Origin of the sequence: Winkia sp. UMB3158, assembly GCF_030217145.1 — a bacterium.
Taxonomy (GTDB): Bacteria; Actinomycetota; Actinomycetes; order Actinomycetales; family Actinomycetaceae; genus Winkia; species Winkia anitrata.
On the sequence record NZ_JASONH010000005.1, the window covers coordinates 1 to 54715 of the forward strand.

A 54715-nucleotide genomic window follows, 5' to 3' on the forward strand; every position below is an offset into this window, starting at 1 on the left:
GCGGAGGATGGGGGAGACTAAAGGGGAGTAGTCGCTGCAAGGGTTTGGCACGCCCGTGCCACTAATATGCCATCAAAAAAATGTCGGATCTGGTCTAATCCTGGCGCACTATTACGCGAAAACCAAAAATGTTACCAAAGTAACATTATAATTCACTTTGCGGCGTAACCAGACCTGCGCCGGCTCGAAAAGGCGACCACATTATCCGCAGCGCCATCATGCCTACCCTCCTCGTGTAACCAACCGCGTATTAACGGCGACGGAACGCCTGTGGCTCTGCTAGCAGCATCGACGCTGCCCCCCCAAGCGCGCGAGAAAGCTTGCCCTAACAGGCCCGGCTTTTCTGCACGAACAAGTACAGGCTCGTTTTGTCGCCACCCTCTCGAATTAAGCTGAATATGCAGAGACCGGCTGCGCATACTGGAAATTAAGCCTAGCCGTTCGGCGCGAACCACAATAGCCCCAACCGAAACACCATACCGAGCCTTGATCCGCAGGAACTGGTTAAGCGTTGTCCCTTCATCTACTTCGCGAATCATCATCTCTTCTGGCAACAGTAAAGCACCAGCAAATGCAAAAGCCCTCCGTTCTTCCACGCTTCTTACCTTAGGGTGGGTGAGTAAATCGTGGTCGAATATTAGATGCCCAAGCTCATGCGCTAACGTCATTCTTTGCACTGCCCCAGGACGCGAGTTGACGCAGGCAATTAACGGCCGATGCTCGTGCGTTGACGGACGAGAAATGCCTGAGTATTCATCCTCTCCCACGCTTTGGGAGAGCAAGACATCGATTACGCCTACGCCGCAATGCTCCGCTAGCCGCGTTACGCTTCGTATAGGAGAGTCGCCACTAATGCCCATCGCTTCACGCAATGATAGTGCTGCCTCCTCAGCAGTCTGGCTGCCAGCAGTCTTCTCGGTCAGGTCGCATGTCTTGTACCCGGATTTTTCGGAGGTCTCACGCCATAGCCGGGAGCCCTCAGAAAAAACTCTACTTACCTTCCTGTCCGTGAGAATCCTTGTAGTGGACTTCTTTCGAAAGGTAGTAGCAGCTTTATCTTGCGGTAGTTCGGGTGCTTCAAAAAAAGACAAAGGCAGACAGAAGGTTAGGGCTAGGGACTCAGCTACCCTCGTAGGGAAGTCAAGGTCCCCGTTAATGATCCTCGATAAGTGCGGCTGAGAGGTCCTAATCTTCTTAGCTATTGCTGTTATAGAGCACCCCTCCAACTCGGCTAGTGCTGATATTCGCTCACCCCTAAGATGCCGTGTCGTTATTTGGGAGTTGTTCGTCAGCATAGAAGAAATACCTCTCGTCCATCTCTTCTTGGGGGAATTGTAGGTTTGTTTCAATCCCAGCGTCCATAGGTAGGGTTAGGCTAAGGTCGATTGGGGGTTTTCTGCCGGTACCTGCCTGTCCCTGTTGTGTGAACCAGACGTAGGGTGATCCCCTCATTGTGGTTATCCGGGTTGCGGTAATCCCACAATAGCAGCAAGTTTATTTGGGTGCCTACGCCTGGTGTTGCTCCGGGGGTAGGTATGTCTAGAGGTGGCTGCCAGTAGAGCTTTCGCTTGTGGTTTCGACCGGCTGCGGGTACGCCCCCAGGGAATGTCGGGTCGCATTCCTTTAAAAAGAGGATCTTAATGTTGTCCTTAGTAAGAAAGGTTTGCCCCATGAGCCTTGTGTTGCCCCCGAGTGCCCATCCGGCGGGTAAGCCTTGTTTTAGCAGAGACGAGCGGACGAATGGGCGGATAAAGAGGGGGCGCAAAAATGGGTAGTCGCGCTCTGGCACTCCCTGGAGCCGACTATCGACTTCTAATGAGGCCATTGGGAAGGCCTCCCACAGGATGTTATTGAGCTCATTCGACGCAATGGTCGCAGCCTGCGGCAGTGTTAAATTTTCACTCATATTATTACTCCTTAGGCGTATTGGTAATAATATTACTGTTAAATTAACACGCTAGGGACACGCCCGCACTCCTTAGCTAGGCTCTCCTGGTAGTCGCGTACTAGCCAGGCGGGTTGGTCGAGTTCTTCGGCAATTCCGAACAAGTCGCCCTCTGCTAGTTTTTCTGCTCTCGCATACGCGGCGCGGGTGGGGCCGGTTCCGACGGGATACAGATAAACCCCGCTGGTAATTACACAGAACCAGCAGGGATATCAGAGCTTTGTAGGAGTATGCAGATTAAACGCTCTCAGGAGCAACACCGCCAAGGCCGTCAGTGTCTTTCCCTCCCGCTCTACGCATAGCCAGCGTCTGCCTGAATTGAGTCGCCTCTGGTTCTTCTGTGAACTCAACTAGATTGCCTGCAATATCCTTTAGCGCGTCCCGCACTTCCGCCGGTGTTACTGCGAAGAACTCGCGCCGCTTGTTCACAAGGTTTACACGCCGATCAGCAAACTTATGATGCAGTTCGGTTTCCACCCCAACTGCATCTTCAGAGAAGAAGAGGGCATGAATGTCGAAATTGTATGGCACCGACGCGTCTGATAGCTCCTGCACCCTCTCAATGGGGCGCAGCCTGCGAGTCATGCCTATCTTTACCATCCGCTCCCCAAAAGAGCCGATATTAGAAATAACGTACACGTACCCGGCGCGAATATTAGCCTTGCGGAAGTCAATATCATTCAGGCTCTTCTCGACCTCGACAATCTTTTCGTGCAGTTCCGCAGCTTCATCTTCCTTGCCAGCGCGTTCCACGACTGCGATCACATTCAAATAATGCTGCTTTTCTTTTTCAAGGCGTTTTTGCTCCTGCTCAAGCTCACGCTCGATGCGGGCAGCCTCTTTAAGCTCGGCACGTTTTTCGCGCTCGATTTCTTTGGCTATATCTTTCGCCTGAAGGTGCTTATAGGCGATGGAGAATGCTTTGGCCCAGAGCTCCTGGTATTCGTTAGATAGCTTTACTTCTGCGTTTCTGCCTATACGTTCTATCGCCTCTCCATTTCGCAAAAGCCTAGAAACAGACGAGCCGTAGTTAGCCAGTGTGAGCTTAGTGAGCATGGCTTTAGCTTCTACATCGTACGAACGCAGAGCCAGGCGTTTAGCGATTCTAGTAAGGCTTGCGAATGTGGTAGCTGATATTGCCGCTGCGGTAGGTAGTGCTGCTGATACTGCTTTCCCTTTAGTGGCGGTCGCTTTGATCTTCTCTTCTGTTTCTTTGAGTTCAAGTTGTAAGCTAATGGCCTCAGCCGCCGGATTCTGAATATCATCCAAACCGTAATCGATGGTGGCCACCTCTTGGCGTATGGGGCGGAGGACTGCTGCGAGCTCCTTTTGCTCTAATTTCAACGTTTCTATTTTAGCTGTTGCGCGCTCGGTATCGCGTGCTAAGCCTTCTAATTCAGCGCGAGAGTTGGACTCTTGATGTATTCTCCACTGTTCGGTTTGAGCTTTGACAGTATCGCAGTGTTTAGCTGTTTCATCCTGCTTGGCTTGGCAGTCCCGCTCGGCCTCTTCTCGCATCTCTTTGCACTGTTCTTCGGTTTCGTTGCGAAGTGTTGCGCAGTATTGCTCAGTTTCAACTTTAGTTCGTTCCAGCTCAGTGATGCGGGCATCCTGAGTTGAAACGGTTTCTATGAGCGGCAAGAGCTGCTTGCGCGTAGCGTAAGCCCCCGAAATTAAAAGCAATGGGCCGATAAACAGGAAAACAAGCCCTATATGCGGGGGAATGAACCCGAGAACAATTCCCAGTATGAAAAGGGTGGTGCCGATGTTAACGCGTTTTTGCCCCCTATGTTTTTTCTTCTCAGCTTTATGGCTGGCGGGGACACTTTGGAATGGCATTGGCTGTGGGGCGGGGAGTTCTGACATGACTACTCTCAAACAGTGGGGTTATTTCGGGCAGATTAAAAATACCTTAATCTAGACCTACCGGGGCTCGGATTTATGGCCCGAAGGCTCAAATGTTTGCGTAGGTGGCGTTGGTAGGCTTCGACAACGTATCTGGGCGTGCCCAGCTCTGCTGCGAGTGCGCCGGGATTGGAAGTATCCAACGCTAGTTCTGCTTCCCGGTACGCGGACTCACTTATCAGTAGGGTTGCTGCTTCCTCGTTTACACGGTCTTCTACTGTTTGACATTGGTGGCCTTCGTGCCCGTGATAGGCGTGAATTAGTTCGTGGGCGAGCGTGGCGGCGCGTTGGTGTTCATATAACCCTTTCCTTATGTAGATAGTTTTTGTGGCTGGGTCGTATAGCCCCCAGTACGGTCCCGAGAGTGGGTATGTGGTGACTGTGAGGCCAAGCTGTTCGGCTTGTTTTTCTAATACCTCAAAAGTGCTACCCATGAGGGTAAGAATAGAGCCGCCCTCTGACATTTGAGAGCGGCTCAAAGTGGTGGGGTTCGTTTTTATTGCTCGCTTTCAAGGTCAGGGTCATAGCCGGGGGTTGACGCGGCGCTACGGCCATAGTTCGGTTCAGGGATTTCACGACCGCCCGGGAACAAGTCAGCCACATTACTTCGCTGCGCTGTTTCGCCTAATTCGCGTTGCAGGCGTTCGTACGCGTTTTGCACGACGCGGTCCGGATCTTCGCCAACGTACTCGCAGATTTCGTACAATACGCGCAAAGGCAGCTGATTACGCCCGTTCAGCCAGTTGGTTACAGCTGTACGGGAATGTTTAGTCGCTTTCGCCGCTTCGGCCATCGACGCGTCATACCTGACTAATGTCGCCTTAAGCTCCTTGCTCACGTACGTGGCAAAAAGTAGCGATTGTTTATGTAGCTCCATGAGACCATTGTAGCATCCATTTAGCACTTGTAGTACTCAAATTGATACAGAAATAGCTTGCTAAGTACTCGTCCGCCTGCATATAGTACTCATATGAGCACTTCAGAGATTCTTGTAGAAATATCCTTCCGTGTGCAGAAAGCCATCACGGAGGCGGGCAGGTCCAAAAAATCTGTATCCGACGAAACGGGCATCCCTTACCCAACACTAAACCGCAAAGTTGCGGGCAAGGGGGAATTTAGCTTCTTAGAGCTATTCAAAATCGCTAAGGCTTTAGGTGTTTCGCCCGCCGCTTTCACCCCCGCCCCCTTCAGAATCCAGCGGAAGGAATCAGCGTGAACAGCGTCGAGCAAGAAATAAACAGCTCCCCAACCGCTGGAACCGGTCAGGGAGCAAAGAAAGAAGGAATCAGCATGAACAACCTAATCCCATTCACTTTTGAGAATACCAGCGTCCGTATGTTTGAGGAAGGCGGTAAGGTCTTTTTCTGCGGCAAGGATGTCGCAACCGCCCTCGGATACAAACGCACAACCGACGCTCTAAAGCAGCATTGCAAGGGGGCGGCGTTTCACCGCCCCCTTGAGACAGCCGGCGGTATACAGCAAGTCCGGTTCATCACCGAGGGTGACTTGTACCGGCTAATCGCGTCATCGAAGCTACCAAGCGCGCAAGCCTTCGAAGCAAAAGTATTTGATGAAGTACTACCCACGATCCGGCGGACCGGGGCGTACGGGGCTCCCAAGCGGTTGACCGGGCGGGAGCTGATGGCCGCGGCGTCAGATAGGATTGAGAGCAATGGACGAAAAGGCAAAGAGAGAACTGCTAGCGGAGGTTCGCAAGACTGCGAAGGGCCTTTCGCTGGCGAAGTCTGCGCGCAAAGAAGCGGTAATGGCTGCCTTGGAGGCAGAAGTGCCTCGTCAAGAAATAGCGGACGCATTGCAGATGCATCGCAATTCAATCTACCGGATCATTTCCGAAGACTAGTAGTTTGCACACCGTTGTGTGCGTATGTTAAATTAGCCCATGCACACAAAAGTGTGCATCAATCATCAAATAAAAACCGTGCGACCATCTCGCCAAAGTTGCATCGCACGGTTGCCCAATACAAGGCAGCCCGATTTTACCAGGCTGCCCGTGCTCAAAGGAAGGCAGCCTAATGACTACTGAACTACAAAATTTCAAATTCGGCCAACAACGAGTCCGTACTTTCCATGACAAAGCGGGAGAAATTTGGTTCGTTGCTGCTGATGTCGCAAAAATACTTGAATACCAAAGCGCCAAGGATTTCACTCGCGGCCTTGACGAAGATGAAAAGGGTAGGCAGTTTGTGCCTACCCCTGGAGGAAGGCAAGAACTCCTTACTATTTCAGAAGCGGGCCTTTACGCGGCACTGGTGCGCTCCAAGGCTGAGCGAGTTGCGCCATTCCGCCGTTGGGTGACGCACGAGGTACTGCCAACCATCCGCAAGACCGGGGCATACCGGGTCCCGCAGGTAGCAACCTCAAACCCGGCAACGCTCCGGGCCCTCGACGAGTTAGCGCTCTGTCAGGCCGCGCGGGGGCTGATCCAAGCGGATCATCTCGAGGCTAAAGCGCGTGTGATCCTAGCGCGCGGACTCGGCGAACGCCCACAGCTTGAACCCGCAACCCGGCCCTTGTACGCGCAGGACTTCCTGCAAGAAAAGGGCGTAAACAAAGACCAGCTAAAGCATATCGCCCCGACCTTTGGTAAGCGCATCAAAGCCAAATACACGCTAGAACACGGCACCGAGCCCGAAAAATACCCCCTAAACCTAAGTAACGGCCAGGTGCGCCAGGTCAATGCTTACACAGAAAAAGATCGGCCCCTCTTCGAAGACGTTTGGGCCAAGTACTACACCGAGGAGAGCCTAACCAAATGAGCCAGACTGTTGATCTTAGTGCAGGCATGCCTATTTTCGGCAACCCCGCCTATGTGGTGTTTAAGGATGGGCGCGTCTACTCGCTAAAGAAGGGGAAAGGGGCGTTCCTGAGTGAGATACGCAGGCCTTCTTCCGTGTGGTGGCGGGTCCGCATCGGCGGCGTTGAAGTACAAATACGCGGCCTAGTGCTTGGCCTGTTCGGTGACGTCACCGCGTTCGAGAAGCGGGCGCGTCAGTGGGCAGAAGAAAACCTCCCCAACCAAGAAGAAAACTGGGACGAAGACTGGCTGGAGGACCTGCAATGAGCGCGTACAACCCAGCCTTCATAACAGTAAAAGCCGCAGCCGATCGCCTAGGCGTGTCCACCTGGGCAGTCTACGAGTGGGTTGCTAATGGGACTCTACCCGCCCAAAGGATAGGCAACCCACGCACGGGCAGGATCCGCCTCCGCCCTAAAGACGTGGACGCACTGATTTTTGACTACCAGACAGGAGAACCCGCATGAGCCAGCTGATTCTAATGGTCGCGTGTTTGATTTTCGCGATTGTCAGCATGCACTTCGCATTCAAGGACGACCAGTGAAAGGAATAGTAATGAGCTCCCCATTGGCCACGACTACTAGCCGTGACGGGTCGGGACTAGATAACGCTACTAATAGGTCCCCGTCTACTGCTGCCCCTGGTTCTAACACTATGGGCGCGGTGAATGGCAGTTTGAAGAACTCTTCTGGGTTGGCGATTTCTTCAATTCTCACAGGCGAGTCCCCATTGTTACGCAGGCGAAAGTGGTCTGAGGACACCCACTCGATAGTTAGCGGGGGTATTTCTCCCCATTTACGGATTGCTTCTAGTGAGGCTGCCAGGGATTTTACGGCTGCTAGGGTCTCGGCTGCTTCTCGGCGTGCGAGTTCAGCGTCGGCTTTAGCCCGCCGTGAGAGGTTCGACCGCCACCAGGAGATGAGCGCACCAAGGCCAGCTAAGGCCGCGCAAACAGCCGAAACAATATCGGGGATAGTACCAAAGCCCATGCCTACAGCATACCGGGCTGAGAGGTGGGCGCGGCGCGCCTTGCAGGCGCTGATCCTGCTAATCGCTCTCGCCTGCTGGTGGGTTGGCCAGTGCTTCTGGTACGCGTGCCCGCCCCTATCCGCAGCGCTTCTTCTGTTCGCGTATTGCAGCCCCGTGTTAGTCCTGATCATCCCTAAAGACTTGAAGGAAAACAGTAAATGAACGCCCCCCGGTCAATGACAATCCGCCTTGGTGAAGCAGTGCTCGAAATGGTCAGAGCGGGGCACCCCGACCTGACTATCCCACGACAAGAACACGTCACAGCTGATCTGAGCGACCCCGAAAATGCCGCCACCAAGTGCGGTGTCCTTGCTAGCCAGGCGGTCGCGCACATCATCCACGAGCAGGCTAGTGCCGAGGCCTACCTTTCCGAAGGGTCCGATAGCCCCGGCCCCACCCTGGTAAATCGTGTCTTTTTCATGCCTGATAGTGATGGAAATATTCGTTGCGCTAAATGGGCTCTCATTGGTAAGGACGAGAAGACCGGCGTCATGGTCAATCTGAATTGCCCAGGAGTAGTGACTGACATCTTGCGTGGTAGCAAGTGCTCTGGTCGCAATCTTGTTCGCCTTGCTACTTATCTGGTTTGCCTCACCTGCCAGGCGGTTCGCGCGGGTAGCAGCAATGTTGGCGTCCTTAGCGAGGCGGTTGGCCTCCTTAGCCGCGCGTTGGCTGATTTTCGTGTCACGGCGTGCCAGGACAGCAACAATCAGGCCCCCAGTAGCGATGAGGAGCGAGAGCCCGTTGATGGCTAGTTCCGTAATGTGCACACCCAAACTTTACTCACCCCACCCTTTTTTGGAAGGACCCAAGATTTTAAATGAACACCCCAGTTTTTAAAGAGGGCGAGGCCCTCTTCGGCAAGGTTGACGTGGCAGAACTGCCTGTCGGCGCACAGATCCGCCTCGAGTATGAGATCCCGGAACTGTACTTGTACTATCGTGCTGCCCTTAGGGTAAGTGAAACCGAGTGGGCCGTAAGTGGGCGGGGTACTGACACCCTGCGCACGGCTCCCACTAGCGAAGTGCTCGAAATGGTAGAGGACCCTGAGGTTACCCGCATCATCCTTGATTGCCTGCCAGAACAGGCTAAGAAGCCTACCGAGTCGCCCCTTAGCAGCGGTGCGCAGCGGCGTGCAGTGGAAGCAGCCCTGCAAGGCCTGTATTTGAGGCTGCGGGAGGTCCAGTCGTTTGAGGGCACGGTCGCAAACATGGCCGAACTCTACTCCGGGAGCCGTGAGATCGAAGCCCACGCCCGCGCAGTACAGGATTGGGCGCGCGAGCAGTACATTTCCGAATCCTGGAACGCAATCTACGACACCCTGGCTGAGCTTTCACAGCTGGGCGAGGACGGCGACCTGGCATGAGCGAAAACAAGAAAAGCAAGCCCACTCTGCCTAGGGAGCCGGGCATATACCCGGGCATCCCTAACTCGGATTACCACGCCGACCAGGACAGCCTGTCGTCATCGGGAGCGAAAACCCTGGCTAAACCCGGTGGGGCGGCCCGCTTCCACTACGAACAAACCCACCCGAAAGCAGACTCGGAGGCCCTCCTTTTTGGTACTGCCGCCCATGCTTTCATCCTCGAGGGCGTAAAACCGGCCGTGTTCAAGGGCGGGAAAACCCTCACCTCCAAGAAAGCCCTGGACTTCATCACCAAGGAGCGGGACGAGCGCGAAGACCCGGACCTGCCAGTAGTCACTGAGGAAGGGTGGGAAACCCTACAAGCAATGGGCGAGGCAGTGTACGCGAACCCGCTAGCACGCCGGCTCCTTACCGCCCCCGGTAAGGCGGAACAGTCCGTGTACTGGCAGCACCCGTCCGGGGCGACCCTACGCTGCCGCCCTGACTGGCTCCCAGAGGAGGAAGACGAGACCCTCGGGTTTTTGCCAATAGTGGACCTGAAAACCACTAGGGATGCCACCCCCGCCGGGTTCCGCCACTCCTGCTTCCAACTCGGATACCACCAGTCCGCCGCATGGTACGCGGCAGGCCTGGCCGCCATAAACGTTTCAGCCAACGCGCGGATGGTGTTTATCGCAGTAGAGAAAACACCCCCCTACCTGGTCGGCGTGTACACGCCCTCTAATGAGGCCCTCGAGGTCGGCCACGCGCTCAACGAGATCGGCATCGATAAATGGGTGCGCGCCCGCATCTTCAACGACTGGGAGGCCCTAGACGGAGGCCTACAAACCCTAGCCATAAAACCCTACGAAATACCCGAAAACGTTTTAGAGGAAATATAAAAATGGGAACCACACTAACCCCAATGGCTAAAGCCCTAAAGGCCATTAACGTAATCAAAAAAGACGGCGTAAACCGGCACTCCCAATACAAGTTTAGGGGTATTGATGGAGTACTGGACACGGTCGGCCCAGCATTCCGTGAGAATGGGATCCTCATAACCTCAAAGATTGACCAGATAGATTACGAGGATAGGCCCACCAATAATGGAAAAGCCTCCACGCTTATTCGTGGGATTGTTACTTTCAGATTCCATTTTGGTGACGGCCAAACCTTGGAAACCTCGGTGGCTGCCGAGGCCCAGGACTGGGGGGACAAGGGCACCTCCAAGTTCATGTCAGTGGCCCTGCGTACGGCCCTTCTGCAGACTTTCACGGTGCCCACTGACGAGAAGGAATCGGAGGCCACCCCAGCCGCGCCTGGCTGTCACCAGCAGGCCCAGCCCGCCCAAAACGCTGGCGGGGCGGGGATGATGACCGGGACCCAACACCAACAACTCACCCGCCTGCTGAAACAGATCGGCGCGGACGCAGAAAAAGGCAAAGAAATCGCCCGCTACGTAACCGGAGGACAAGTAGGGGCCCTCGCCAAACTAAACGCGAACCAGGCCGCAGCAGCTATCCGCCTCTGCGAACAGCAAGCCCGCAGGCTCGCAGCCGCCAAACAACAGCAGCAGCCCCAGGCGCAGCCGACCCTACAAGAGGCCGCCACAGGCGGGACAGCCCAATGACAACCACCCCAAAAATAAGCGAGCTCACGACCCAAAAGGAGAACGAGAAAGGAGGGGAAAACGGTATGAACAGCTACGACATTCCCGGAGAAGGTTCAACCGGTTATGCGGCAATCCCACGTTGGGTGGAACGCGACATAAAGCTCTCTGCTAAAGCTCGCTCGGTGCTTCTAGCGCTAGCCTCGCGAGCTAACGCCCAAGGCTACTCCTACCCTTCAGTGGCCGTGCTGGCTTCTAATGCAGGATGTAGTAAGAACGGCGTACGCAGAGCGCTCGAAGAGCTCCGCGAGCGCGGTTTGGTCTCGTGGCAGACGCGCCCGGTTGAGGGGGATCGGAATGCCCCGAATTTGTATTCTGTGCATTTTGATTACCGGCGGGGTGGTGTAGCACCTGCAGGGGGTGGGTCCCAAAATCAGGGGGGTGGGTCCCATATTGGGACCCAGTGGGTGCCAGGGTGGGACCCAGTGGGTGCCATATTGGGACAGGAAGTAACACCAATAGAAGTAACACCAGTTAAGGAGTTAATCCCCAAACCCCCTAAAGGGGGCTCGGGGCGGGCACCCAAAAACGCTTACACCGAAGACTTCGCAAACTTCTGGCAGGCATACCCACGCAAAACCGGGAAGAAAGCCGCCGCCAAAGCCTACGCAAAAGCAATCAAAGAAGGCGCAACCCCAGAAGAACTCCTCCAAGGTGCGGCCCGTCTCGCGGCGGATCCTAACCGCGTCGACCAGTACACGCCCCATCCGGCAACCTGGCTCAACCAAGGCCGCTGGGAAGACGAAACCCCGCTTCCGGCTCGTGCCCCGGCTTCTGCCGCGGAACGGCGCACCCAGGCCCAGCAGCAGATCTGGGATTGGGCAACCAGCCCTGAGCCTCTCCCGCAAACCTGCCAGGCCGGCAAGCTCACCTACGAGCAGGCAATGGCCCAGGTGGAAGCGGCGGAGCGGAAGCAGGTGACCGGTGGCTAGCAAGCAAATGATCGGGATCTGCGTGAACCGGCTGATTTCGGCGGGTGCTGCCTGGGATATGTCGCAGGCCCCGCAGATCGCTGGTGAGCTAAATCGGGCCTACCCGAACCTTGCTGACGAGGTGCTCGAAGAAGCCACAACCCGGCTGATCAACTCGGGGCCGGATTTCATTACTTCGGCGAAATTGTTGGAGTTTGTGCGCCTGGTGCAGAAAGAAGCTTGGGCCCCGCGTGGCCGGGAGGTCCCGAATCTTGGTCCGGCGATGCGGCTTACGCACGAGCAGTATGTGCGCTGGTGGGCAGCCTATCGAGCCGAGTGCCTGGCTGGTGTGCAGCCGCAGGTGGCGAAGGCGAACGCGGATTACATTTTCACCCCGCCACGGGCGGATCGGCGGATCACAAAGGCGGAGTGGGAGCAGCTATTCAAGAAAACCAAAAACTTCGGGCGGCGCGTGTGAGCTACTACCGCCTATTCCTAAACCCCGCCGAATAAGCCCGGCTAGCCGGGCTAGGGCGGCCTAACAGGGTGCCCCGTGTAGGGTTACCTGCCCGGCCCAAAAAAAGTCTCTCAAAAACGCTTACAGAACATCGAAAGGAAACAGTAATGCAAACCGAAAACACTTTCACAATCAGTGGGAACCTCACCCGCGACCCAGAAACCCGCTACACACAAACGGGCGCAGCAGTCACCACCATCACCATCGCAGCCACGCCCCGCCAATACAACAAACAAACTGGCCAATTCGAAAACGGCCCCGCCCTATTCATCCGGTGCACCGCCTGGCGACAACTCGCAGAAAACATCACCGACCAACTAACAAAAGGCCAGCGCGTAATCGCCACCGGACACCTCAAACAAGACACTTACACCGATAAAACCGGGGCCCAACGCACCAGCATTGAAATGCAACTAGAAGACATCGGCCCGTCCCTGAAATTCGCTACCAGAGGCGCACAAACACCCCCGCAAGCCCAGGGCACGTATCAGGCCCCCGCAGGCGGCCAACAAGGCGACCCATGGGCACAACCCAACCAGCCCGCCCAAGGCTTCGACCAAAACCCACCATTCTAAAGGCGGCAGCATGGTTGAAAGACACCGCGATTGGCCCTCTCGCGATTGTTGGACATACGCACCCGACAAAGCCGAGCTAACCCACCCGCCCGGCCACCAGCGCCCCTGGCCCGGCGAGTGCGAATGGCCCGAAGAATTCCCAGTCACCACCCGGTACTGCAAAAAATGCTTAAACCCAAAAACCAGAAAGAAACCACACAAACATGAATAACGAAGAAAAAGCTCCTATGAGCGAATTAGAGCTAGCTAAAGCCTGGGGCGCGGTCCACGAAAACCTACAAGCGGCTGTCAAAGCTCTCGACCACTACCTCGCAGAGGAGGAAGCCACTCCCTCAACTAGGGAACCGCGCCGCAGGCTCGCCTATGCCAACGTAGACGCGCTAACCGCCATAAACTTTCTCGCCCAGCTCGTCCCTACCATCTGCGAGCACCTTCGCAGAGCAGCCGCAATAAAACACCAAAACCACTAATACGGAAGGAACCCCACAATGAAACCCGTAGATGTCGGAATCATGCTCGTCGAATGGGAAACAGCAGTAAGCAACCTGCACCTATGCCGCGACAGGCTCGACAAATACATGGGCGGCCTAACCCACGCCCAACGCAAACAACTAGAAGACCTCGCCCTGGACGCAGAGATCAGCGCCCACCACATCGAAAAAGTAAAAGATCGAATCCAGGAAACCATCAAAAAACAGCAGCAAGCTAATGTCGGCTGATCGTACGGTCACCCGCACCTGCGCCGGGTGCGGGCAGCCCATCCAACTAACAGAAACCAGCAGCCTCTACCAGACGGACGGCACCCCCTGGCCCGTCTACCACGCAGACTGCTACCAAAACAAAAACAACCAGGAAAACCACAAATGAACCCACGAAAACGCAACCGAACCTCCGCAAAAGCCGCAGGCAGAAACTTCGAAAAACAAGTATCCCAATACCTCAACGCCCACGTAGACGACCGCATAGAAAGACGCCGCCAAACCGGCCCAAAAGACCAAGGCGACATCGCCGCCCTAAGAACCCAAAACGGACACCGCGTTGTCGTCGAATGCAAAAACACCACCCGCCCACACCTCGGCCCCTGGACCACCCAAGCAGAAACCGAACGCCAAAACGACGGCGCGCTCGCGGCCGTCATAGCACACAAACGCCACGGCAACGCTAACCCGGCAGACCAATACGTAACCATGACCCTAAAAGACTTCGCCGCCCTCCTAACCGAGAAAAGACCAAAATGAGCACAAAACACCTGCAAGCCGCCCGCGCCACCCTCTTTATTGCCCACTTCGCCGGGTTCGGCCTAACCGCCTGGATCACAGCCACAACCGGCCCCCACCCAGCCCTAGCAGGCCTCGCCCTCGCCTGGGCATTCCTCTCCTGGTGGGCATGGACCCTAGCCGGCACACTCCTCATCGAAATAAACAACCAAGACCACCAAATCCAAGACTACGAAACCCGCGAGCGCGCCGCCTACCACACTCAGACGCTCCTTCTGGACAGTCTCATGGACCTTATTGAAAAGACCGAGAAAGAAAACCCCGAAAAATGAAGATCGACATCACCCGAGATGAGCTGGCAAACCTACTTGCCCCCACACCCACCCCTGCGCCTACTATCCGCCAGCGGGCTGCCCTGGCCTGCCTAATCCACAACGCCGCCCGGTTCATGCAAGGCGCAAAACTCCTGCAAGGCGGCGAACGTGAAGCCCACCAGGTGGCAACCCAAGAAATCATCGCCTCTTTCGGGCCCTTACCCGCCTACAAGGAAGCCTGCCAAGAGCTAACCAACAAGGAGAAGATGTGAGGATACGGCTATCACTCACCCTAAAAATAACCCGCACCCCGCGCCCCAAGCCCGAAGGCCCCCACCCAGCTGGCGACTGTTACACCACCACAGAAAACGCCGCCGAAAAAATCCCCTTCGGGTTCCAACCCCAAGACATCCGTCCCCGAAACTGAAAGACAGCTCCCCGCATGGGAAAAAACAATATTTGCCCGCTAACCGGCCAACCACTCAAAGACGGGCGACAAATCAGCCCTGAGGCAGAACGACAAGTCCTCGAAGCTCTCCGCCAGTTGCCCGGTCTACACGAAAACGCCCTACAATCCGCATACCGGATGACATCCCACCCCCAAACAGGAGGTGGCGTGCGCACCGGCCCGGCAGAAAGGATCCCCTACAACCCGGCCCTAATGCGAAGAATCGAAGCAGCTGCCCGCCCGCTGCACGTGATCGCTAAAGCCTGGGGCAAACCAGTAGATGGGCACTTTCACACCTACTGCCAGCAGATAGCCGCCGCGCTACCAGGCAAGGTGAAAAACCCAAACGCTGCTACGGTCGCCCTGCAAGTGAGGGATTCCTACAACAGCCTAGAAAGAGTGGCCGACCTGCCCCCGGAAAAATGGTTCTACGGCACCTGCGACGCGCCAGTCGGGCCACATGAAACCATCTGCGGTAGGGCAATCTACGCGCCAAAAGGCCGCGCCATAGTCACCTGCAGCAGATGCAGGACCAGGCACGACGCTAAAAGGCTAATCGACGCGTCCAAACAGCGTCTTAGTGAATACGCTGTGACAATCCCGCACATGGTTCGCCTGCTTAACCAAAGCGCGGCGGGCATACACCTAAAACCCAAAACCGTGTACAAGTGGGCAGAACGCGGCAAGTTAAGCCCAGTGCGTGAAACCTCCCAAGGCAAGCTCTACAGGGTAGGTGACGTGTTAGCCCTGGCAGAAGAATCACCTGCAAAACAATGACCACTCAGGCGAGTGGGCCGCGTCGTCTCCTGCCCTCGCGACAGGGGCGGCGCACCCACACGCACCCTGCTACGACTTGACAAAACAGCAAAACTGTCGAACCCTAGGTTTATAGGGTGCCACCAGACCGTACAGAGGTCAGGCACCTTCAAGTTTTTAAAAGACACGCGCAACCACCCGACAAAAAGGCAAAGTACTACCTACTCGGTTACGCAACAAAGCTCCCTCACCCCCTGATGCTAAATCCTCCATCGTGGCATACGGGCGACCCCGATCACCACTGTTGTTACGCGGGCAGACAGCACCGCCGCCACACGAGGACACTGGGGAAGAGGGAAGAGGGGTGCGCCCCGTATTTTTGGGGAGTTCACGGGCGCACCCCACACACGCACCCCCCCACGGGCCGCAACAAACGCGGCCCAAAAACATTTAAACCACCAACCCTAAGGAGACCCACCTGGGCACAACACACCTAACCCGAGCACAAAAAACCAAAAACGACGAGTTCTACACCCACCCCCAAGACGTAGAAACCTTCATGACAGGCGTGCTCACCAAAACCCCAAACCTACTGAACGGCGCAAATGTCCTCCTACCCTGCGACACCCCCGCCAGCGCCTTCACTAAATACTTCACCACCCACTTCCACCAACTCGGCCTAAACACCCTCACAGCAGTCGGAATGGACGGCAAAGACGGAACCTACTACCACCAAACCAAAGAAAGGAAGATACACCGCCCCGCCCAGGGGTGCGGCAGATTCCAATCCCAAGAAACCACCAACGCACTCGCAACAGCCAACTTCGTCTTCACCAACCCGCCCTTCTCCATCCTGCGCGAATTCCACCACTGGCTAACCAAACAGCCCCGCCTCCGATACGGCATCATGGCACCAACAACAGCCATCGCATACGCCAACATAAAACCCCAAATAATAGCCGGCACCATCCAAGCCTGGGGATCAAAATCCAGAACCTTCACCACCCCCACCGGCCAAGCAAACGCCCTCACCTGCTGGCTCACCAACATCCCCAACCAGCTCCCCCGCAAACCCATCGGCGAGCACACCCGCGAAGAAAACACCCACACCCTCAAAGGCAAAAGATACAAAGACCTGTACAAGCCATACGACAACCACCCCGGTATCGAATGCCCCACCTACCAGGCAATCCCAACCCCCAACGGGCAAACAATAGGAGCCCCCATAACCACCCTCGCCCAATGCGACCTAACCGACTGGCGCATCCTCGACATCATCAAACCCACCATAGGCGGGCGCGCCAAATTCCAACGCGTCCTACTCTCCCCACGCTAAACCCGCCCAGCCCGGGCAGACGCAACCACTACCTGCCCGGGCAAGCACACTCACAGCCCAACCAAACCCGAACAAGCAACCCCAACCAAGAACAGTAGAAAAGACTCCCCGATGAAACGCTGCCCAGCAAGACGCTGCCCCAACCTAATCCCCAACACCGCCCGCTACTGCACCACCCACGCCCACCAGTACGAGGCCCGCCGGGGCACCACCACAGACAGAGGCTATGGCAGTAAACACCAAAGACTACGCAACAAACTCAAAGCCCAAGTCGAACAAGGCAAAGCAATCTGTCCAAGATGCAACAAACCAATCAAAGCAAGCGAAGCTTTCGATCTTGGACACAAAGACGATCGCCGCTTTTACAACGGACTTGAACATGCTCATTGCAATCGTTCCGCAGGCGGAACAAACGGAGCAAGACAAGCCAACGAACGACAACGAACATGACAAAGAAACAAAAGTGTTTCATTTTGTTTATTCATTCGTTGTTAGAACACGAAAACAATTTTTACAGTCTCGCATTTTTTACTCCAGACTCCGACCACCACCCCCCCCAGGGGGGAGGCCCCAAAAATAGGTAAGGATGGACCGCCGGTGAGGTGAAAAACCAGTCTGGAGCTTTCAAAACTACATCAGACAGAGGTGAACGCTATGGGTAGAGGAGGAGCGAGGGTCCGCTCTGGGCCACCAGCAAATGAGAACTCGGGCCGGTCCGCCCGACGCGGTTTTTCTCTGAAAGCCCTGCCCCCAACAGGCAGGCGCGGCAGGCCACCAAAGTTCCCGCTGCCAGAAATGAGTGAGCGGGAAGAAGAAGTTTGGAAGAGCCTTTGGAAAAGCCCCCAGGCGGTGGCCTGGTCGATGCCCGAAAACAAGTGGATGCACCATCTGGTCGGCTTATACACGCGGGTTCTCGTAAAGTGCGAGAGCCCCTCTACGCCGCCTTCCTTACTGGCGCAGCTGCACCGGATAGGAGACCAGATTGGGATGACCCCGGCGGGTCTTTCTTTCCTCGGATGGAAAATCGCCGAGGAAAGCGAGTCTAAGAGCGCCCCTAAGCCTAAAAGAAATGCTTCAGCGGGGGCGCGCACACGGCTGAAAGTGGTTGTAAATGAGTGAGCGTGTTGTTGATTTCCCAACTCTTGGGTTTTTAGCGGCTGACTGGATTGAAGCTCACTGTACGGTCCCATCTGGATTTGATTTGGGCGCGCCGCTGGTTCACGTTGGCTGGCAGCTATGGTGCGATGTTAATCATTATCGGGTTCGTGAGGGCGCAAAGCTGGGCGAGCGCGGCCAGTCTGGTGCTTCCCAGTTCTTCTACAGACGCTCCTTGGTGGTGGGCCCGCAAAAGTCGGGCAAATCTCCTTGGGGAGCATCCATTACTGCCTTTGAGGCTGTTGGCCCGTGCCTGTTCGCCGGGTGGGCCAAGGAAGGAGACTATTACTCGTGCGCGGATAACGGGTGCCCTTGCGGTTTTGAGTACGCGTATGTGCCTGGCGAGCCTATGGGGATGGTGCGTAACCGCTCCTTGATTCAGCTTTTAGCTACCGCTGAAGAGCAGGTTGCCAATATGTATGACCCTTTGAACTTTATGGTACGTAACGGGCCGTTAGCAGAGTTTGTCAAACCTGCTGAGGGCTTCTTGAGGCTGCCTCATAGGGGAAAAGTTGAAGTGGTAACCCAATCAGCGCGGGCACGCTTGGGCGCGCCAATCAATTTCGCTATAGCTGATGAGTCTGGCTTGTACACGGGCAAGATGAAGCAAACCTGGGCGACGATGCGGCGCGGCCTGGCAGGTATGGGCGGGCGCGGGATCGAAATTACTAACCCTTGGGACCCAATGGAGGCCTCCGCAGCCCAAGAAACCTACGAAGCTCACACTAAAGACGTCTTCGTTTTCTACCAGAAACCAGATGGCAAACTCGACTACACGGTCAAGCATGATAGGCGAAAGATCCACGAGTACGTTTACGCAGATTCCCCTTGGGTTGACCTCAATGCGATCGAAGCTGAAGCTGCCGAATTAGTGCGCACTGACCCAACTCAGGCAATGCGCTTCTTCGGGAACAAGCTTGTGCAAGGTCTCGGCTCGTTCATGCCGGAAACTCTCTGGGATGAACGCACTCGCCCCGGCCAGGAGCCCCCAACGGGCGGGCCAGTTTGTGTCGGTTTTGACGGCTCCCGCAGCGGGGACTGGACCGCGCTGCGAGTAGAAACCTTAGACGGGCTGCGATTCACCCCCACATACGGGCCAGACTCGCGCCCTACATGGTGGAACCCGCAAATATGGGACGGGCGAATCCCACGAGGGGAAGTAGACGCAGCAGTACGCGAAATCTTCGCCACCTACGAAGTCGCCCGCATGTACGTTGACCCCAGATTTTGGGAAACACAAGCAGACGCCTGGGCCCGCGACTTCGGCGAAGACAAGGTCATCCAATGGCCAACCAACAAAATCAACCGCATGTTCGAAGCGCTCACACGCTACATGGAAGATCTCAGCGAGGGTCTGACCTTCCACCTGGAAGATTCCATGATGAAAACCCACGTGCTAAACGCCCGCAAAATCGCCAAACCCGGAGACAAATACATCCTCGGTAAACCAAAAGAGCACATGAAAATCGACCTCGTAATGGCCGACGTGCTCGCCCACGAAGCCGCAGCCGACGCCCGCGCCACCGGGTGGGAAGAAGACCAGGGCGCAGGCATGATTCATTTCGCCTAACCCGCCCTCAGGAAGGAGCAAATCTTGAGGCTCACAACCACCGAAGAAGCCTACCTGCAAAAAGGCATCGAGCAACTAGCCCTACAGTGGGCAAAAGATGAAGAACTCCTCGCCTACTACGACGGCCTGCAACGCATCGAGTTCCTCGGCCTGGCCGTAGCCCCCCAAATGCGCAAATTCGAACTATGCGTAAACTGGCCGCGCGTAGTAGTAGACACCATCGAACACCGCCAAGACGTGCGCTCCTTGTTCATGCCAGGAGAAGAAACCGCCTCAAAAAACCTGCAAGAAGGCTGGGACGCCAACAACATGGACTCCGACCTATGCCTATCCAACCGAGATCGACTAATCCTAGGGCGCTCTTTCATATCTGTCGGAGCCAACGAAGAAGCAGGCGCACTGCCCATAATCCAGGTGGAATCACCGCGCGAAATGTGCGTAATCATGGACCGCCGCCGCCGCGCAGTAGCCGCAGCAGTACGCGTATACGACTACACAGACGGCACCCCCAGGGCAGCAACCATCTACCTACCAGACAAAACCCTCTGGTGCGCACGCCAAAAAGGAATATGGCACGTACAAGACGCAGACGAACACAACCTCGGCCGCGTCCCCGTAGTACCAATAATCAACCGGCGACGCACCACCACCCAATACGGGCGCTCCGAAATGAGCGACGTAATCCCCCTAGCAGACGCAGCCGCACGCACCCTAACCAACCTACAAGTCGCAGCCGAAGCACTAGCGGTGCCTAAGCGTTGGGCTACAGGGGTTAAACCTGCTGATTTTATGGATAAGGGCGGGAAGATTCTGCCGAAGTGGGAGGCATATTTCAATGCGGTGTGGGCGACCTCGAATAAGGACGCGAAATTAGGCCAGTTGGATGCGGCGGATCTGAAGAATTTCACTGAGACGGTCCAATTCTACGGCAAGCTCGCAGCATCGGTTACTGGTTTCCCGGCTAAATATTTTGGTCTAACTACTACTAACCCTCCTGCTGAGGGGGCTATCCGTGCTGAGGAATCCCAGTTAGTGAAAATGGTCGAACGCCATAACCGGGAAGTCGGTAATGCCCTGGGCCAGGTTATGGGCCTGTACGAGCAGATCCGCACCGGAGAAAAAGTTGATGGGTCGCGTATTGCTGTCGAGTGGTATGACCCAGCTACCCCAACCTTCTCCCAGCGTGCAGACGCACTACAAAAGCTTGCCGGGGGTAAACCCCTAATTAGCCGTGAGGGGGCGTGGGATGAGCTCGGTTTCTCCGAGGCCCGCAAGGAGCGCGAGCGCGAATATTTAGAACAGGAAGCAGCCGACGACCTCGTGGGAGAACTTGTAAGTAAGAGCGGTGAGAATGGCGGTGCCTAATCGTGAATGCTACCGAAGACCATTACCGCAAAGTCGCAAACTTGCAGGTAAAAGCTGCGGCTATAGGACGCCACCAGTGGGGCAAAACCAACCCCGACTACATTAGCCAGTCCTGGGGCCTAAACCTGCCCACTTTGGTAAATGCCATATCGGTTTTGCAATATGACGCCGCCGCAGAAGGCGCATCCTATGGGGCGGCAGCGCTGGCAGGCCAAGGAGACTACGAAGCGCCAACAGGGTTCGTAAACCCCTACGGGTTTGTTGGTATTGCATCTGACGGGCGCTCCCTAGAAGGCCTACTACAGTCCCCGGTTATCACGGCTAAAACTGCGATAGGGAATGGGGCAAGCGCAGGGCAGGCCCTCCAAATGGGCAGACGCCAGCTAGACATGCTTCTACTCACTTTGATTGCGGATGTGGCGCGCTCTGCCGCCTCGGTAGATATTACTGCCCGCCCCGGGGTCGGGTATGTGCGCATGGTAAGCCCTGGGGCTTGCGCGCGTTGCGCTATCCTCGCGGGCCGCTTCTACAGGTGGAACACCGGGTTTCTCAGACACCCTAATTGCGGGTGCGTACACATCCCAGCGAGGCAGTCGCGTAAAGCTGCGGCTATTAAAGAAGGCTACATCGCTGACCCGTACGCATATTTTCGTTCCCTGCCTCTTGTCGAGCAGAACCGTCTCTTGTCTAAAGCGGGCGCGCAGGCAGTAAGAGATGGCGCGGATATATTCCAGGTAGTGAATTCCCGGCGCGGTAGGACCAAAACCGGGATGTTCACCACCGAAGGTATGAGCACACGCGGGCACGCAGCAGGAATACTAAAACGTGGCCAGCGTAGGGCAACCCCCGAGCTCATCTACAAATGGGCGAAAGGAGATAGGGGGCAAGCTCAAAGGCTGCTTCGCGAGCACGGGTATATTCTCCCGGGTGGGCAAAACCCCGTTGGGGTGCTCCGTGGGGCACGTGAGGGGTTTGGCCAATACGGTAAAGGTGGGCGTGCAAAAGCCTCCACGCAGGCCGTATTAGAAGCTCGCCAACGCGGCTGGCGCGACCCGAATAACGTTTATACGATGACTGCGGCAGAACGCCGCCTCTACGTTGCAGAACGCGATTATAAGGAAGTACTGGTCGGGCGTAACCCGTGGACTACTGCGGCGGTAGAGCGCAGGGGTGGGGCCAAAATTGGTGGCACAGATGAGCCCCTAACCGCGCAGATTGCTGCCTCAGTCGAATCAACGTATAGGGCTGAGCTTATGGCCGCGATGCGCCCAGGCGGAATCCTTTCCAAAGAGGTAGCGCGCAGGCCCGACCAGTATCTACCTACCACCCGATTAGGCAGAAAAACAGTAGGGAAGAAATCCCCGACTCCTGCTGCTAGCGGGAGGGGAGGAGCTAAGCCGCCTAGTGGCCCAAAACGGGTGTCGAGTAGTGCTGATATGCCACGGTGGCGGCGCGAAGCCGAAATCCACACGTCTGACGTAGAGCCTATGCCACGGTCAGAATACGAGGAGATAGCGCGACGGCTTAACCCGGCGACAGAAGAAAACATGAAAGTCAGCCTCTACGGGAGTTCGCGGGGGAAAGGGGGTCATCTAGACGAGGATGCGGGAGTAGGCAAAACTCATTACCCGTCCGAGTGGACAGTCGAGGACGCTTTAGACGCGATTAATTACACCCAAAACTATCCCGAGTGGATCACGGAAAACTCGTCTGGAGAAGGTATGTATGATCTTCGGGCCGAATACAAAGGCGTTTTGATGGAAGTAACAATCAACATCAAACGCAAAGGCAGACGCCAACGACCACATGCTTTCCCCGTAACGGGTGATGGGGTATACATGGTTACGACAAAGAAAAGTATAATTAAACCGTGGAACGGGCCAGTGGACTGGGAAGGTTTCAGGAGGGTGGAATGAGTGAGTATGAAGATGCTTTCTGGGAAGCCTGCGATGAAGTTCGCACCCAGTTTACTGACGAGGAATGGGAAAGCAGGTACGGCTATGTGATAATGGCCGACGGCCCATTCAAACCAGCCTGGGATGCGGGAATGTGGAAGGCTAAAGAGGTCGGTTTTACCTACAGTGACGCTCTATTAGCGAAACTCGATAAGCTTATTCCCCCTTTGGATGACCCAGACGCTGACGGAATCGACGACATAATGCGGCAGACAATTGATCTGATGAAAGAAATCAAGAAAAAGGCCTAAGCCCACACCACATAATTCTAGTTTTACCCACTAGACCACACCGGTCTGGTGGGTTCTTTTATACCCGCACCCGCGACGGGTGGCGGGTTTCTTTCCGAGCGATTTGGAGAAAAACAAAATGGCAGAAACAAACACCACCAAAACCGAGCCCGAAAAAACCGAGGAACCCCTCGGAGAAGGCGGCGTGAAAGCCCTCAAAGCGGAGCGCGATGCCCGCAAACAGGCAGAACGCCAGGTACAAGAACTGACCGAAAAACTAGACGCCACCACCAATGATCTAGAAGACAAACTCGCAGAAGCAACCAAGCAGGGCAAAACCACCTCCGCCCAGCTCGCCCGCATGAACGTCGCGTACGAGCAAGGAGTGCCCGCCGATCTAATCGGCTACCTGCAAGGAGAAACTGCCGAAGAACTCGCCGAGTCAGCCAAGACCCTCATGGGTCACCTGTCTGCCAACAAAGCCGAGCCTGAACCCAAAACCCCAGGCCCACGCCCTGACCTAACCCAAGGCAAAGCCCCCGGAGCATCCGGCCCGGCACTCAACTCGCCACAGCTAACCGCCGCGCTGGCAAAAGCCGTTGGCGTAACACTATCCGAATAAAAACCGAACCTACCCTCCAAATCATTTGGGGAAAGGACAAAAATGGCTATCACAGCAGCAACCAAAACCACCGATTTTTCCGGCTTCATCAAACCCGAAGAATCCGCACCAATATTCGACGAGGCCGCCCGCGTATCAGCGGTACAGTCCCTAGCAAGGCAGATCCCGCTGGGCATTTCCGGGCAGGAAATCCCCGTAGTCACCTCAAAACCGGTAGCAAACTGGACCAGTGAAGGCGGGCAGAAACAAACCACTAACATGGGGCTCGCACTGCGCACCATGACCCCAAAGAAACTAACCGCTATCGCAGTAGTTTCCGCAGAAGTCGTACGCGCCAACCCCGGCAACTACGTCACCCAGCTACGGCCCGCACTCGCGGAAGCATTCGGGCGGGCATTCGACAACGCCGCACTGTATAACACCGGTGGCGATGGTACAGGTACTGGGCCCTTTGACGATTACGTTGCTAAAACAACCAAGGCAGTCACCCTAGGGACGTCAAAGAAAGGCGTTTATGGGGATCTTGTTACCGGCCTTGACCTGCTCCTAAAGGACAAGAAGAGGGCAACCGGGTTCGCTTTTGATACCGGTATGGAAACCACTTTCCTGGGGCAGCTAGATCAGACCGGGAGACCGCTGTTCGTGCCTGGGGAGGCAACCGAGACCGCGTCTGCGGTAGCCCACGGCTCCCTGCTTGGGCGCACGACTGTTCTCGCTGAGGGCATTGGAAACGGACCGGTCGAAGGGTTCCTGGGGAACTGGTCTAAGGCCGCCTGGGGCGTAGTTGGCGGCATCAACTACAGGATTTCTACCGAGGCCGCAGTCACAATAGGGGACAAGCTCGTCTCCCTATTCGAGCACAACCTCGTAGCGATTCTGGCTGAAGCCGAGTACGGATTCGTCCTCGAATCCGCCGATCATTTCGTCAAATTCAATGCTGCAACCGGCGAGGCAGCATAGTGGCCGCGCGTAAAAGCACTGCGGCTAAACCGGCACGGGGACGCGAGGACGGCCTAGTTGACCTCGCGTCCCCCTCCGGGGCGAAAGTGACCGTGGCAGAAGCATTAGCAGACCGACTACTAGCAGGCGGATACAAACCAGCCTGACGGCAAGGAGGTAGGCGTGGGCGCAACCATAACCAGCGTGGGAGAAGCATTAGGCCGAAAAATCGCCGACCCAGACGAAATCGCCCAGGTGAACTTTTGGATTAAAGGCGCAGAGCTCCTAATCAAAAGACGCCTCGGCCCCTTAGAAGGACTGGACGCGGAAGCCGTCGAATACGTTATCTCTCAGGCAGTAGCAAGACGGGCCCTAAACCCTGAGGGCAAACGCACCGAACGCATAGACGACTACTCCTACACGCTTAGCGCAGACTCAGCGGCAGCAGAAATAACTATCACAGACCTGGAATGGGCAATGCTAACCCCTGACGACAACACGATCGGCGGCGCATTCTCCATAACCCCAACAAGCCCCACATATGTGAGGCGAGCCGGGCGAGGAACAGGAAGAGAGGTAAACCATGACAGTTTCAATGGCAGTGCGTTCTGGTAGGCGCGCCGCAGAAAAACTCATGGTCGACAACTGCCGCATAACCAGGACGGGGGAACCTACCATCGGCCCAGACGGGCGCGAGCATATTAGTGAAACCACCGTTTACGAGGGCAAGTGCAAGGTGCAAACCTACGAGCCTTATGAGCAAACCCCAAACACCGCCGGGCACACAGCAGTAGTACAACGCTACTCAGTGCACGTCCCCTACGGGGCGGGACCATTTGAAGTAGGGGACAAGGTAACTGTAACTGGTAGAGAATTTCGCGTAGCTGGCCTACACGAAAAAACCTACCAGACCGCAATCAGGCTACTAGTGGATGAGGTCGTAATCTGATGGGCATTATCAGCATTGACACGTCCGAGGTGCGCGCGCTCGCGGCGGATTTACGGCAAGTGGATTCGCGCCTGGCCCGCCATGTGGTCCCGGTGCTGCGCAAGGGTGCGGTGAATGTCAAGAATCAGCTTGTGAAAGAAGCTGAGGAGTCAACGCACTTTCGCGGTTTTGCACCTGCGATTAGCTTTGATGAGGGCTCCTTCGCGGGGTTTGGTGGAGGCGAGTTCAAGGTAGATATTGGGCCTACTAAAGGCGCGCCAGGTTCCCTAGCTAATATTGCCTACTTCGGTACTAGCAGGGGCGGGGGGACAGTTCCGGACCCGATGGGCGCGTTAGAGGCGGAGGCCCCAGGGTTTGCTGACGCGCTTGGGGAGTTCGCCGAAAGGATGCTCACATGAAACAGGCAATACTTGAGCTGCGCAAACTCTTAACCGGGGAGGGGCTGCCCTGTTATGTGGCAGATATGAGAAAACCTGTCCTGACCTCTGCGGACTACCCGTACATAGTAATCACTGCTGGGGTAGGGGAGAAGCCCTCGGAGGATCTAGCCGGCAAGATGCGCGATCTAGACGAGTGGGTGCGCATAACTATTGCCGATGCCACGCCAATAAATGCTTTGGATTCGGCAGAAAAATGCGAAGCACTCCTACAAGGGCACGTCCTCCCCCTGGCCGGGTGGCGCACTTTCCCGATAGATGTTCGCCCAGTGTTAGGCGTAACCGTGGACCGCACCGTGACTATTAGCGACACGAACACGCACCCCGCCTACCTGGTAATAGAAGCCCACATAATGGCCACACCAATAAGGAGGTGCTAATGGACAAATTAGTAACCGTATACGACAAGAACACAGGCGAGCGGGTTCCCTATAAGGTTCCCGCTCATTTTGTTGGGCACCCACTTTTAGGCCCTGATTGGGTCCGAAACAAACCCAACACAAGATCTATTCCCCCAGCAGATATGAACCCTGTTGAAAGCCAGCCAGAAATACTTCCAACCGAAAATACTGAAGGAGAATACAATGCCTAAAACCCTAGCTGATGGGCGCATTAAACTGACTGTTCTAACCCAGAAGCCAAAAGACCTGCGTGCTCCCACCGTAGACGAGCTAAAGAAGGGCCTGGAAGGGTCCTGCCAGGTACTCAAATCTGATTACAAGCTCGGCGCGACCGCTTCCGAAACGATCAACGAGCCTGCCCTATGCACGGCCTCGAACGCAACAGTGTTCGGCGCTTCAAACTATGAAGGGTCTGTCTCACCATTCATCCTCAAAGATGAACACGGGAAAACCCTAGCTGATGAAGCCACCGTTTGGGAGGCCCTCCGCACTAAAGGCACCACGCTTTGGCTGGTAGAACGCGAAGGCCCCGAATACGACAAGGACTACGAGGTAGGCGACGAGATAGACATTTATGAGGTCGTAACCGACACCCCGCAGAAGCCCTCTGACCGGACCGGCTACATCAAGAGAACTATCCCGCTGGGCGTACAAAATGCCTACGAGAATGTGAAGGTTGTAGCCGCCGCAGGGTAATCCCCCTCGGCGGTTTACTTTTGCCGCCCCCAAACACTGCTTTCAGCCGGTAGTGGGGCGGGTAGGAGCATCTGGTGGCCAGGCCCTACCCGCCCCAGGGGGCGGCCCCAAAATAATTAGGCCACCATCCAAAACCGCTCTTACATAAACTTTGGAGGCCACCATGACAACACTGCCCGAAGGCGTACGCACCTACGAAACCGCCCAGCCCACCCCGGAAACCTTTGACCTTACCGCCTGGATGGAAGGCCTCGCCCCCACAAAGCGAGCCTGCACAATCTATGCCCGCGCCGACCTACTATCCCAGCTGGACCTACTAGCAGAAAAAATCAGGATAGCCGAACGAGCCGGACAGGAGGCAACCCCCCTGCGCGAACAGTTCCTAAAGCTCAAAAGCGAGGTCGAAGCCTCCGCCCTCGACATCGTGGTGCGAGCATGGTCCCAAACTCGCATAAAACGCAACGCTCAAGCATTAAAAGAAGAAGGCATCACCGACCCAGACGAAGTGGGTTTACACCAGATCGCCCAGCAGATCGAATCCCCCACCGGGTTTGGAGTTGACCAGCTGCGCAAACTAAACGAAATATCCCCCCAGCAAGCCTCCCTAATCGCGGCCACAGTAGTATCAGCAAACCAAGGGGCCGTGGAGGTAAAAATCCCTTTTTAGTAGACGCCCTCGACACCAACAAAAACGCCGGGATACTCCAGCTGTTACGCACCGCAAAAGAATGGCATATCCCACCGCTAGTAATGGCAGGAGTGAACCCACCACAGGCCGGGTGGGCATGGGAAGATACCATGCTCGCCCAGGCCCACTCCGTCTTTGAAAAAACCAGAATCTGCACCGGGTGCGGCTACCCCACACGCCTCGCCCACGACGACGACATGGACGGCTGGTTCGAGGTCAAACAAACATTCTGCATCGCCTGCGAAACAAAAGACCGCTTCCAGGCAGACACTGAAAAAACCAAGCCCACCCCAGGCATGGTCCCAACCCTAGAAATAACAAAACAATAGGAGGCCCCCTTTGGCTGACCGCAGTATCAAAGTAACTCTTAGGGCAAACGTCGCAGACTTCACCGCCCAAATGAAGAACGCCTCCTCCAGCCTAGAAGCAGTCGTAAAAGCCGCAGACAAAACCGGTACTGTAGCCACAACCAGGATGGGCCGCCTAGCACAATCCGCACAACTACAAAGAGGCGAATGGGAAAAAGCCGGCTCAGCCCTAACCAAGTTCGGCCTAGTCACCACAGGCGCGCTCGCGGGCTCGATAAAAGCCGCAGTCGACTGGGAATCCGCCTTCGCGGGAGTCCGCAAAACCGTAGACGGTACTCCTGCAGACCTAGCAAGAATAGAATCCGGGCTACGGGCCATGACCGGGCAAGTATCTGCCTCCCACGGAGAAATCGCAGCAGTAGCAGAAGCCGCAGGCCAGCTAGGCGTATCCAAAGAAAACATTGTCGGATTCACCAAGACAATGGTTGACCTTGGCGAAGCAACCAACCTGTCAGCCCAAGACGCCGCCATGACCCTAACCAGGTTCATGAACATCATGGGCACCAGCCAAGATAAAGTCTCCAACCTAGGCTCATCAATCGTCCACCTCGGCAACAACTACGCCACAACAGAATCCGAAATCGCCGCAATGGGAATGCGCCTAGCCGGCGCAGGCCACCAAATTGGCCTGTCCGAAGGACAAACCCTAGGCCTGGCTGCGGCCCTCTCATCTGTCGGTGTAGAGGCAGAAGCCGGCGGATCAGCATTCTCTCGCGTAATCACCACCATGCGAAACGCCGTAGACACCGGCGGCCCACAACTAGAAACCTTCGCGCGAGTAGCAGGAATGACCGGCAAACAATTCCAGCAGGCCTTCAAACGTGACGCCGGTAGCGCAATCGGCGCATTCATCAAAGGCCTAAACGGAATAGAAGCTGCTGGCGGCTCAATGCAACCAGTACTCGAACAACTAGGCCTAACCGACCTACGCGTAGGCGATGCTCTACGCCGCGCCGCCTCCGCTTCCGACGTATTCTCCAAAGCCATGCGCGACGGGCAAAGCGCTTTTGACGAGAACAAAGCACTCGCGGAGGAAGTCGCGCGCAGGTATGAGACGGTCGGGGCCCGGTCGAAAATGGCGTGGAATCAGATTAAAGATGCTGCCATTAGCACCGGGGATAGTCTGCTACCTGTAGTGGGTAATTTAGCTGATGGGGTGGCAGGAGTCGCTAAAGGGTTTGCCTCCCTGCCTAAACCAGTCCAGACCGCTGCCGCAACACTTACAGGCGTGGTAGGCGTATCTGCCCTACTGACTGGAGGGTTTTTGAAGCTAACTCCGGCTGTTTTAGAGACCATTACCGCCCTGGAAAGCCTCGGCGTGGTATCAGCAGGCGCGAAAGCCAAAGCAGGCGGCCTAATATCTGCCGTCAGTAAGATTGGGGCGGTAGTAGCAGTTGCGGGGGCCGCACTTACGGCACTTAAAGCCGCCCAACAGTGGCTTGAGGATCCACCTTCTAAGGGAATAAAGCAATACACTAACGCCATTTTAGAAATTAAGAAGGCGTCAGATGTGCCGAAGCTTCTCAAAGATACCGGGGAGAATTTCCTTGGTATAAAAATTGGGGCAGCCGCAGGCGCAAAAAGCGTAAAGCAATACTCCAAAATGGTTAGTGAGGCATCCCGCCTAACCGGTTCATGGAGCGAAACCTACGAGAGACTCGTGGCTAAAGCCCCAGGAGTTTCGCTGGACCCCGCTCTTAAAGTTGCTGACGAGCTAAAAGAGTATGGCAAAGCCCTGGCAGGGCTCCCCCTGAACAAAGCCCAGGCGCAGTTTAGGCTGATGACCGACGCTGCCGGAGGGACCAGCAAAGCAATCAGAGATCACTTGAAACTGATGCCTGAGTATGCTCAAGCGCTCCGGGATAAGGCCCAGGCGGCAGGCCTATCTCTTAGTCAGGATCAGCTTGCTAAGCTCGCAGTTGGCGAGCTCACTCTTGAGACTGATAAGAATGGGCAGGCACAGCTGAAAGCTGCTGACGCGGCTAACGCGGCGGGTGAAGCTTTATCCCGGTGGGGTGGGCATGCGCTCACCGCAGGGGACGCGGGTGAACAGTTACGCCAGAAGCTGCAGGGGGCCTCTGAATCCTTTATTAATGTGGGAGAGGCCGCCCAGAGTGGTAGTGGCGGGTTTGAGGACTTCGCCTCAAAACTTGAAGAACAGATTGAGTCCATGAAGACCTGGCAGGCCTCCATGGCAGTTCTAAAGCAAAAGCTCTCCCCGGAGGCTTTCTCCCAGCTACTCGATATGGGGGCTACCGGTGCGCAGATTGCGAAAGATCTAACCGATGGGGTTAACGATGAGGCCCAGTGGGCACAATTCAATAACCTCATGGGGGCGAAAGGTAAGCAGTCCTCACAGGTTTTCGCGGAGGCTATGGATGACTCCTCGTTTACAGCTGCTGTCCAGCAGGTGATGGCACAAAAAGGCGAACTCGCGGCAGTCGCGTTCTCAGATGCCGTGATCAATAAGGGTATGACTTTGCAGCAAGCTGCCCAGGCTTTAGATGTGAAACTAGATATTGACGCAACGACTGACAAGGCGAAAGCTAAAGCAGACGAGGCGGCAAACTACACAACAGCAAAAAAGCCGCAGATGACGCTGGAGATGCTAACAGACCCGGCTAGGATTGCTGCCGGCGAGACCGCACAAATGGCAGAGGGACTATCGCCAGCTATGAAACTTGGGGCAGACCCAAGCGGGGCAATTGGGGTATTCAACTCAACCCAGGCAGACGGCTCTTCACGGAACCCGATTATGCTTTTAGGCGCTATGGCGGGCCCCGCATTGGGGGTTATAAATGCGACTGAGGCTGACGGGTCATCGCGTAGGCCAGTAATGACCCTGGACGCTAACGGTAGACCCGCGATTGGGAGCATGAACTCGGCAAAGGGCTACGGTGACCGTCTCAGCTCGTGGATTAGCGTGAACGCTACCGACCACTTCACAGGGCCGGTATGGGGGATACTCAGCTCGATCCCCTCAGTAAAAACAATCACCGTGGTTGCTAACGTTGTGCGCTCTGTAGCTGGTATGTTGGGGTTTGCCTCTGGCGGCCCAGTATGGGGGCTAGGGACGGGAACATCTGACTCTATCCCGGCACGCCTATCAAATAATGAGCATGTTATTACGGCGGCGGAAGTAACCGCAGCTGGTGGGCATGGCGCGATATTCGCGCTAAGGCACATGATGCACACTGGGCAGATCCGAGACCTGCTGCGCGAGCGGGGCTTCGCCGAAGGGGGAACCCCAGCACTGCCTTATGCGCCACGGCCACTTATCACATCTGGTGGCGCAATGGCCTCACGGGTTGCGCACGAGGTCAGCGTGTCACTAGCGGGCCAATCTCTCGCGCTTGTCCTAGACGATGGCACCCGTTTTAACGCGCACATCGAAGAGGCCGTGGACCGCAGGATCATAGCTTCTTCGGCAATGTGAAAGACAGGTTAGAGAGGCAAAATGACACTTAAAGGATTTATTGCTGCCCACTCGGGGCTGCCCTCATTCATGATAGACGCTGGCCCTTACCGGCTTTACAGGCAGCGCGTACTGATCGATAAGGGAGTGGGGCCTACGATCATTTCTGATCCCGCAGCGCCCGTTGGTAAACCGACCGAGTACCACGTGCAAACGGCGGAAGATAACTGGAGTGAGCTACTTACGCGCCCAGGGATTGGGGCCGCCTACCTCCTTTCTGATGCGCAAGGCCGGGGCCCCGTGCCAGTCAGGATCACTAACGGCGATGACACCGGGTGGGATTGTGGGGCAGCCGTATATCGCCCGGCGAATCGGGCCGCACCAGTAGTTAGATACAGTTTCCCGCCTCGCAGCACGGGAACCCTGCAATTCAGTGCTGGGCCGGAAGCAACGGGACGCGTGAGGGAACTGGTAGCAAGACAGGAGCCGTTCTTTTTGCTGCATGACCATAGCGTGTGCCGGATCCCTAGCTGCGATGTCCCAGCTACTCGCCTTATCGTCCCAACCGGGGACATTACCGAGTCTAGGACGGCGCGAATAGATGCGGCGCACCGAGCCTGGAACATGCAGTACACGCGCCTTCCAGAATCCGCAGCATCTAAACAGATTTTCCTCACCTGGGGAGACTGGGTGCGCGCAGAAGACTCGTGGGAAAACTCTTCTTACGTTGAGCTTGCTGAGACGATTGGGGGCCTATCATGAGGCCGGGCCCATCCCTGAAGGACCTTTTAGGACCGGTCAAGGTGGGGGTGCAAGTACGTGTAACTAGGGGCCGGCAAACTCTTGCGGAAAATCTGCCGGCCTCTAACGCGCGACTAGAGTATGCGTCAGATCGTGTTGTCCCCGGCAGGCTTACCTATGATCTGCCGGCCTCGTGGGCCCCCGCTCACCCCCTGGCCCCAGCCAATAATTATGGGCAGCGCTCCGAGGTAACGATTTCGTTTGAGACTGGAGGTAGGGTCTATGAGACTCCGCTCGGTCAGTTTATCCATGAATCATGGGGGCCAGTTTCAGGGGACACTTTCACGGTTGAAGCCCTAGATTTGATGCAGATCCCCGAGTGTGACCCGATGGTGTGGCCTTCATCCCCACCTGAGGGGGCGACGCTGATCTCTGAGATGCAACGGCTGGCAACTTTGCGCCTGCCAGTGAAATCGGACCTGTACCGGGACCCGATTATTCAGCGTGGCTCACAATGGGGAACGTCTCGGACGGAGGCAATACGAGACCTTGCGGCCTCTCAGGGAGTCGAATACGGGGTCAAAGCGGACGGCTGCCTACATGTGTGGAAGCCTGATAACGCGGGGCTGAAACCCGCAGCCTACTACACCGGCAAAGACCTACTGGTAGAAGCTCCTGCTACCGGTTTTGCCCGCCGCCCCAATAGGTTCCTCGCAGTAGGGAAGAAAGACAAAGAAGAATGGGTCGCATGGGCAGACCGCGCAGGGTTCCCATTCGATAAAGATTACGGGGTTATCACCCAGCGGGAAGAAATCTCTGCCCCCGAAGCCTATAAGGATGTTCAGGCGGCAGCGAATAAGGCAATGCGTGAGTCTATGGGCGCATTGAAAAAGAGATCTCTAGGCATCGTTCCAGACCCTCGCCTTGAAGCTGGAGACGTGATCGGGATATCAACCCCAGCTGGGGAAGAAATTGTTGGGCGCGTAGTTGCTTATTCTCTGCCACTTGGCGGGGAAGAACCCATGCGCGTTGATTTGGAGGAATTTACATGGTGAAGCCGTCTTTATGGTTAGATAAGTCCCCATCTGACGGGGTGCGGGGGCAGCTATCCCGCCCGGATGCTGCCTTATACGGTCGAGTGGAATCAATCGTTGACGGGATTTTGTCGGTCCGGTTTGAAGGGGCAGAGGGATATCCGCCAGTGCGCGTGCGTGGAGATGGGGGAATTGCCGCAGTTGGTGCGCGAGTACCATTGGTGCGTGACTCGTCTGGGCGTGTGGTCCTTGCTGGTGGGGCTAACGACTTCCCAGAGGGCGCGGACCCAGTCCCCACAGGGTATGCAGGGCAGGCCCTGTTAGAAGCTTCAAAACGCGCGGGCGAGGCTAAAAAACAGATCGATGAGTTACAGGTTAGACTCCCGAAAGAACTAGATGAGGCTAAGGGCCGTATCGACGTAGCATTTGAGAACGCTAACCGGGTAGCCTCCCAGTTTGAGGCGGAGAAGGCCCGCGTTGATGGTGAGCTTGCTAAAGCGTTAGGCGCAACAGACGAGGTAAAAAAGTCGGTTGTCGTGGCGACGTCGCAGGCTGATAACGCTAAACGGCTTGCGGAGGAGGCCAAAACCAAGGCGGATAGCGTGGGCGGGAAAGTTGCTGAAGCACAGCAGACGGCCGAGGACGCGAACGGTAAGGCAGAAGTAGCAAGCAGTATCGCCAGTATGGTCCAGATGAAGCTGTCTGGCGTGAAAGACGGCTTGCATGATGTAAAGAGTGCAGCGGATGAGGCTAAGAAGGCTGCGTCTGAGGCGGATTCTAAAGCTAGCGCTGCGGCGAAAACCGCAGGCGAGGCTGGCAGCAATGCCACATCAGCATTACAGGATGCGAAGGCGGCGAAAACTGCCGCCGATAAAGCCACCTCGCAGGCGGAGAACGCGGCGAAGCTTGCTGGTTCTGCTAGTGAGGCTGCCACGCGCGCGCAAACCGCTGCCGATGGTAAAAGCAAGATTACGCGGTCAACCACTACCCCCTCTGGTGCCGGGCATGCGGGGGACGTGTGGTGGCAGTACACCGACTCATCCCTAATTGGCAAGATTATCGGGCAATGGGTTCATGACGGCACCGCGTGGGTGAAAACTGATGTGGGGGCCGAAATAGTCGCAGATTTGACGGTGGATAAGCTCAAGGCTGGCACTGGCAGTTTTGACCGGGCGGTAATTAAGAAGCTTGTGGCGGATCAGGCATTCAGCAATGAAATGTATGCCAGTAGGATTATTTCTGCTGAGAGTGGCAACCTGGTTCTAAATGGTGATCTGACGGGCGGGCAGGCCCCGTGGAGTAAGGAGCTTAGCTTTATTGCTGATGGTGCCCCTCCTGCCTGTTCGGGGTACTTAAACGCGGATGCGAGGCCTGCCGTTATAAAGCAGGTGCACGGGGGAACCCCTATCCGCCTCGAGCCTGGGCGCGAGTACGCGTTCACTGCCTGGGTATCGGCGGACATTCGGGACTCGCGCATGTTCTTAGAGCTACGTGATAGCGAGGATAATCATGCTATCGACGTCACTCAAGGCGGGCCGCTCGAAGGTGTCCCGGATTCGCGTAATGGGAATCCCCAGTATCTTATTGGCGGGTTTGAGATCCCCACGGAGTGGACCAAAATCGGGTGCCGCTTCCGGGTAAACCCGGCCAGGGGGTATCACCTTGGTGCCTTGTATGTGAATCACAGCTCTAGTGATACGTGGGCGTACCAGGCTATCGCTGGGATCTCGATAACGCCGATGGTGGGTTCAACCCTGATTGAGGGCGGGGCTATTACTACCTCGAAGCTTGCCGCTCACGCCGTGGATGTGGAAAAGCTGAATGTTACGGAAAAAATGGGTGCGAAGCTTGGGGAGTTTGTAAAGGTGAAAGCAGATAATATTCTTGCTGGTTCAATTGATGTGGCGTTAGATTTCACCGCCGGGGGCAGGATCACCGGCGCGGAAGTCGTAGGCTCAAAGATCATTGGCGGGCAGGTAATCATAGATAATCCATCAAGGCAGCCAACATTCCAAAACGTGTATGCGGATTATTCTGATCCGGCGGTTAACACTTTCCACGTGGAAGAGAAAACCACTTCCAGTACGAAGATTTTGCCTGACCAAATCGTACAGACTGGCAAGGTTGCGCTCTATAAGCGGGTGTTTAATAAGGGCCGCCCTGGAGGGGGATCGCCAGGGCATGGTGGTTCGAAAGACCTGTTAGATAGGTACACCCAAGAATTGAAGATTGATTCTGGTGGGATTGTCGTGCAGCAGGTCAATTCTAAAAATGATCGTGGGGTGGCGATATCTGCCTGGGGTATTGGTACTCCTGAGCTGCGTATTGATAATACGGGCGAGGTTGGCGCGTTTATGCGGCAAATCCAGATCCAGACCGGCACCGTCCATTGCAAACCAGCAGTTAGGGATGTGGCGACCGTGCGGTGGACGTTCCCCACCCCTTACCCGGCCCCACCGATGATTTTTTGCAACCCTGAGAATTGGGCGCACGTAGTCGCATCCGCATACAAGGTGACTAACACGTTTGCTGATATTGCGGTGCGTAATTTCTCTGGTGTGGTTCCCTCTCAGGATGCAATCCGGGTTATGGCAATCCCCACCAATATTGACACCATGCGCAAGCAGTAAAGGAGTGAACCGTGCGAGTACCTACGACTAGTGAGCTTAGGGAGCTTTCCTTTTTTGAGGTTAGCCGGCTTAGAGATGAGATCAGCGAGGAGTTTAACCGCCAGCAAATAATCGAATACCTACCCACTAACGTTGAGGCTTTACAGGCGGAGTATCAGAAAGCAGCCGGAGTGCCCCCGGCGGGCTCTAACTGGCAGGCCCCGACGGGGTTAAAAACCGCCTACGCGGTCGGGCAGGTAGTCACCCATAACGGGGTCAGGTGGAAGAGCCTATGCTCTTTCAACACTGCCGAGCCCGGCACTAACCCGGCTTTGTGGGGAAAAGAAGACGAAGGAGAAGCTGAGGAGGCCGCGAATGAGTGAGCAGATTGATATAAACACTCTTCTTGAAAAATACGAAGCAGAACTTGCCCGCATGACCCGGCGGGCAATACTCGCAGAAGCAACTATCGAAGCTAAAGAACGCGAACTATCCGCACTAAAAAAACACGGCCTAAAAGATGGAGACGCTAATGAGTAACTCGCACTGGAAGAAAGTAGCGTTGCCGGCAGCGACAGAACCACTCTTAGACGCGTGGAGAAAATTTGCCGATACCGCAGGCATAATCACCACAGCCAATTCGGTTGCTGAGGCCCGCCAAATACTCACCACGGCAGCAGACAATGGGGTAAGCATTACAGCAACAACGCCAGCATATTTCGATATCCACGGGGTTCTGTATCGTGCTGATGGGCGCAAGAATGGGACGGTATGGGTACTCTCGCCCCTAAATGAGGTGGAAGTCGATTCTCGTAAATACTCCACCGGTTGGAGTGGGCACCTCAACGAGAACCAGTTCCACGCGGCCTGCTCCACACAGCTACCGGCCCGCCCCTATGACCGGCTTGTCGCTGTCACCGCCGGGGCATATGGCAGGTGTACCAAAGGCCGAATGAATTTCGCGATTGTGGGCCATAATGGGGCATTCGCAGCAGCCAGGTGGGACCCTGACGAGGAGTCCTCAGTATCGGTAAGCCTGCAAACCGTTGTCCCGGCTGGGGAAGCCCCGAATATCAAGTGCGGCCCACAAGGCGGCTGGCGTGGCGGGGATGCCACACTCACCACTAATGACCGATTCAATTTCATGGTAGCTACCGCCTACCCAATAACAATGGCCTAACAGACTGGCTGTAATACATACCCACCCCGCTCGGGTGGGCTTTTTTATACCCAAAACCCAAAGAATGTGAGGAGCCCATATGGCATATCAAGATATAACCTGCTATGACTCACCGAATTACACGCCTGGCAGGGGCGGCACGCAAGTAAATGTGATTGTTATTCACTGGTGGAATAGTCCGGATCGTAATCCCGGGTTTGAGGGGGCAATACGCACCCTGTGCAACCCGGCGGTTGGCACCTCCGCCCACTGCGTAGCAGAAGCAGGCCGAGTAGCGTGGATCGTAAACGCCGCCGATACAGCCTGGCACGCCGGCGACTACTCCGTCAACAAGCGTTCTATCGGCATCGAGTGTAACCCGCGCATGAGCAGCGCAGACCTTGAAACTATCGCCCAGCTGATCGCGAATATTCGCCGCGATTACGGCTGGCGCATCCCCCTAGCTAAGCATAACGATTTCTACAATACTGCCTGCCCCGGCACGTATGCGGGCAAGCTCGCCTGGCTGGACGCGCGCGCCGAAGACATCCGCCGAGGGGCCCCTGCCAAGGTAACCCCGAAAGCAGACCCAGCCCCCGCCCCCGGCAAACTAGCCGAGGACGGCATCCTAGGGGTTGCATCTTGGAAGAAAATCCAAGCCCACCTACGCACCCCGCAAGACGGCACGATCTCCGACCAGGTGGCGGAAAAACAGGAATACTACCCGGCAATCATGGAAGCTGACCCCTGCCCGGCCCAATTCGGCAACGGCGATGACGGCTCCCAGGCCATACGCGAACTACAAGCCCGCCTAAAACAAACCCAGGACGGCATCCTCGGCCCGACCACAATCCGCGCCTGGCAAGCCAACCTCCACCAGACCCAAGACGGCTACCTCGGAGAAAACACCGCCCAAGCAATACAACACGCCCTCAACACGAAAGGATGGATGTGGTAAAAAATGGACCAGCTATTCCAGCACATTAGCCCCATTGATTTTTCCGCACTCGCGGGCATCCTGGGCACATTCGTAGTCTCGGTGATAACTCGCGCGCACTGGACGCAAAACACTAAACGCCTGGTCGCGCTCGCGGTGTACGTGGCGCTCGCGGCGGCGACCTTCGTGTTTATTAAGTATCCGGCGTTTTACCAGTTCGCGATTATGAATCTGGGTGTGGTTGCGGGGGCTGGGCAGATAGCCTACACGGTCCTAAAGCCCACGGGTTTGATGGATTGGGTGCGTGATATTACTTCCCCGCCTGCTGGTAGGCACCGCGCCCCCACCAAGACCGGCGAGGGGAAGGAGGAGTGAGCTTTTGAGCGGGTTTATTGATGCTCTTGCCACTCTTGGCGGGTTCGGGGGGTTCGCAGCTTTCATCACAGCAATCGCGGGAGTGGTAAAAATCAAACGCGTCGAACATTCCAACAAGAAGATTGAGAAAGCCGCCTGCGAGACCCGAGAGCAATTGGAGACCAACCACGGCTCAAGCTTGCGTGATGCGGTGAATCGTATTGAGCGCATGCAAAAGGAGCAAGATCGCAGATTCGATCTCCTACTTGATCAGGTGAAGAGCCTGGGGCATCAGGTTGGGGATTATCGGCGGGAGCAGGCTATCGCTGCGGAGGATCTACACGCGCGCATGCGCAATCTTGAGCTAAGAACCGAGAAGTGCAATAAGCACTAGCATTTTTGGGGGCACCCTGGCCAGAGTTTGGCTGGGGTGCCCCTTTTTTCGGTTTTAATGGCCCTTTACGTGTCCGCTGGGGGGCGGCCTCCGTGTCCGGGCCGGTTCTTATTCCAGGCATCGATGGTTTCGGGGAGCCAGCCCATGCGTTTGCCTCGGTCGGTCCCAATTTGTGCGTCTGGTTCTGGTAGGCGGTTATCCCGGTAGTAGGTTTTTACCGTGGTGGGGGATATGCCTAGCCTTTTAGCTACCCCGTTCATGGATAGGTATACGGTAGTCATTTTTTGTCCCGTTTTATTGCTGCTAGTAGGGATGCTGCCCCTGTGGTCAGGGCGAGGATGCCGAGGATGAGTTTCCACGGGCCTGGTAGGGGGGCGAATACTGCTACACATCCGGCGACTATAGCTATTGCCCAGGTGGGGATTGTTTTTGTCATTTTGTTGTGGAACGATTAGGGGTGCGGGGCCCGCCCGCTTTGAACGGGCCCCTTTCGATTAGTCCTTCGGGGGGCGGAGGGCTTCAATGAGGGCTGCGATCCCTCCTAGTAGCGTTCCGATCCCCGCTAGGATTTCCCCTATGTGTTCCATGTTCACCTCCTTTGTTCGAACACTACTATTATACCCCCACCACTTACATAAATGCAAATGGTGGAGGTAAATAACGGTTGATTGCTCACTCTCCCAATTTCTCCATCCGCGCAGCAAGAGCCCTATCCCGCTCCACCGCCGAATGCTGATAAATCATTACCGCACCAACGTCGCTATGGCCAGCACGCGCCATAAGGTCGGCGAGAGTTGCTCCCGCCCGCCCGTAAAGAGTTAGCCCGGTGTGACGTAGGTCGTGAAACCTATAGCCCGGATACCCCAGCTGAGTAACGGCCCGGTCATACCAAGCATGCATTGACTTATTAGTGAGAAAAGCCCCCGGCTTACCAGCCATGTGCACAACTAAGGCGTCCTTATCCTTGCTAACAAAGGTGTGCATGTGCTCTGTGACGCGCTTGGCACACTCAGCGGGAAGAGTAACGTCACGTTGAGCCGCGTCAGTCTTTGGCAGCCCCTCAATAAGCTGACCGCCAATGCCCCGGCTTATGCCCCGTCGCACCCTTACAACACCTTTACTCAAGTCAAGGTCCATGCGGCGCAAGCATTGAATCTCGTTAAAGCGCAGCGCCCCCCAAGCCGCCAAGTCAATCATTACCGCATACTCGGGCGGAACGAGCTCGCGCAACTGCGAAATCTCAGCAGGGGAAAGAGTGCGTGTGCACCGTTGCTTGTTCCTAGTGCGCCGAGTCGGTAAGTCAGCTTTTAGGTGGTGCAGATAGCCGTTCTTAGCGCCGTAGACGATTAAGGCGTTGAGCCGGTCTATGGCTTTCTTACGGCGAGAGTGGGAAGGCCAGTTGTGAGAAGTGTCCCACTGTTTGATTGCCGTTTCTGTTAGTTCGTCGCAGCGAATATCTCCAAGTGGGGGGTTGATGTGTTTTGTCATGTAGGAGCGGTAGTCGCGGAGCGTGGCTGGAGCGAGGCCTCTTTCTTCGCAGAAGTGCAGGTATGCGTGGGAAAGCTGCTTGATGGTTTTGCTCCCGTTAAGCAAGGCTGGTTCTTCTTCTGGTTGGGCGATTCCTGCTGCTTCTTGGTTTAGGCGGGCTTGTTCTTTGGCAAGCCAGGCTTGAGCGACGCGTTTTTTCACGAATGTCATCGGGGCTTTGTAAGATCGCCCGGCGTGGGTGTAGCGGGCTTGGTAGCGGCCTGAGGGGAGTTTGCGGATCGATCCCCAAGAGTTTCGAGTGGCCATCGTCGTGCCTTTCTGCGTGCCATCGGTATGCCACTAGAGTAGCCAAAACCGACCAAAACTAACCAAAACCCCAATATAGGTTTAGCGGCATTTTCCGCATCAGGGCAACGAAAAACCCCGGTATTTCAGTGAATACCGGGGCTAGAGCGGAGGATGGGGGATTCGAACCCCCGAGGGCTTGCACCCAACACGCTTTCCAAGCGTGCGCACTAGGCCACTATGCGAATCCTCCAGATACGCAAACGCGCTTCAATAAGTGTACTTAAAACTGCCTGACTAGTAAAACTAGAAAGCTGGGAGGTGTGCCACATCTTGTTCTTAGCAGCACTTTTTCGCCACCTATGCATCATGTCACGACAGTAGTTGCTGCTTCTGGTTCCACAGCAGCCTTACTGCCGTGTACACTGGAGCCGATCCCTCATGTGACGGTATCACCTGAACCTCCCCAGGGCCGGAAGGCAGCAAGGATAGGGTAGCTCTGCCGGGTGCGTGAGGGATCCTTATTTTTCGCTCTGGGCGCCCCAAGTATCAAATGTGGGTGACGCCCTCTAAAGTAGAGGCGTGAGCACAGCCCTATATCGCCGTTACCGTCCCGACACTTTTGACCAGGTGATCGGGCAAGAACACGTGACTAAGCCGCTTATGGCTGCCCTTCGGGCGCAAAAGGTCACCCACGCATACCTTTTCTCTGGCCCTCGCGGCTGCGGTAAGACTACCTCCGCCCGCATTTTGGCACGATGCTTGAACTGCGCGCAGTATCCTACGGACACCCCGTGTGGCCAGTGTGATTCGTGCCGCGAATTGGCTACGGGTGGTCCGGGCTCGCTTGATGTTGTAGAGATCGATGCTGCCTCGCACAACGGTGTTGATGATGCGCGTGAGCTGCGGGAGCGTGCCGCTTTCGCTCCCGTTCGCGACAGGTTCAAGATCTTCATCCTCGACGAGGCGCACATGGTCACCTCGGCTGGGTTTAATGCGCTGCTGAAGCTGGTGGAAGAGCCGCCCGAACACGTCAAGTTCATTTTTGCTACCACGGAACCCGAGAAGGTTATCTCTACCATCCGATCGCGCACCCACCATTACCCGTTCCGCCTTGTGCCTCCCGAAATCATGCGCGGTTTTCTTGCGGACATGTGCGCTAAAGAAGGAATTTCTCCCGAGGGCGGGGTGCTCAACCTGGTCATGCGCGCTGGCGGTGGATCTGTGCGCGACACGTTGGGGGTACTTGATCAGCTGATGGCTGGCTGTGACACCGAAGTGCTCAGCTATGAAATGGCTGTCCACCTGTTGGGCTACACTGACTCTACGCTGCTGGCGCAGACGGTTGACGCGATTGCCGGCCGCGATGGGGCTGGTGCTTTCCGTATTGTGGAACGCATTATTGAATCCGGCCATGATCCCAGGCGTTTCGTAGAGGATCTGTTGCAGCGCCTTCGTGACCTGTTGGTTATATCCGTATCAAATGGGGGAGCCATCGAAGCCTTGCAGGGCATCCCTCAGGACGAACTCGACCAGATGCTCACCCAGGCGAAGGTGATGGGAGCTGCTGACTTGTCTAGGGCGGCAGATCTGACAAATGAGGCCCTCACCGCTATGTCGGGTGCTATCAGCCCCCGTTTGCAGCTGGAACTGTTGATCGCCAAGCTGCTGCTACCTGCCCAGACGGTGGCGGTAGCGCCTAGCGCGGCTACCGCGGTAGCCAACCCTGACCTACCCGATTCGCCGGCAGCTATTAGACAGATGCTGTCTAAGAGGCGTGGCGGGGCTAATCAGTCGGCCGCGACTAGCCGGGCCTCGCAGCCGGAATCGTCGGCAGCTACTCGCGGGGAGGCAGCAGCGCCCGCCCAGTCAGAAAAGCCGCTACAGCAGGTTGCTCAGCCAAACTTGCAAGCTCCAGCCGAGGAAGCGGGTGAACCGCAGCAGGCGCAGACGGCCAGCCCCGAACCTGCCGGAAGACAAGATTCTCAGAGTGAACCAGAAAAGCCGCAGCCCTCGCAAGAGGCAACCATGCAGGTGCATGCTCGGCCAGAATCTGTGAAATCGGAACGCCCTCGGTCCGTCGAAGCGCCGCCGGCGCAGAAAGTGCCAGACTCTCCGGCGCCTGCCAACCAGCCGTCTGCCTCCTCTGACGGGACCACGTCGGAAACGATCCGTAACAGGTGGCAGGAGGTAACCGAATTTCTGGCGCAAAACCATGCCCGTTCCACTTGGGGGCGCCTTACTCAGGCCCAGTTGGGGACCGTGACGGATGGGCAGTTGACTATCCGCTACCAGAGCCCGGGGATGGCTCAGGCATTCAACTCGGGTACCCACACTCAGGTGCTCTCGAATGCGCTGTATCAGGTATTAGGGGTGAAACTGCAGGTTGTTGCCCTCAGTGCGGATGACCCTAATCCCACCCCGGCGCAGCGGCGCCAACCCGCTCAAGGTTCGAAGCAAGGGTCTGCTGAGAAAAACCAAAATCAGCATGTAAATGCAGTTCACAGGCAGAATGGAGGTTCTCAACCGCAGGCCGCTGCGCAAGTTCCGGAAGAGCCCGCAGATGATTCGGAGGACGATTCGTGGGGGCCCATTGCGCAACCCGCCAACTCGGTCCCTGACCCGCAGGAAGACCAGCCAGGATGGCCCCAGGTAGCTGAACCGCCAGTGGCGCCACAAGAGCCTGGGTGGGCAGATGCTGATTCATCCCCTGCCGCTGACGCGGATGATGGGTGGGGCCCGATTGCTACCCCACCTTCCCCGCCGCAGGAGACGCCCTCGAACGTCACGCCGCTGCACAAAATAAACGCGCAGCATCCGGCTGGGCGAAGCGAAGAATTTGGCCAGCCCACTCCGCCAGTAGCACAGTTTGACCCGGACCCTATCCCCACCCACCAGGGAGCCCGCGAAATTATCGAGGAGACCCTGGCGAGGGGTGCCCAACCCGAAGCCCCGGTTCAGAACGTTGACGACAATGTGAGCCCGGACGATCCTGAAGCTGAAGACACGGGGGTGGTGGGATTGGCCGCGGTGGAGGACATACTGGGCGCCCGCATCATCTCGGACACTAAGGAATAGATTTGTACGAAGGTACCCTGCAAGACCTAATCGACGAGCTTGGCCGCCTACCAGGCATAGGCCCCAAGTCGGCTGAACGGCTCGCCTTTCACATCCTGGAGATGGATACCGAGGACGTAGATCTGCTCACCTCTACCATTTCCAAGGTCAAATCCTCGGTACGTTTCTGCACCACCTGTGGCAACATTTCCGAAGGTGAAGAATGCCAGATATGTACAGACCCGCGCCGCGATGCCTCGCTAATCTGCGTGGTAGAAGAAGCGAAAGACATCGGCGTCATCGAACGCACCCGCTCCTACCGGGGCCTGTACCACGTCCTCGGAGGGGCTATCGATCCGCTGAATGGGGTGGGGCCTGATCAACTGCGCATCCGCGAACTGCTTACCCGGCTTGGTGGGGATACGGTCCAAGAAGTCATATTGGCAACCGACCCTAATATCGAGGGCGAAGCCACCGCCACGTTCCTGGCGCGAACTTTGGGAACACTAGGCCTAAAGGTTACCCGCCTGGCCTCTGGTCTGCCGGTCGGTGGGGACCTTGAATACGCTGATGAAATAACTTTGGGTAGGGCTTTAGAAGGTCGTCGTCAGGTTTAGATCCGGTAGACTGGAAGCCACTGTTAGGAAGGAACACATCGTGGTTGATTTCGACTCCATCGTACCGGTCTCTGAGCTGCCCGAACCGGAAGCATGGCTTTCGGATATGGACGGCGTTCTTGTCCACGAAAACACCGCTTTGAACGGTGCAGCTGAATTTATCGAGAAGTTGAAGGAAGACAAGAAGCCTTTCTTGGTGCTCACCAATAACTCGATCTTCACCCCGCGGGATCTGTCTGCCAGGTTGGCGCATTCGGGGTTGGATGTGCCCGAACAGAACATCTGGACGTCGGCCCTGGCTACGGCCTCTTTCCTAACCCAACAATCACCCAGGTCCACCGCTTTTGTTATTGGCGAGGCAGGACTTACCACTGCCCTCCACGAGGCCGGCTACATTATGACCGATCGCAACCCCGAATACGTGGTGTTAGGCGAGACCCGTACTTACTCCTTCGAAGTGATCACCCAAGCCTGCCGCCTAATCCAAAAGGGTGCCAAATTTATTGCCACTAACCCGGACGTGTCTGGTCCTTCCGAGAACGGGATCCTGCCCGCTAACGGCGCTGTTGCCGCAATGATTGAAGCGGTCACCGGTCACAAGCCGTACTTTGTGGGTAAGCCGAACCCGGTGATGATCAGGGCAGGGTTGAACAAGTTGGGCGCACACTCTGAAACGACGGCTTTTGTGGGCGACCGCATGGATACGGACGTGCAAGCGGGTATTGAGGCAGGGTTGCGCACCTACCTGGTGCTGACTGGTTCCACTGACCGCGAGGAGATCTTCAAGTACCCTTACCGGCCCACTAAGGTTTTTGAATCGATCGCCGACATGGTTGAAATGCTTTAACCATCCAATCTCAAAATATTGTAGTAATTTTGCCAATTCTGTATGTAGCCGTAAGGTTAGGGCACCCCTCTGGCAACTTGTATTAGCTGGTGGTGGGACCGCGCCCAAGGAGTAGTGAAGTGGCACTTATCGTCCAGAAGTATGGTGGCTCATCCGTTGCTGACGTCGACTCGATCAAACGAGTGGCCAGGCGGGTTGTGGCCACTACTAACGCGGGCCACCAGGTAGTTGTGGTTGTTTCGGCCATGGGGGATACTACGGACGACCTGCTGGATATGGCAGGTCAGGTATCTTCTGAACCGGCGCAACGCGAGATGGACATCCTTCTTACTGCTGGCGAACGCATCTCCATGTCACTGTTGGCCATGGCAATAACGGCGGAAGGTAAGGAAGCTAGCGCGTTCACTGGCCCGCAGGCAGGCATTCACACGGATGCGAAGTACGGGCGTGCCTCGATCACCGCCCTCATTCCTGAACGCATTGCCCGCTCAGTTCAGGCCGGTAATGTTGCGGTAGTGGCCGGTTTCCAAGGGGTAAACGATTTTGACGACGTGACCACCCTTGGCCGTGGCGGCTCGGACACTACGGCGGTCGCCCTCGCCCAGGCGTTGCACGCGGACGTGTGCGAAATATATACGGATGTAGATGGCCTATTTAGTGCAGACCCGCGAGTGGTGCCCATGGCGCACAGGCTGCAACGGGCCGACTTTGAAGAGACGTTGGAACTGGCGGCGCACGGAGCGAAGATCCTGCACCTGAGGGCGGTCGAATTTGCTCGCCGCTACCGTGTGCCTCTACACGTGCGGTCGTCTTTTTCCAGCAAGGAAGGAACGTGGATTTCCGATGGGCCAGCTTCGGCGGCACTGCGGGGAGTCGTTCCTAAGGCAGCCCTTCCAACCAGTGAGGAGTATTCCGTGGAAGCACCTATTATTAGCGGCATTGCCCATGATCGTTCCCAAGAGAAGATCACGGTGGTAGGGCTTCCAGATAAGCCTGGCGCAGCAGCTAAGCTGTTTGAAATTGTGGCATCTGTGGGTGCCAACATTGACATGATTGTGCAGAACGTGGGCGTTTCTGAACAGGGCAGGGCGAACGTCTCTTTTACTCTTCCCGAGGCCGATTCGCGCCGCACGCTGCAGGCCATCTCGGATGCGAAGGAGGAACTGGGCTACCGCGAGCTTTTGGATAACCGCGAGATCGGCATCCTGTCTTTGGTGGGGGCCGGTATGCGCACCAACCCGGGGGTGTCAGCGAAACTGTTTGGGGCTCTTTCGCAGGCGGGGATCAATATCGAGATGATTTCTACTTCCGAGATCCGCATTTCGGTGGTAACAGATTTGGACGAGCTGGATGATGCGGTGCGGGCCGTACATTCGGCGTTCGGCTTAGACGCCTCCGAAACCGAGGCGGTAGTTTATGGAGGTACGGGACGATGAGTTTGACCCTGGGTGTCGTAGGAGCAACTGGCCAGGTAGGGCGCGTGATGCGAACGATTCTGGCAGAACGGGATTTCCCAGCTGACAAGGTGCGTTTCTTTGCCTCTTCGCGGAGTGCGGGCAAAGTGCTGGATTACCGGGGCACCGCGGTAACTGTCGAGGACGTGGCCACAGCCGATCTGACGGGCATAGATTTGGCGATTTTCAGTGCGGGTGGGGCGGCTTCGCGCGAGTTCGCACCCAAGTTTGCCACCGCCGGTGCCGTGGTGGTGGACAATTCTTCGGCTTGGCGGAAGGACCCGCAGGTTCCCCTGGTGGTGTCGGAGGTGAATCCGCACCAGATTTCGAATCGGCCGAAGGGCATCATTGCGAATCCGAATTGTACGACCATGGCAGCCATGCCTGTGCTGAAGCCGTTGCATGATGCGGCTGGGCTGACCCGGTTGCAGGTAGCCACCTATCAGGCAGTCTCCGGGTCTGGGCTCGCGGGCGTGAAGACTCTGATTAGCCAGACCAAGAAGGGCGTGGAGCAGGACCTGACGGGGCTGGTCACTGACGGTGGGGCAGTGGATCTCGGAGAAGGAACTGGCCCGTACGTGCACCCCATCGCGTTTAACGTGGTGGCGTTGGCAGGCAACCTGGTGGAAGATGGCACTGAGGAAACCGACGAAGAACAGAAGCTGCGCAATGAATCCCGCAAGATTCTTGAAATCGCGGACTTGCCTGTGTCCGGTACCTGTATTCGCGTGCCCGTGTTTACTTCGCACACGCTGGTGGTGCACGCGCAATTCCGTGACGCCCTCAGTGTGGAGCAAGCCAAGAACCTGTTAGCCAAGGCCCCGGGAGTGCGCCTGGTGGATGTGCCGTCGCCTTTGCAGGCGGCCGGGCAGGATCCCTCGCTTGTGGGCCGCATCAGGCAGGATTATTCTGCCCCGCAGGGCCACGGCCTGGTCATGGTGATCACCTCTGACAACCTGCGCAAGGGTGCGGCACTGAACGCGATCCAGATTGCGGAACTGGTAGCTAAGGATCTGTAAACCATCTGCGGTAATGTGGAGCCCGTGAAGATCCTAGTAATTGGCTCAGGCGGGCGCGAACATGCCCTTGCGCTGGCACTGAAGGCAGATCCGCAAGTAACCGACATTTACTGCATGCCGGGCAATCCAGGCATTTCGCAGGTAGCGACCCTTATCGAGGGCGACGCTAACGATGGGGCGCAGGTGGCGCAGGCCGCGCAGCACCTGGGTGTAGACTTGGTCGTGGTGGGACCGGAAGCCCCGCTGGTGGCTGGGGTAGCTGACGCGGTGCGGCAGGCCGGAATTGCCTGTTTCGGCCCCGGTGCTGAAGCGGCCCGGTTGGAAGGGTCGAAGGCCTTTGCCAAACAGGTCATGGAGGAAGCGGGGGTACCTACCGCTCGCGCATTGACCTGCCATAATCAGGATGAGCTGCAGGGGGCACTAGCCGAGTTCGGCGCCCCGTACGTAGTAAAAGAGGACGGACTGGCAGCTGGCAAGGGCGTGGTAGTCACCTCGGATTTGCAGCAGGCTTTTGACCATGGCGCGGATATTTTTGCGCGCGGCGGTTCTCTGATTGTCGAGGAATACTTGGACGGGCCGGAGGTGTCCCTGTTCTGTGTTTGTGACGGCAAGACTGTTCTTCCGCTAGCGCCAGCGCAGGATTTCAAACGTGCGCTTGATGGGGATGAAGGCCCCAACACGGGCGGTATGGGGGCCTACTCGCCGTTGGAGTGGGCACCGGCCGACCTTACGGAACAGGTGTTGCAGAAGGTTGCTGTACCTACCGTGCAGCGCATGGCTGAACGCGGCACCCCCTTTTCCGGACTGCTTTACTGCGGGCTGGCACTGACTTCGAAGGGCGTGCGCGTTGTCGAATTCAACGTCCGCTTTGGCGACCCTGAAACTCAGGTAGTGCTGGCCAGATTGCGCTCTCCGCTGGGGCAACTGCTGTTGGCAGCAGCTACCGGGAAACTGGCTGATTTTGGGGAACTCGAATGGTCCGAGCAGGCGGGCGTGTGCGTCGTTCTCGCTTCGCCCGGATACCCGCAGAAGGCGAAGACGGGGGGAGCGCTGACGGGCTTGGAAGAGGCCGAAGCACTCGAGGGCGTACACGTTGTTCACGCCGGTACTGCCCGGAAGGGGCAGGGGCTTGTGTCTGCTGGGGGGCGTGTGCTTGCTGTTGTCGCCTTAGGCCAGGATATTGAGGCTGCTCGAACGAAGGCATACCAGGGGATGCAGCGGATTTCTCTTCCGGACGGGCACTACCGGCTCGACATTGCTGAGGCGAAAGCGTGAGTTTAGAAAAGGACGAGGCCGAACTTACGGAGTTTGTAGCTCAGACTCGCAAGCAGTTCGACCAGCAGAAGGAGCTGGCTGACGCGCAGGTGCACCAGGGGATCGACCAGTTGGTGGCGCAGTTGCGGGCGCGCTCTGCGAAGGGGCTGCTGCCCCCGGAGCCGCAGGTGAAGGTTGCCCGCCCTGCTATTTCGCGTCCGGCCCGTCTGGAGCAGGCCGGGCCCTTCCCTGATTACGATCGGGTGCTTTCGGCGCAGGATGTGGTAGCCCTCGGTGCAAAACCGGATTTCAGTGGCAAAACCATCAAGGAATTGGCTTCTGCCATGCGCCCGCCTGCCCTACCGCAGCCCACGCCCGGTAGCGTGCAGGTGGTAATTGGCCAAACGGGCAGTGCCGAAATGGTGCGCGAGTGGGCCTTACGCCTTGCCGGCCGCATTGACTCAGATGCGCAGGTACTTCTTTCCGGAGCAAAGACGCTGTTGCCCGGCACGGGGGACCGGGTGCGCACCGCCGCCGATTTGCAGAAGGCAATTCATGAGGGCGTCACAACAGTGTTAGCGGTAGTAGACTCTGCAGTGCCTTCCCACCAGCGCACGGCGCAGCGTCTTTTGGAGGCCGCTGAACCGGCGTTTACCTGGGCGATTGGGCAGGCAGATGATGCTCAGCTAGAAGCGTGGTTGGCCGAACTGCCGGCAGGTATTGACGCCGACGCCCTCGTGCTGGACGGGGTGTGGGATGCGCCGGCGCCGCTGCGCAACGCCTATTTGTCGGCCCCGGTTTCGGTGTTGGAGGGGGCGCCAGCGAAGGCCGGCGTGTGGGCGGCTCTGATTGCCGATCGAATCTGAAAGAGTGCTCATAATCCATTTCGGCGGTACTGTGAGTCAGAAGTGTTTGTTTTTTACTCGCAGGGGGCTAAATGCTCGTATTAACCAGGCGCCCGGGCGAAAAGATCGTCATTGGCGATTCCGTTACTCTGACTGTGGTAGAGGCGCATCGTGATGCGGTGCGTATTGGCATAGAAGCGCCGCGCGACGTAAAGATTCAGAGGGCGGAGCTATTGGATGACGAGGTAGAGGGCGGGCAGCAGACAGCCCGGTAGGGACTTTGTTCCTAGATTCTGCGCGCGAAAGTGTCATCTATGGCACAATGGGTTGGTAACCCAAAGGCGGGAGGATCCGAACATGTCGAACATTCAGGCCAGCGGCAGCGATGCTCGGGGCGCAAAGTGGCGCATCCAGCAGCGGTGGTGGAACCGTTCAGAATTGTTAGCTGCCTGTCTATTGCTGTTGTTCCCAGCTTTTTGCACCTACGGTTTCCGCATGGTGGTAGGCAAAGAGCTGCCGCCGGTTGTCCCGTTTAGTTGGGGCGCGCTCTCTCATCCCATCCGCGTATCTGGGTCGCAAAGTTACTGGATCGAGGGCGCTGTGTGCCTAGTGCTGGCGGCTGTTGGCATCGCCCTCACCATTGCCTTCAGGGGTGGTGAGCGTATGCGCCGCATCGTGCCGCCCTTCCTTGGGGCCGCTGCATCGGTTATCAGTGCGGGCTGGGTTATTAGCGTCTTGTACTCAATGGGCACGATCTCGTCCAAACCCTTCGCCATCTTTGCTATCGGGGCTGCAGCCGTAGTTGGTATTCCTATCTATTTCTGCCTGCGCAAGCCCCTAGAGGTGTCCAGATATTCGGCGTAACTTTGTGTCGTCATACAGTGGTGACATTATTAAGCCATGAGCCAACCAAAAATTCCTGGCTGGAAGCACCTCTCCAGCGGAAAAGTTCGTGACCTATACATCCCCGAATCTGGCGATCAGGATCGACTCCTGGTTGTTGCTTCTGATCGCATTAGCGCATACGACTACATTCTTCCCTCGGTTATTCCCGACAAGGGAAAGGTGCTGACCCAGCTTTCCCTGTGGTGGTTTGAGCAGCTGTCGGATCTGATTGACAATCACCTGGTGGTAGACGCCGAGGTGCCTGAACAGGTTGCCGGGCGGGCCATGGTGGTAAAGCGCCTCAACATGTACCCGATCGAATGTGTGGCACGCGGATACCTGACAGGGTCAGGGCTCGTTGAATATAAGCAGTCTAAATCTGTGTGCGGGGTGGGCCTGCCTGGCGGACTCGTCGAGGCCTCCAAGCTACCCACCGCAATTTACACTCCCGCCGCCAAAGCGGAATTGGGCGAGCATGACGAGAACGTTTCTTTCGAGCGCACTGCCCAGATGGTAGGCGAAGAAGCCGCTACCGCTTTGAAAGAAAAGACCATTCAAATCTACGAGAAGGCTGCCGCTATCGCATTGAATAAGGGCATTATTATTGCCGACACCAAGTTTGAATTTGGTGCAGACGAACAGGGCAACCTAGTGCTGGCAGACGAAGTATTGACCCCCGATTCATCGCGCTTCTGGCCGGTAGACAAGTGGCAGGAAGGCCAGGTTACGCCCTCTTTCGACAAGCAGTATGTGCGCGATTGGCTGACCAGTGCCGAATCTGGGTGGGATCGTGCCTCTGGCCAGGAACCCCCAACTCTTCCCGAACAGGTTGTTGAGGCAACCCGCGCTCGCTACGTGGAAGCCTACGAAACCACTACTGGGAAAACCTTTACCGCCTAAGAAACCGGGTAGCCGTTGCTACCCGGTTTCTTAGTAAACTTATAAAGTCCAAACCAACCCCCTATTTGGAGGACCTATGGGACGCATCGTCGTCGACATTATGCCCAAACCTGAAATCCTTGATCCGCAAGGTAAAGCAATTTTAGGAGCGTTGCCCCGAATCGGCATCGATTCTTTTACTTCCGTCCGTCAGGGCAAACGTTTTGAACTGGCCACCGAGGGCGAAGTTACTCAGAAGGATCTGGATGCTGCCAAGGAAGCCGCCACTGAGCTGCTTTCTAACCCCATTATCGAGAACGTTGTTCGAGTAGAAGCGGTGGAGGAATAGTGGCGCGCATAGGTGTGGTAACTTTCCCTGGCACGCTTGACGACGGGGACGCCCGGAGGGCGGTGCGCCTGGCAGGGGCCGAGCCGGTGCGGCTGTGGCACAAGGATGCTGATTTGCACGGGGTGGATGCGGTAATCTTGCCCGGTGGTTTTTCTTACGGTGACTACTTGCGCTGCGGGGCAATCTCTTCCTTCGCTCCCGTGATGAACGGGGTGGTGGATGCTGCCAAAAAGGGCATGCCTGTCCTCGGTATTTGCAATGGTTTCCAGGTGCTGTGTGAAGCGCACTTGCTACCTGGGGCGTTGATCCGAAATGATCACCAGCGTTTCATTTGCCGCGACCAAAAGCTGGTGGTGGAAAATACCACTACGGTCTGGACTCGCGAATTTGAACAGGGAGCGCAGATCACCATTCCGCTAAAAAATGGCGAGGGCAACTTCCAGCTAGATCCCGAAGGGCTGAAGCGTCTTGAGGGGCAGGGGCAGGTTGTGTTCCGCTACGTAGATGTGAATCCCAACGGGTCTATGAATGACATTGCCGGCGTCGCCAACGAGGCGGGCAACGTAGTAGGTCTGATGCCGCACCCAGAACATGCTGTAGAACAGGGCTTTGGTCCCGAGTCTGCAGATGGTCCTCACGGTGGCACCGATGGGCTGGGACTGTTCAAATCTGTCCTGCAATCGCTGCTGTCGTAGCTTATCCCCAAGTTTCCCACAGACTCGGCTGCGAATATGCAACCTGTGCACAACCCTGTGGATAAAACCTGTGGATAACTTTGGGAGGCTGAATGGCAATAAATTAGACATTAATGTGGTAACCGCATAATTCCGCTAGAAAGTCAACTTTAAAGTGAGACTTGAGAGTATCTCGATTTGCGTGCACAACCCTTGCAAATCTGGGGATAACTGTGGATTACCCGGTCACGAATGTGGATAAAACTTACAGGCGCCAACAAAATTTTTCCTGACAGAGCGCACCTATGAAAAAACTCACCCAAGCTCGTAACGAGACGGAGAATCGATGAGCAACAAACCGGCAAACGTAGAGCACCCCGACACGGTTGCGGATGCGGCGGCAACGCCCGACACCGCTATGCCGTACGCCGAATTAGGGCTCAAAGACGACGAATACGCGGATATTAAGAAGCTGCTGGGAAGGCGTCCAACTAACGCAGAGCTGGCAATGTATTCGGTCATGTGGTCTGAGCACTGCTCCTACAAGTCCTCGAAAAAACATTTGGGCGAACAATTCGGCGGCAAGACCACCCAGCAAATGAAAGAGCGGCTGCTGGTAGGGATGGGTCAGAACGCCGGCGTCGTGGACGTGGGCGACGGGATGGCGGTCACCTTTAAGGTGGAATCGCACAATCACCCCTCGTTCGTGGAGCCGTACCAGGGCGCAGCGACCGGCGTTGGCGGTATTGTCCGCGACATTATTGCAATGGGCGCCCGCCCAGTGGCAGTCATGGATCAGCTCCGTTTCGGGGATCCGAAGAACGCTGACACAGCCCGCGTGGTACACGGGGTAGTGGCTGGCGTCGGCGGCTACGGCAACTGTTTAGGCCTGCCTAACATTGGCGGCGAAACCGAATTCGATCCCTCTTACCAGGGCAATCCGCTAGTTAACGCGCTGTGCGTGGGAGTGCTAAAGCACGAGGACATTCACCTGGCAAACGCCGAGGGCGTCGGAAATAAAATCGTCCTATTCGGTGCTCGTACCGGCGGCGACGGTATTGGGGGCGCCTCTATCCTGGCTTCCGAAACCTTCGAGGACGGCATGCCGGCCAAACGGCCATCCGTCCAGGTGGGTGACCCCTTCATGGAAAAGGTGCTCATCGAATGCTGCCTGGAACTATTTGCGGCTGACCTCGTAGAGGGCATCCAGGACCTGGGCGCGGCAGGCATCTCCTGCGCCACCTCCGAACTGGCCTCAAACGGCAACTCTGGTATGCACGTCGACCTCGAAAATGTGCTTCTGCGCGACCCCACCCTGACTGCAGGCGAGATCCTGATGTCGGAATCGCAAGAACGCATGATGGCAGTTGTGGCTGCCGACAAGATTGATGCCTTCATGGACGTCATCAACAAGTGGGACGTGGAAGCAGCCGTGATTGGCGAGGTGACCGGCGACGGCAGGCTCACCATCGACCACTACGGCGAACGCATCGTGGACGTAGACCCGAAGACAGTGGCCCACGACGGTCCAGTCTACGATCGCCCGTACTCCCGCCCGGCCTGGCAGGATGACCTGCAGGCGGATACCTCCGACAAGCTGGCTCGCTCTGAGTCTTCTGCTGCTTTAGAAGAAGAGCTACGCAAGATAGTACTCAGCCCAAACGGTGCCTCCAAAGCGTGGGTAACCGACCAGTACGACCGCTACGTGCGCGGCAACACTGCATTGGCTCAGCCCGACGATGCGGGTGTCATCCGCGTAGTAGAAGAATCTAACCGCGGCGTAGCCATCGCTACTGACGCGAACGGTTGGTACACCAAGCTCGACCCGTATGCTGGCGCCCAGCAGGCGCTCGCGGAGGCCTATCGCAACGTGTGCACCGTTGGGGCTCGCCCGATGGCAGTGACCGACTGCCTGAATTTTGGTAACCCGGAAGATCCGGACGCAATGTGGCAACTAGTTACCGCTATGACTGGTATGGCTGACGGCTGTAAGGTGCTGGGCACGCCGGTTACCGGCGGCAACGTGTCTCTGTACAACTCCTCTGGAACTGAGAAGGGGCAGCCGGATTCTTCGATCAACCCGACTCCTGTAGTGGGCATGTTGGGCTTGATCGACGATGTTACGAAAGCTGTGCCTTCCGGCTGGAATGAACAGGGACTTGCCGTCTTGCTGCTAGGCGAGACTAACGACGAACTGGATGGTTCTGCCTGGGCTCGCGAAGTCCATTCGCACCTGGGTGGGCTGCCCCCGAAGGTGGATTT

General features: G+C 56.5%; 67 protein-coding genes, 1 tRNA gene, 1 other RNA gene and 2 pseudogenes (1 of these 71 cut by a window edge). 59 read left to right on the forward strand and 12 right to left on the reverse strand.

Annotation, left to right across the window (positions count from 1 at the left end; all coding sequences use genetic code 11):
• Positions 1–152 precede the first annotated feature (152 nt).
• The 5 genes from QP400_RS10485 to QP400_RS06380 all read right to left on the reverse strand — a co-directional run bounded on the left by QP400_RS10485 (position 153) and on the right by QP400_RS06380 (position 4688).
• Positions 153–1295: an XRE family transcriptional regulator gene (locus QP400_RS10485; protein WP_048706909.1), complete on the reverse strand. Its 1143-nt coding sequence runs from the start codon at positions 1293–1295 to the stop codon at positions 153–155.
• 80 nt (positions 1296–1375) lie between these two features.
• The gene (locus QP400_RS06365; RefSeq protein ID WP_048706910.1) at positions 1376–1906 is read right to left on the reverse strand and encodes a hypothetical protein; all 531 of its coding nucleotides are present in this window, start codon (positions 1904–1906) and stop codon (positions 1376–1378) included.
• 276 nt (positions 1907–2182) lie between these two features.
• Positions 2183–3811, reverse strand: a complete 1629-nt coding sequence (locus tag QP400_RS06370) for an SNIPE associated domain-containing protein (RefSeq protein ID WP_060797609.1) — start codon at positions 3809–3811, stop codon at positions 2183–2185.
• Positions 3812–3846: 35 nt separating this feature from the next.
• The gene (locus QP400_RS06375) at positions 3847–4284 is read right to left on the reverse strand and encodes an ImmA/IrrE family metallo-endopeptidase (protein ID WP_048706914.1); all 438 of its coding nucleotides are present in this window, start codon (positions 4282–4284) and stop codon (positions 3847–3849) included.
• A gap of 62 nt (positions 4285–4346) precedes the next feature.
• Positions 4347–4688, reverse strand: a complete 342-nt coding sequence (locus tag QP400_RS06380) for a helix-turn-helix domain-containing protein (protein WP_160309220.1) — start codon at positions 4686–4688, stop codon at positions 4347–4349.
• A 132-nt stretch (positions 4689–4820) separates the two neighbouring features.
• Between QP400_RS06380 and QP400_RS06385 the strand changes: the two genes are divergently transcribed.
• The 6 genes and pseudogenes from QP400_RS06385 (at position 4821) to QP400_RS06410 (ending at position 7132) form a co-directional block, all read left to right on the forward strand.
• Positions 4821–5066 carry a helix-turn-helix domain-containing protein gene (locus QP400_RS06385; protein ID WP_048706917.1) on the forward strand — a complete coding sequence of 82 codons (246 nt, stop codon included), beginning with the start codon at positions 4821–4823 and terminating at the stop codon, positions 5064–5066.
• A gap of 119 nt (positions 5067–5185) precedes the next feature.
• Positions 5186–5374 (forward strand): annotated as a pseudogene (locus QP400_RS06390) (BRO-N domain-containing protein); the annotation flags it as partial.
• A gap of 148 nt (positions 5375–5522) precedes the next feature.
• Complete coding sequence (locus tag QP400_RS06395; RefSeq protein WP_004808227.1) at positions 5523–5711, forward strand: hypothetical protein; 189 nt, start codon at positions 5523–5525, stop codon at positions 5709–5711.
• Between the two features lie 172 nt (positions 5712–5883).
• Positions 5884–6627 carry a BRO-N domain-containing protein gene (locus QP400_RS06400; protein ID WP_004808229.1) on the forward strand — a complete coding sequence of 248 codons (744 nt, stop codon included), beginning with the start codon at positions 5884–5886 and terminating at the stop codon, positions 6625–6627.
• Positions 6624–6932: a hypothetical protein gene (locus QP400_RS06405; RefSeq protein ID WP_284797475.1), complete on the forward strand. Its 309-nt coding sequence runs from the start codon at positions 6624–6626 to the stop codon at positions 6930–6932. Before QP400_RS06400 ends, QP400_RS06405 begins: the two co-directional genes overlap by 4 nt.
• Positions 6929–7132: a helix-turn-helix transcriptional regulator gene (locus tag QP400_RS06410; protein ID WP_048706920.1), complete on the forward strand. Its 204-nt coding sequence runs from the start codon at positions 6929–6931 to the stop codon at positions 7130–7132. The genes QP400_RS06405 and QP400_RS06410 overlap by 4 nt, the downstream gene beginning before the upstream one ends.
• A gap of 60 nt (positions 7133–7192) precedes the next feature.
• Here the strand turns inward: QP400_RS06410 and QP400_RS06415 are convergent, their stop codons facing one another.
• On the reverse strand, positions 7193–7825 hold the full coding sequence (locus QP400_RS06415; protein WP_141752250.1) for a hypothetical protein: 633 nt from the start codon (positions 7823–7825) through the stop codon (positions 7193–7195).
• A gap of 42 nt (positions 7826–7867) precedes the next feature.
• Positions 7868–8464 (reverse strand): hypothetical protein, encoded by a 597-nt coding sequence (locus tag QP400_RS06420; protein WP_048706925.1) that lies wholly within the window; start codon positions 8462–8464, stop codon positions 7868–7870.
• A 50-nt stretch (positions 8465–8514) separates the two neighbouring features.
• On the opposite strand from QP400_RS06420, the gene QP400_RS06425 reads away from it, so the two are divergent.
• The 14 genes and pseudogenes from QP400_RS06425 to QP400_RS10535 all read left to right on the forward strand — a co-directional run.
• The gene (locus tag QP400_RS06425) at positions 8515–9060 is read left to right on the forward strand and encodes a hypothetical protein (RefSeq protein WP_048706927.1); all 546 of its coding nucleotides are present in this window, start codon (positions 8515–8517) and stop codon (positions 9058–9060) included.
• Positions 9057–9941 carry a PD-(D/E)XK nuclease-like domain-containing protein gene (locus tag QP400_RS06430; RefSeq protein ID WP_048706928.1) on the forward strand — a complete coding sequence of 295 codons (885 nt, stop codon included), beginning with the start codon at positions 9057–9059 and terminating at the stop codon, positions 9939–9941. The genes QP400_RS06425 and QP400_RS06430 overlap by 4 nt, the downstream gene beginning before the upstream one ends.
• A 23-nt stretch (positions 9942–9964) precedes the next feature.
• Positions 9965–10669: an ERF family protein gene (locus QP400_RS06435; protein WP_158237495.1), complete on the forward strand. Its 705-nt coding sequence runs from the start codon at positions 9965–9967 to the stop codon at positions 10667–10669.
• 65 nt (positions 10670–10734) lie between these two features.
• Positions 10735–11640 carry a helix-turn-helix domain-containing protein gene (locus QP400_RS06440; protein WP_048706933.1) on the forward strand — a complete coding sequence of 302 codons (906 nt, stop codon included), beginning with the start codon at positions 10735–10737 and terminating at the stop codon, positions 11638–11640.
• Positions 11633–12097, forward strand: coding sequence for a hypothetical protein (locus tag QP400_RS06445; RefSeq protein ID WP_048706935.1), 465 nt, complete (start codon positions 11633–11635; stop codon positions 12095–12097). The genes QP400_RS06440 and QP400_RS06445 overlap by 8 nt, the downstream gene beginning before the upstream one ends.
• 146 nt (positions 12098–12243) lie before the next feature.
• Complete coding sequence (gene ssb / locus QP400_RS06450) at positions 12244–12711, forward strand: single-stranded DNA-binding protein (protein WP_053086195.1); 468 nt, start codon at positions 12244–12246, stop codon at positions 12709–12711.
• A gap of 203 nt (positions 12712–12914) precedes the next feature.
• Positions 12915–13181 (forward strand): hypothetical protein, encoded by a 267-nt coding sequence (locus tag QP400_RS06455; protein ID WP_048706937.1) that lies wholly within the window; start codon positions 12915–12917, stop codon positions 13179–13181.
• Between the two features lie 18 nt (positions 13182–13199).
• Positions 13200–13430, forward strand: a complete 231-nt coding sequence (locus QP400_RS06460; RefSeq protein ID WP_048706939.1) for a hypothetical protein — start codon at positions 13200–13202, stop codon at positions 13428–13430.
• 144 nt (positions 13431–13574) lie between these two features.
• Complete coding sequence (locus QP400_RS06465; protein ID WP_004808261.1) at positions 13575–13949, forward strand: hypothetical protein; 375 nt, start codon at positions 13575–13577, stop codon at positions 13947–13949.
• The gene (locus QP400_RS06470) at positions 13946–14260 is read left to right on the forward strand and encodes a hypothetical protein (protein ID WP_004808262.1); all 315 of its coding nucleotides are present in this window, start codon (positions 13946–13948) and stop codon (positions 14258–14260) included. Before QP400_RS06465 ends, QP400_RS06470 begins: the two co-directional genes overlap by 4 nt.
• Positions 14257–14514 carry a hypothetical protein gene (locus tag QP400_RS06475; protein ID WP_004808264.1) on the forward strand — a complete coding sequence of 86 codons (258 nt, stop codon included), beginning with the start codon at positions 14257–14259 and terminating at the stop codon, positions 14512–14514. The genes QP400_RS06470 and QP400_RS06475 overlap by 4 nt, the downstream gene beginning before the upstream one ends.
• 170 nt (positions 14515–14684) lie before the next feature.
• Positions 14685–15467 carry a hypothetical protein gene (locus QP400_RS06480; RefSeq protein ID WP_141739525.1) on the forward strand — a complete coding sequence of 261 codons (783 nt, stop codon included), beginning with the start codon at positions 14685–14687 and terminating at the stop codon, positions 15465–15467.
• Between the two features lie 457 nt (positions 15468–15924).
• Positions 15925–16782, forward strand: a complete 858-nt coding sequence (locus QP400_RS06485) for an adenine-specific methyltransferase EcoRI family protein (RefSeq protein ID WP_231288210.1) — start codon at positions 15925–15927, stop codon at positions 16780–16782.
• A 111-nt stretch (positions 16783–16893) separates the two neighbouring features.
• Positions 16894–16974 (forward strand): annotated as a pseudogene (locus QP400_RS10535) (DUF8602 domain-containing protein); the annotation flags it as partial.
• 54 nt (positions 16975–17028) lie between these two features.
• Here the strand turns inward: QP400_RS10535 and QP400_RS06490 are convergent.
• On the reverse strand, positions 17029–17169 hold the full coding sequence (locus tag QP400_RS06490; RefSeq protein WP_155855910.1) for a hypothetical protein: 141 nt from the start codon (positions 17167–17169) through the stop codon (positions 17029–17031).
• A gap of 408 nt (positions 17170–17577) precedes the next feature.
• Between QP400_RS06490 and QP400_RS06495 the strand changes: the two genes are divergently transcribed.
• The 25 genes from QP400_RS06495 to QP400_RS06615 all read left to right on the forward strand — a co-directional run bounded on the left by QP400_RS06495 (position 17578) and on the right by QP400_RS06615 (position 38800).
• Entirely contained in the window at positions 17578–17901 is a 324-nt protein-coding gene (locus tag QP400_RS06495) for a hypothetical protein (RefSeq protein WP_048706943.1), read from the forward strand.
• A complete protein-coding gene (locus QP400_RS06500) occupies positions 17894–19507 on the forward strand; it encodes a terminase large subunit domain-containing protein (protein WP_048706944.1) in 1614 nt (537 codons plus the stop codon). Before QP400_RS06495 ends, QP400_RS06500 begins: the two co-directional genes overlap by 8 nt.
• A gap of 24 nt (positions 19508–19531) precedes the next feature.
• Positions 19532–20872, forward strand: coding sequence for a phage portal protein (locus QP400_RS06505; RefSeq protein ID WP_004808466.1), 1341 nt, complete (start codon positions 19532–19534; stop codon positions 20870–20872).
• Positions 20873–20874: 2 nt separating this feature from the next.
• On the forward strand, positions 20875–22788 hold the full coding sequence (locus QP400_RS06510) for a hypothetical protein (RefSeq protein ID WP_004808468.1): 1914 nt from the start codon (positions 20875–20877) through the stop codon (positions 22786–22788).
• Positions 22785–23078: a hypothetical protein gene (locus QP400_RS06515; RefSeq protein WP_004808469.1), complete on the forward strand. Its 294-nt coding sequence runs from the start codon at positions 22785–22787 to the stop codon at positions 23076–23078. Before QP400_RS06510 ends, QP400_RS06515 begins: the two co-directional genes overlap by 4 nt.
• A 118-nt stretch (positions 23079–23196) precedes the next feature.
• Complete coding sequence (locus QP400_RS06520; RefSeq protein WP_004808471.1) at positions 23197–23679, forward strand: hypothetical protein; 483 nt, start codon at positions 23197–23199, stop codon at positions 23677–23679.
• Between the two features lie 42 nt (positions 23680–23721).
• Complete coding sequence (locus QP400_RS06525; protein WP_004808473.1) at positions 23722–24639, forward strand: phage major capsid protein; 918 nt, start codon at positions 23722–23724, stop codon at positions 24637–24639.
• Positions 24639–24785, forward strand: a complete 147-nt coding sequence (locus QP400_RS06530) for a hypothetical protein (RefSeq protein WP_004808474.1) — start codon at positions 24639–24641, stop codon at positions 24783–24785. The genes QP400_RS06525 and QP400_RS06530 overlap by 1 nt, the downstream gene beginning before the upstream one ends.
• A 16-nt stretch (positions 24786–24801) precedes the next feature.
• Positions 24802–25233 (forward strand): hypothetical protein, encoded by a 432-nt coding sequence (locus QP400_RS06535; RefSeq protein WP_004808477.1) that lies wholly within the window; start codon positions 24802–24804, stop codon positions 25231–25233.
• Positions 25202–25567, forward strand: coding sequence for a DUF6093 family protein (locus QP400_RS06540; RefSeq protein WP_141739523.1), 366 nt, complete (start codon positions 25202–25204; stop codon positions 25565–25567). The genes QP400_RS06535 and QP400_RS06540 overlap by 32 nt, the downstream gene beginning before the upstream one ends.
• The gene (locus QP400_RS06545) at positions 25567–25965 is read left to right on the forward strand and encodes a hypothetical protein (RefSeq protein WP_004808481.1); all 399 of its coding nucleotides are present in this window, start codon (positions 25567–25569) and stop codon (positions 25963–25965) included. Before QP400_RS06540 ends, QP400_RS06545 begins: the two co-directional genes overlap by 1 nt.
• Positions 25962–26384, forward strand: coding sequence for a hypothetical protein (locus QP400_RS06550; protein WP_004808483.1), 423 nt, complete (start codon positions 25962–25964; stop codon positions 26382–26384). The genes QP400_RS06545 and QP400_RS06550 overlap by 4 nt, the downstream gene beginning before the upstream one ends.
• 204 nt (positions 26385–26588) lie before the next feature.
• Positions 26589–27101, forward strand: a complete 513-nt coding sequence (locus QP400_RS06555) for a phage tail tube protein (protein ID WP_004808487.1) — start codon at positions 26589–26591, stop codon at positions 27099–27101.
• A 163-nt stretch (positions 27102–27264) separates the two neighbouring features.
• Positions 27265–27768, forward strand: a complete 504-nt coding sequence (locus tag QP400_RS06560) for a hypothetical protein (protein WP_004808489.1) — start codon at positions 27265–27267, stop codon at positions 27766–27768.
• Between the two features lie 83 nt (positions 27769–27851).
• Complete coding sequence (locus QP400_RS06565; protein ID WP_004808490.1) at positions 27852–28118, forward strand: hypothetical protein; 267 nt, start codon at positions 27852–27854, stop codon at positions 28116–28118.
• A gap of 10 nt (positions 28119–28128) precedes the next feature.
• Entirely contained in the window at positions 28129–31593 is a 3465-nt protein-coding gene (locus QP400_RS06570) for a phage tail tape measure protein (protein ID WP_053086196.1), read from the forward strand.
• A gap of 21 nt (positions 31594–31614) precedes the next feature.
• Complete coding sequence (locus QP400_RS06575; protein WP_004808294.1) at positions 31615–32334, forward strand: hypothetical protein; 720 nt, start codon at positions 31615–31617, stop codon at positions 32332–32334.
• A complete protein-coding gene (locus tag QP400_RS06580; RefSeq protein WP_004808296.1) occupies positions 32331–33368 on the forward strand; it encodes a hypothetical protein in 1038 nt (345 codons plus the stop codon). The genes QP400_RS06575 and QP400_RS06580 overlap by 4 nt, the downstream gene beginning before the upstream one ends.
• Positions 33362–35977 carry a hypothetical protein gene (locus tag QP400_RS06585; RefSeq protein WP_004808299.1) on the forward strand — a complete coding sequence of 872 codons (2616 nt, stop codon included), beginning with the start codon at positions 33362–33364 and terminating at the stop codon, positions 35975–35977. Before QP400_RS06580 ends, QP400_RS06585 begins: the two co-directional genes overlap by 7 nt.
• 11 nt (positions 35978–35988) lie before the next feature.
• The gene (locus QP400_RS06590) at positions 35989–36339 is read left to right on the forward strand and encodes a carbohydrate-binding protein (RefSeq protein WP_004808300.1); all 351 of its coding nucleotides are present in this window, start codon (positions 35989–35991) and stop codon (positions 36337–36339) included.
• On the forward strand, positions 36332–36496 hold the full coding sequence (locus QP400_RS06595) for a hypothetical protein (protein WP_004808301.1): 165 nt from the start codon (positions 36332–36334) through the stop codon (positions 36494–36496). The genes QP400_RS06590 and QP400_RS06595 overlap by 8 nt, the downstream gene beginning before the upstream one ends.
• A complete protein-coding gene (locus tag QP400_RS06600) occupies positions 36489–37136 on the forward strand; it encodes a hypothetical protein (protein WP_004808304.1) in 648 nt (215 codons plus the stop codon). The genes QP400_RS06595 and QP400_RS06600 overlap by 8 nt, the downstream gene beginning before the upstream one ends.
• Positions 37137–37215: 79 nt before the next feature.
• Positions 37216–38073 (forward strand): peptidoglycan recognition protein family protein, encoded by an 858-nt coding sequence (locus tag QP400_RS06605; RefSeq protein ID WP_004808305.1) that lies wholly within the window; start codon positions 37216–37218, stop codon positions 38071–38073.
• A gap of 3 nt (positions 38074–38076) precedes the next feature.
• On the forward strand, positions 38077–38427 hold the full coding sequence (locus QP400_RS06610) for a hypothetical protein (RefSeq protein ID WP_004808307.1): 351 nt from the start codon (positions 38077–38079) through the stop codon (positions 38425–38427).
• Positions 38428–38431: 4 nt separating this feature from the next.
• Positions 38432–38800 carry a hypothetical protein gene (locus QP400_RS06615; protein WP_004808309.1) on the forward strand — a complete coding sequence of 123 codons (369 nt, stop codon included), beginning with the start codon at positions 38432–38434 and terminating at the stop codon, positions 38798–38800.
• Between the two features lie 65 nt (positions 38801–38865).
• On the opposite strand, the gene QP400_RS06620 is transcribed toward QP400_RS06615, so the two are convergent.
• The 4 genes from QP400_RS06620 to QP400_RS06635 all read right to left on the reverse strand — a co-directional run bounded on the left by QP400_RS06620 (position 38866) and on the right by QP400_RS06635 (position 40826).
• The gene (locus QP400_RS06620; protein ID WP_048707777.1) at positions 38866–39081 is read right to left on the reverse strand and encodes a helix-turn-helix transcriptional regulator; all 216 of its coding nucleotides are present in this window, start codon (positions 39079–39081) and stop codon (positions 38866–38868) included.
• Positions 39078–39236: a hypothetical protein gene (locus tag QP400_RS06625; protein WP_156422587.1), complete on the reverse strand. Its 159-nt coding sequence runs from the start codon at positions 39234–39236 to the stop codon at positions 39078–39080. The genes QP400_RS06620 and QP400_RS06625 overlap by 4 nt, the downstream gene beginning before the upstream one ends.
• Before the next feature lie 236 nt (positions 39237–39472).
• The gene (locus tag QP400_RS06630) at positions 39473–40594 is read right to left on the reverse strand and encodes a tyrosine-type recombinase/integrase (protein WP_060797627.1); all 1122 of its coding nucleotides are present in this window, start codon (positions 40592–40594) and stop codon (positions 39473–39475) included.
• A gap of 147 nt (positions 40595–40741) precedes the next feature.
• A tRNA-Ser gene (locus QP400_RS06635) sits at positions 40742–40826 on the reverse strand.
• A gap of 177 nt (positions 40827–41003) precedes the next feature.
• Between QP400_RS06635 and ffs the strand changes: the two genes are divergently transcribed.
• The 14 genes from ffs to purL all read left to right on the forward strand — a co-directional run.
• Positions 41004–41099: signal recognition particle sRNA small type (gene ffs, locus QP400_RS06640), an RNA gene on the forward strand.
• Between the two features lie 56 nt (positions 41100–41155).
• Positions 41156–43651 (forward strand): DNA polymerase III subunit gamma and tau, encoded by a 2496-nt coding sequence (locus tag QP400_RS06645; RefSeq protein ID WP_004806704.1) that lies wholly within the window; start codon positions 41156–41158, stop codon positions 43649–43651.
• A gap of 2 nt (positions 43652–43653) precedes the next feature.
• Positions 43654–44247 carry a recombination mediator RecR gene (gene recR / locus QP400_RS06650; RefSeq protein WP_004806702.1) on the forward strand — a complete coding sequence of 198 codons (594 nt, stop codon included), beginning with the start codon at positions 43654–43656 and terminating at the stop codon, positions 44245–44247.
• A 106-nt stretch (positions 44248–44353) separates the two neighbouring features.
• Positions 44354–45094, forward strand: a complete 741-nt coding sequence (locus QP400_RS06655; RefSeq protein ID WP_081499188.1) for an HAD-IIA family hydrolase — start codon at positions 44354–44356, stop codon at positions 45092–45094.
• A gap of 119 nt (positions 45095–45213) precedes the next feature.
• Positions 45214–46530 (forward strand): aspartate kinase, encoded by a 1317-nt coding sequence (locus QP400_RS06660; RefSeq protein WP_004806699.1) that lies wholly within the window; start codon positions 45214–45216, stop codon positions 46528–46530.
• Positions 46527–47567 carry an aspartate-semialdehyde dehydrogenase gene (locus tag QP400_RS06665; protein WP_004806697.1) on the forward strand — a complete coding sequence of 347 codons (1041 nt, stop codon included), beginning with the start codon at positions 46527–46529 and terminating at the stop codon, positions 47565–47567. Before QP400_RS06660 ends, QP400_RS06665 begins: the two co-directional genes overlap by 4 nt.
• A gap of 24 nt (positions 47568–47591) precedes the next feature.
• Positions 47592–48842, forward strand: a complete 1251-nt coding sequence (purD, locus tag QP400_RS06670; protein ID WP_004806695.1) for a phosphoribosylamine--glycine ligase — start codon at positions 47592–47594, stop codon at positions 48840–48842.
• A complete protein-coding gene (locus QP400_RS06675; protein WP_004806693.1) occupies positions 48839–49687 on the forward strand; it encodes a hypothetical protein in 849 nt (282 codons plus the stop codon). The genes purD and QP400_RS06675 overlap by 4 nt, the downstream gene beginning before the upstream one ends.
• A 71-nt stretch (positions 49688–49758) precedes the next feature.
• The gene (locus tag QP400_RS06680; protein WP_004806691.1) at positions 49759–49941 is read left to right on the forward strand and encodes a carbon storage regulator; all 183 of its coding nucleotides are present in this window, start codon (positions 49759–49761) and stop codon (positions 49939–49941) included.
• An 82-nt stretch (positions 49942–50023) separates the two neighbouring features.
• Positions 50024–50530, forward strand: a complete 507-nt coding sequence (locus QP400_RS06685; RefSeq protein ID WP_004806690.1) for a hypothetical protein — start codon at positions 50024–50026, stop codon at positions 50528–50530.
• Between the two features lie 36 nt (positions 50531–50566).
• On the forward strand, positions 50567–51451 hold the full coding sequence (locus QP400_RS06690) for a phosphoribosylaminoimidazolesuccinocarboxamide synthase (protein WP_004806688.1): 885 nt from the start codon (positions 50567–50569) through the stop codon (positions 51449–51451).
• A gap of 76 nt (positions 51452–51527) precedes the next feature.
• Positions 51528–51779: a phosphoribosylformylglycinamidine synthase subunit PurS gene (locus tag QP400_RS06695; RefSeq protein WP_004806687.1), complete on the forward strand. Its 252-nt coding sequence runs from the start codon at positions 51528–51530 to the stop codon at positions 51777–51779.
• On the forward strand, positions 51779–52474 hold the full coding sequence (purQ, locus tag QP400_RS06700; RefSeq protein ID WP_004806684.1) for a phosphoribosylformylglycinamidine synthase subunit PurQ: 696 nt from the start codon (positions 51779–51781) through the stop codon (positions 52472–52474). Before QP400_RS06695 ends, purQ begins: the two co-directional genes overlap by 1 nt.
• A gap of 325 nt (positions 52475–52799) precedes the next feature.
• Positions 52800–54715, forward strand: partial view of a phosphoribosylformylglycinamidine synthase subunit PurL gene (gene purL / locus QP400_RS06705; protein WP_004806682.1) — the 5' portion only. 472 nt of this gene lie beyond the right edge of the window; the window shows 1916 of its 2388 coding nt (coding positions 1–1916); the start codon lies at positions 52800–52802; its stop codon lies off the right edge, out of view.

What these genes read in the sequence shown, in the direction of transcription:
- QP400_RS06685 (WP_004806690.1), top strand. Translation starts at nt 50,024, where the DNA reads ATGTCGAACATTCAGGCCAGCGGCAGCGATGCTCGGGGCGCAAAGTGG.
- QP400_RS06630 (WP_060797627.1), bottom strand. Translation starts at nt 40,594, where the DNA reads ATGGCCACTCGAAACTCTTGGGGATCGATCCGCAAACTCCCCTCAGGC.
- QP400_RS06440 (WP_048706933.1), top strand. Translation starts at nt 10,735, where the DNA reads ATGAACAGCTACGACATTCCCGGAGAAGGTTCAACCGGTTATGCGGCA.
- QP400_RS06475 (WP_004808264.1), top strand. Translation starts at nt 14,257, where the DNA reads ATGAAGATCGACATCACCCGAGATGAGCTGGCAAACCTACTTGCCCCC.
- QP400_RS06490 (WP_155855910.1), bottom strand. Translation starts at nt 17,169, where the DNA reads ATGAGCATGTTCAAGTCCGTTGTAAAAGCGGCGATCGTCTTTGTGTCC.
- QP400_RS10485 (WP_048706909.1), bottom strand. Translation starts at nt 1,295, where the DNA reads ATGCTGACGAACAACTCCCAAATAACGACACGGCATCTTAGGGGTGAG.
- QP400_RS06610 (WP_004808307.1), top strand. Translation starts at nt 38,077, where the DNA reads ATGGACCAGCTATTCCAGCACATTAGCCCCATTGATTTTTCCGCACTC.
- QP400_RS06665 (WP_004806697.1), top strand. Translation starts at nt 46,527, where the DNA reads ATGAGTTTGACCCTGGGTGTCGTAGGAGCAACTGGCCAGGTAGGGCGC.
- QP400_RS06465 (WP_004808261.1), top strand. Translation starts at nt 13,575, where the DNA reads ATGAACCCACGAAAACGCAACCGAACCTCCGCAAAAGCCGCAGGCAGA.
- QP400_RS06555 (WP_004808487.1), top strand. Translation starts at nt 26,589, where the DNA reads ATGCCTAAAACCCTAGCTGATGGGCGCATTAAACTGACTGTTCTAACC.
- QP400_RS06470 (WP_004808262.1), top strand. Translation starts at nt 13,946, where the DNA reads ATGAGCACAAAACACCTGCAAGCCGCCCGCGCCACCCTCTTTATTGCC.
- QP400_RS06425 (WP_048706927.1), top strand. Translation starts at nt 8,515, where the DNA reads ATGAACACCCCAGTTTTTAAAGAGGGCGAGGCCCTCTTCGGCAAGGTT.
- QP400_RS06410 (WP_048706920.1), top strand. Translation starts at nt 6,929, where the DNA reads ATGAGCGCGTACAACCCAGCCTTCATAACAGTAAAAGCCGCAGCCGAT.
- QP400_RS06595 (WP_004808301.1), top strand. Translation starts at nt 36,332, where the DNA reads ATGAGTGAGCAGATTGATATAAACACTCTTCTTGAAAAATACGAAGCA.
- QP400_RS06540 (WP_141739523.1), top strand. Translation starts at nt 25,202, where the DNA reads ATGACAGTTTCAATGGCAGTGCGTTCTGGTAGGCGCGCCGCAGAAAAA.
- QP400_RS06365 (WP_048706910.1), bottom strand. Translation starts at nt 1,906, where the DNA reads ATGAGTGAAAATTTAACACTGCCGCAGGCTGCGACCATTGCGTCGAAT.
- QP400_RS06575 (WP_004808294.1), top strand. Translation starts at nt 31,615, where the DNA reads ATGACACTTAAAGGATTTATTGCTGCCCACTCGGGGCTGCCCTCATTC.
- QP400_RS06455 (WP_048706937.1), top strand. Translation starts at nt 12,915, where the DNA reads ATGAATAACGAAGAAAAAGCTCCTATGAGCGAATTAGAGCTAGCTAAA.
- QP400_RS06620 (WP_048707777.1), bottom strand. Translation starts at nt 39,081, where the DNA reads ATGACTACCGTATACCTATCCATGAACGGGGTAGCTAAAAGGCTAGGC.
- QP400_RS06460 (WP_048706939.1), top strand. Translation starts at nt 13,200, where the DNA reads ATGAAACCCGTAGATGTCGGAATCATGCTCGTCGAATGGGAAACAGCA.
- QP400_RS06560 (WP_004808489.1), top strand. Translation starts at nt 27,265, where the DNA reads ATGACAACACTGCCCGAAGGCGTACGCACCTACGAAACCGCCCAGCCC.
- QP400_RS06600 (WP_004808304.1), top strand. Translation starts at nt 36,489, where the DNA reads ATGAGTAACTCGCACTGGAAGAAAGTAGCGTTGCCGGCAGCGACAGAA.
- QP400_RS06525 (WP_004808473.1), top strand. Translation starts at nt 23,722, where the DNA reads ATGGCTATCACAGCAGCAACCAAAACCACCGATTTTTCCGGCTTCATC.
- QP400_RS06495 (WP_048706943.1), top strand. Translation starts at nt 17,578, where the DNA reads ATGAGTGAGCGGGAAGAAGAAGTTTGGAAGAGCCTTTGGAAAAGCCCC.
- QP400_RS06695 (WP_004806687.1), top strand. Translation starts at nt 51,528, where the DNA reads ATGGGACGCATCGTCGTCGACATTATGCCCAAACCTGAAATCCTTGAT.
- QP400_RS06625 (WP_156422587.1), bottom strand. Translation starts at nt 39,236, where the DNA reads ATGACAAAAACAATCCCCACCTGGGCAATAGCTATAGTCGCCGGATGT.
- ssb (WP_053086195.1), top strand. Translation starts at nt 12,244, where the DNA reads ATGCAAACCGAAAACACTTTCACAATCAGTGGGAACCTCACCCGCGAC.
- QP400_RS06405 (WP_284797475.1), top strand. Translation starts at nt 6,624, where the DNA reads ATGAGCCAGACTGTTGATCTTAGTGCAGGCATGCCTATTTTCGGCAAC.
- QP400_RS06435 (WP_158237495.1), top strand. Translation starts at nt 9,965, where the DNA reads ATGGCTAAAGCCCTAAAGGCCATTAACGTAATCAAAAAAGACGGCGTA.
- QP400_RS06515 (WP_004808469.1), top strand. Translation starts at nt 22,785, where the DNA reads ATGAGTGAGTATGAAGATGCTTTCTGGGAAGCCTGCGATGAAGTTCGC.
- QP400_RS06520 (WP_004808471.1), top strand. Translation starts at nt 23,197, where the DNA reads ATGGCAGAAACAAACACCACCAAAACCGAGCCCGAAAAAACCGAGGAA.
- QP400_RS06385 (WP_048706917.1), top strand. Translation starts at nt 4,821, where the DNA reads ATGAGCACTTCAGAGATTCTTGTAGAAATATCCTTCCGTGTGCAGAAA.
- QP400_RS06605 (WP_004808305.1), top strand. Translation starts at nt 37,216, where the DNA reads ATGGCATATCAAGATATAACCTGCTATGACTCACCGAATTACACGCCT.
- QP400_RS06500 (WP_048706944.1), top strand. Translation starts at nt 17,894, where the DNA reads ATGAGTGAGCGTGTTGTTGATTTCCCAACTCTTGGGTTTTTAGCGGCT.
- QP400_RS06690 (WP_004806688.1), top strand. Translation starts at nt 50,567, where the DNA reads ATGAGCCAACCAAAAATTCCTGGCTGGAAGCACCTCTCCAGCGGAAAA.
- QP400_RS06430 (WP_048706928.1), top strand. Translation starts at nt 9,057, where the DNA reads ATGAGCGAAAACAAGAAAAGCAAGCCCACTCTGCCTAGGGAGCCGGGC.
- QP400_RS06545 (WP_004808481.1), top strand. Translation starts at nt 25,567, where the DNA reads ATGGGCATTATCAGCATTGACACGTCCGAGGTGCGCGCGCTCGCGGCG.
- QP400_RS06580 (WP_004808296.1), top strand. Translation starts at nt 32,331, where the DNA reads ATGAGGCCGGGCCCATCCCTGAAGGACCTTTTAGGACCGGTCAAGGTG.
- QP400_RS06680 (WP_004806691.1), top strand. Translation starts at nt 49,759, where the DNA reads ATGCTCGTATTAACCAGGCGCCCGGGCGAAAAGATCGTCATTGGCGAT.
- QP400_RS06375 (WP_048706914.1), bottom strand. Translation starts at nt 4,284, where the DNA reads ATGGGTAGCACTTTTGAGGTATTAGAAAAACAAGCCGAACAGCTTGGC.
- QP400_RS06415 (WP_141752250.1), bottom strand. Translation starts at nt 7,825, where the DNA reads ATGATCAGGACTAACACGGGGCTGCAATACGCGAACAGAAGAAGCGCT.
- QP400_RS06400 (WP_004808229.1), top strand. Translation starts at nt 5,884, where the DNA reads ATGACTACTGAACTACAAAATTTCAAATTCGGCCAACAACGAGTCCGT.
- QP400_RS06370 (WP_060797609.1), bottom strand. Translation starts at nt 3,811, where the DNA reads ATGTCAGAACTCCCCGCCCCACAGCCAATGCCATTCCAAAGTGTCCCC.
- QP400_RS06585 (WP_004808299.1), top strand. Translation starts at nt 33,362, where the DNA reads ATGGTGAAGCCGTCTTTATGGTTAGATAAGTCCCCATCTGACGGGGTG.
- QP400_RS06395 (WP_004808227.1), top strand. Translation starts at nt 5,523, where the DNA reads ATGGACGAAAAGGCAAAGAGAGAACTGCTAGCGGAGGTTCGCAAGACT.
- QP400_RS06655 (WP_081499188.1), top strand. Translation starts at nt 44,354, where the DNA reads ATGGACGGCGTTCTTGTCCACGAAAACACCGCTTTGAACGGTGCAGCT.
- QP400_RS06565 (WP_004808490.1), top strand. Translation starts at nt 27,852, where the DNA reads ATGGCAGGAGTGAACCCACCACAGGCCGGGTGGGCATGGGAAGATACC.
- QP400_RS06480 (WP_141739525.1), top strand. Translation starts at nt 14,685, where the DNA reads ATGGGAAAAAACAATATTTGCCCGCTAACCGGCCAACCACTCAAAGAC.
- QP400_RS06550 (WP_004808483.1), top strand. Translation starts at nt 25,962, where the DNA reads ATGAAACAGGCAATACTTGAGCTGCGCAAACTCTTAACCGGGGAGGGG.